This is a genomic window from Nostoc sp. ChiQUE02 (genome assembly GCF_034531305.2).
Classification (GTDB): domain Bacteria; phylum Cyanobacteriota; class Cyanobacteriia; order Cyanobacteriales; family Nostocaceae; genus Nostoc.
This window is the reverse complement of the sequence record NZ_JAVRBN020000033.1, coordinates 1-57,671: the sequence shown is the minus strand read 5'-3', so window position 1 is coordinate 57,671 and position 57,671 is coordinate 1. Positions and strand designations below refer to the sequence as shown.

Below are 57,671 nucleotides of genomic sequence, written 5' to 3'. Positions count from 1 at the left end.
AGGAAGTTATGTACTTTGAGCGGATCACTTCTATAGAAAAAGAAACGAGTCTAGAGTATGGTTCAGTACTTAAAGGTAGAAGTGAGAAACGTAAACAATTTTTAGATTTTATTGCACAAGGAACTCGTCCCAATCAACTTTTTTTAACGGAAGCAATTGAGCGTAATGTTCAAACGTTACTTCCAGTTGCTAACTGGTTTAGAAAAGTACTAACTATTATTCCAGCAGAGGCAGATTATCGAGGTTTAGAAATTGGAATACTCGGTAATGAATCTTTTACAAATTTCCTCAGTGAATTTCTTAAATTTGCGGGGACAGGAATTGATTCGATAAGTACTGAAGAAGTTGAGCTAGATTTTGATCAACACTTTCCAAGTATGCCTAAAACTGTAAGAGAGGATTTCCTTGAAAAACTTGCGGAAGCCGATGATGACTCAGTAGCAATGATAGAAAATATAAGAGGTAAACGGTATCTCCTTTTCAAGAATGAAGGCGGTCAATTAAGCTTGATTCAATTAAAAACTCAGCATCGTCATGAAGATGGACATCTTATTGATTTTACGATTGAAGAGGAGTCAGAAGGAACTCAACGTTTGATTAATCTTATTCCATGTCTCTTTCTCTTAAAGGAAGAAACTGAAAAAGTCATCTTTTTAGATGAACTTGATAGGCGTTTGCATCCTTTATTATCTCGATGTTTTGTACAAGCAGCAATAAATTGTAGAGAAAAAGGTAATCAATTAATCTTTACAACTCACGATACTAACCTACTTGATTTAGATTTACTACGACGTGATGAGATTTGGTTTGTTGAGAAGAATCAGCAGAGTGTGTCCAACCTTTATTCTTTAGCAGAATTCAAGATTAGACCCGACCTAAAAATTGAGAAAGGTTATTTAAACGGTCGCTTTGGTGCTATTCCTTTTTTTGGAGATCCACAAAGTTTAGGATGGTTTGGTTGTGAAACAGATTTATCTGTAGAGATGAGCCAGAAGTGATGGGAAGAATCAATCGAACTAAACTACTGGATCGTCAGCATGACCGAAGAGATGCAAAGCTTTTCATAGTTGCGACTGAGGGGAAAGAAACAGAAAAGCAATATTTTGGAATGTTTCATAGTACCCGAATCAAAGTAGAAGTGTTAGCTACTGGGGATGATAGTAAATCTGCTCCCCAATACGTGTTAGAACGCTTGAATACCTTTAAGGAGCAATATAATTTAAATGAAGACGATATGCTCTGGCTTGTCCTTGACGTAGACCGTTGGGGAGCAAGAAATTTGAGTATGGTGTGTCGTCAAGCCAAGCAAAAAGATTATTATTTAGCTGTCAGCAACCCGTGTTTTGAAATTTGGTTGTGTCTACACTTTGAAGATTTAAACCCTGAAGATAAAACTTGCCAGGATTTTAAATCAAGACTACGAACACTTTTAGGAAGTTACAACAGTAGTAATCTAGATTTGCCTTTATACAAACCTAATATTGCGGATGCGACAAATCGTGCAAAATTGCTGCACCCCAAATTTCAACAAAACTGGCCTCCTACATTAGGAACACACGTATATAGGCTTGTTGAAATTCTTCTCCAAAGCTTGAGTAACTAATTTCGGAATAAAACACAAAAAACTTGCCTCAGAAGCATCACACCCCCAAAGCAAGCCAACTCTCTAAATTCTTTCTTTACTCCGCGCCCTCCGCGCCTTGGCGGTTCGTTAAAGTTGTTTCACTTCCGAAACCAACTTCGCCACCATATCCTTCGCGCTACCAAAAAGCATCGTCGTTTTATCCTTGTAGAACAACTCATTATCTACACCGGCAAAACCCGTACTCATCCCGCGCTTAATTACAATTGTCTGCTTCGCCCGATCTACTTCCAAAATCGGCATACCATAAATCGGACTATTTGTATCACTACGCGCCGCAGGATTTACCACATCATTTGCCCCAATCACTAAAGCCACATCAGCTTGTTCAAACTGGGGATTAATATCATCCATGTCATACAACTGTGTATAAGGCACATTTGCCTCAGCTAGCAACACATTCATGTGCCCCGGCATTCTTCCAGCAACGGGGTGAATGGCATACTTGACATCAACGCCCATTTTTTCTAACTGATCTGACAATTCCCGGACGCTATGTTGCGCTTGGGCGACTGCCATACCATAACCAGGCACAATTACCACAGAACGGGCATAACCCAACATCATTGCCCCTTCTTCTGGATCGATGCTGCGAACAGTTTGATCGATCGCACCACCACTAGCAGCAGCACCACCAGAACTAGAACCTGTACCAAAAGCGCTGAACAGCACACTAAATAAGGAGCGGTTCATCGCCTTACACATAATCTCAGTAAGGATTAAGCCAGATGCTCCTACTAAAGCACCAGCGATGATTAACATATTGTTCATCACCACGAAACCCGCCGCCGCTGCCGCCACACCTGACAACGAGTTCAACAGCGAGATTACCACTGGCATATCGCCGCCACCAATGGGGATGACGAACATCACACCCAGCACTAAGGAAACAGCTACCACTCCCAAGAATATGGGTAAGCTATCTGGTGTGATGATTAAATAGGCACTGCCTACCAAATAAGCACCTAGAAGTAAGAGGTTAAATGGTTGCTGGAAAGGAAATGTAATCGGGGAACCGCTGATTAAACCTTGCAATTTGGCAAAGGCTAAAAAACTACCTGTGAAGGTAACGCCACCGATTAACACGTCCAATAGCATGGAAATGTTGACATCTAGGGGTATTGTCTGAGAACTATCTAATAACCGCCAGAATTCGGCAACAGCTACTAATGCCGAAGCCGCACCACCTAAACCGTTGAGTAAACCCACCATTTGGGGCATTTCCGTCATTTGGACTTTGTAAGCTACGATCGCACCAATTCCCGATCCAATCGCCAAGCCCAACAATATCATCTCGTAGTTCAACACATGCTGATCCAGCATTGTCGCCACAATTGCCAACAGCATCCCCACTGCTGCGATTACATTACCGTTCCGCGCTGTAGCTGGTGAACCTAGCTTTTTCAAACCAAAAATGAATAAGGATGCAGCGACTAAATATGTCAGCTGAATGCCAGTTGGTAAAAAGTCGCTCACGCCTTAATCTCCTTCTTCTTGAACATTTGCAGCATTCTATCTGTGACTAGAAAGCCACCTACAACGTTGACTGTAGCTAGTACCACAGCAATTAAACCGAGAATCACTGACACACTTGTTTCTCTCGCACCAGCAGCAACTATTGCTCCAAGTACCGCAATGCCCGAAATCGCGTTTGAGCCTGACATTAAGGGTGTGTGTAGAGTCGGTGGTATTTTGTTGATAACTTCAAAGCCGATAAAAGATGCCAAAACAAATACAAACAAAGCAGCAAGTAATGCCTCTGTCATGAAATCAAAACTCCTTATGGTAATTTGGCTACTAACCTGCTCCAACGCCGCTCAAAGCTTGTAGCGCATCCCGCACTCGTTGATTGCGAATTTCACCAGCGTGGGTAACGCAAGCTGCATCAACGATGTCGTCGCTAAAGTCCACCTGCAAAGCTTTGTCTTTAATCAGCAGTTGAATCAACGATGTTACGTTCTTGGCATACAATTGGCTGGCGTGAATTGGCATCGATGATGGGAGATTGATAGGGCCGATAATTGTCACGCCGTTCCATACAATATCTTTTCCAGGTTCTGTGCAGGCGCAGTTACCACCCTGATCGGCAGCCAAATCCACAATCACTGAACCGGGTTTCATTTGTGCCACCATTTCTTCTGTAACAAGCCGTGGTGCTTGTCTCCCAGGAACTTGGGCGGTGGTAATTACCACATCAGAATTTTTGACGTGTTCGGTGACAACTTCTTGGGTACGTTGTTTGCTAGCCTCAGAAATTTCCTTGGCGTAACCGCCAGCAGCGACGGTTTCTTCGTCTAATTTGACTTCAACAAATTTTGCCCCTAAGCTTTGCACTTCTTCTTTGACGGCGGGACGAATATCAAAGGCTTCTACCACTGCTCCCAAACGTCTAGCGGTGGCGATCGCTTGCAATCCGGCTACACCAGCACCCATAATAAATACTTTCGCTGGAGCGATCGTGCCTGCGGCTGTAGTTAACATCGGGAAATATTTCGGTAATGCAGCTGCCGCAATTAATACTGCTTTGTAACCTGCTAATGAAGCTTGCGAGGACAAAGCATCCATACTTTGCGCCCTGGTAGTACGGGGAATCATTTCCATACTCAAGGCTGTAACTTTCCGATTTGCTAGTTGCTCTGCTACAACAGGATTTCCTAAAGGATTGAGGAAACTGACTAATACAGCCCCTTCCTTTAACAAATCAATTTCTGAGCGTCCATCTTCTCGTTCTTGTGGTGGGCTGACTTTCAGCAGAATATCTGTTTCGCCCCATAATTTGGCAGTATCGCTGATTATTGTGGCTCCTGCGGCTTCATAAGCAGAATCGCTGAAAAACGATCGCTCTCCTGCACCTGTTTCTACCCACACTTCCAAACCTTGTTTTACCAATCGGGCAACGGTGTCAGGAATTAATGCCACACGACGTTCACAAACTTCAATTTCTTTAGCAACTGCTATTCTCATGAAATCTCCTGAAGATAAATACCTAATCTCTGCCAAGTAAGCGATTGTCTAGATGAGGCGTATCCCGCACTCATAGTACTTAGGCAGGAACATCAGCCATGAATTTTACTTGTAGATTGAACCTTGAATCTTTCGTCTCCCACTCTTAGCTGTCCAGGCAAAGCCTGACTTTGCCGCTTGCAGATGTCATATTTTCAGATAGTTGCAAACAGGGTTACGTATTGCACATCCTAAATTGATTCCCAAATTTTGCATCTTTATCTTCAGCTTATTTTCGGGATTGAGAAATTTTGGTATTCCTTTCTTATAGAGTAATATTGACCAAATTTTGATAGCTTTATGATTTCCCAATCAAATTTTAATGATTACGACTTTGATTCCAACTTATTTTAATCAATTTAGCCCAAGTTAACTGGCGATCGCTGAGGGCACGCCTCAATTTTTATAACAAAATTCTCAAATTTAGATACACTTATACATATTTGGAAACACAATCCAATCCTGACTGTGTTTCTATTTAGTTCAAAATTTGACCCACCTATTCATAAAATCACCACTCTGTAAGGGTAATAAAGTAAATCGAGTCTATGCTAAATTTATAACTAAGTAATTTCGCTGCCGCCCAAACCTCAGGGGAGATGGCACTTTTTGTTGTTACTGAACGTCAATTGTCAGGAAGTCAGTAGTAAAGTTTAGTAACGAATACTAACACACAGCTATTTTTAGATAACAGATTTATATTTTGGTAGAGGAAGCCCGATTATGCGACGTTTACTTTCCACTTTAGCCGTGACTAGCTTTTTGGTTACTGGATTACCAGCCCTGACTTGGGCAGATAGCTTACCAGGATTTACCCTGTTTAGCGGTGTCAAAGCCGAAAATCAACTGCCCTTCCGGTTAGATTTTGGTGGACAAGCTAATGGTTGGGATCGATACATATTGAGAATTCCAGCCAAAAGAATGAAATTGGCAGTTGGTCAATTTGCCATTAACTACCCTGATTATTACAAAGGAACTTTTGACCAGAAACAAATTGAAGTCCGAGTCAAAGGCAAAGCAGTTCCGCTTTCTGAGGTGAAGTGGGACAAAGAAGGTAAGCTGATTAATATTTTTCCCCAGGAGCCGGTGCCAGCAGGTAGCCCAGTTGAGGTAGTCTTATCTAACGTGAAAAACCCAGCCTTCGGCGGAGTTTACTATTTTAACTGTCAAGTTCTCTCCCCTGGTGATGTGCCACTACTGCGCTACATGGGAACATGGATTTTGAGCATCAATTAATTCAGGGGAGTAGGGAAAAAATTCTTCTCCTCTGTCTCTGCCGTCCAATGCACAATTTCATAAAAAAGTGATACAATTAGAGATTGTGAGTTTTTATAAAAATCACCTAAGAGGAGAACAGTATGAAAAGAACACTGGGCGGTACTAGCCGTAAGAGAAAAAGAACCTCTGGTTTTCGCGCCAGAATGCGGACACCAGACGGCAGAAACGTGATTAGCGCTAGGAGAAAAAAGGGACGTCACCGTCTGAGCGTTTAGGGCGTATTTAAGCTAAAAGAGCATCTGTGGCTTTGCCCAAAGCAAATCGGCTAAAATCCCGCAAGGATTTCCAGGCAGTTTTCCGGGAAGGAATTCGGCGTCATGGCTCTTATTTAACATTGAGAGCCTTAAAGCCGTTGTGTTCAACAAAACCTTCTTTAGGCACTGCCACCCAGACTACACAAGCAACTGACTCAGCACATCTTGCCAGCACGCGGATTGGCATTTCCATAAGCACAAAAGTCAGCAAAAGGGCAGTGGTTCGCAACCGAATCAAACGGCAAATTACTGCTGCTTTACACAACTTGCTGCCCAAATTATCACCAGGATGGCGGCTAGTGGTCATTGTCAAACCCACAGCAGCAGAATCTAAGTGCGTAAGCCCACAATTTCTGCAAGAATTAGAGCAGTTATTGGCACAAGCCGAGGTGTTAGATGGGAATTCGTGAAGATGTTTATTATGAAGGTGGCCCCCATGTTGGGGATTTAATTATCAACCTGCTGATTGGGCTAACCATTGTCGGGATACCATTAACAGTCGGGGCAATTGTCAGGGCATTGTGGCTGCGTTTCCGCATTACCGATCGCCGAATTACCGTGACGGGAGGTTGGCAGGGGCGCGATCGCACTGACGTAATTTACTCAGAAATTGTCAAAATCGTCAAAGTTCCCCGTGGTATTGGCTTATGGGGAGATATGGCGATAACCCTAAGAAACGGCAGTCGTCTCGAATTGCGTGCAATTCCCAAATTTCGGGAAGTCTATGACTATATCAATGAAAGAATTGCTGCGAAAAATCCCGAATTTAGCGGCACTGCCAACAAGTGATGGGAGAAATAAGTAGGGAGGAGGGAATAGTGAATGCAAAATTTGCTCAGAAAAAATCCAAAATTCAGAACTTCCCACTTACAAAAATTACATACCACTCCCCACTCCCCTTTTTTTGAGATGTGCGGCTATCCGTAGCGAAGGATAGTCGCAGATAATTCATGATTTAGATAAATTAGATTCAGTCAGTTTACAGTACCTCAGGTTGAATTCAGAATAATGGATTTTGGTATCGGCTTTCTCTCGAACAACGTGATGCTGCCAATCATAGATTTTTTCTATGGTATTGTGCCTAGCTACGGATTGGCGATCGTTGCTTTGACCCTGATAGTCCGCTTCGCGCTCTATCCCCTGAGTGCTGGCTCAATTCGTAACATGCGGAAGATGCGAATTGTACAACCTCTGATGCAGAAGCGGATGGCAGAAATTAAAGAGCGCTATAAGGATGAACCGCAAAAGCAGCAGGAGGAAATGGTCAATGTTCAAAAAGAATTTGGCAACCCCTTGGCAGGCTGTTTTCCATTACTAGTGCAAATGCCGGTCTTATTAGCACTGTTTGCCACTTTGCGGGGTTCGCCTTTTGCAAGTGCGAACTACAGCGTTAACCTGCAAATCCTTCCCGCAGAACAAATCGAGCAAATTCAACCGCAAGCCTTTGCCACTGCTCCTCAAAATATTTACGTTGCTGATGGGGAACACGTTAAAGTAGCTGCAATCATTCCCAGTGGAAACAAACTAGCGGTGGGAGAGCAAACCAAGATACAGTATCAGACTGTTGAGGGCAAACCATTTCAGGTGCTTGTAGCAGAACACCCAGAAAATAAGCTCATTCCTGATTGGAAAGTCACCAAAGGTGAAGATAGAGTAAAAATTGATGCTGATGGCAATGTAGAAGCCTTGCAACCCGGAGAAGTCACTATTCAAGGAACAATTCCTGGACTAGCAGCAGAAAAAGGCTTTCTATTCATTGATGCCTTAGGCAGGGTTGGCGCACAAGATCCAGATGGCACAATCCACTGGGATATCGTCGCCATGATTGTCTTCTTTGGGATCAGCCTTTATGTTAGCCAAATGCTTTCTGGGCAAAATTCCAGTGGCGGCAATCCGCAGCAGGATACAGTTAACAAAATCACTCCAGTTATTTTTTCTGGGATGTTTTTGTTCTTCCCCTTACCAGCTGGGGTGCTGATGTATATGGTGATTGGTAATATTTTCCAAACCGCACAAACTTATCTTCTCTCCCGCGAACCTCTACCAGAAGAACTGCAAAAAATCGTAGAAACCCAGGAGAAAGAAGCAGCAGTCACCGAACAAAAGGCATTGCCATTTGAACCAAAAAGTGCCAAGAAAAAGGCGACAGGGGGATCATGAGCAACATTTCGATGCAGCGAGGTCAGCAGTGGTTAAAAACCCTGCTGGAGCTCACTGGAATACCTGCTGAGATTCAGGGTCATTTAGAAACTGCCCAATCTCAAGACGGCGATTCCCCAGAACCAGATAACTACTGGTTGACAATTGACCAAACTAATTTGACGTCAGAACAAATCCAGGTCTTAATTGGTGCTGATGGCTCTGTGTTAGATGCGATTCAGTATCTAGCAAATTCGGTTCTTAACCTAAGCCAACCCCCTGAGGAACAAGCCTCTTACACCATTGAGTTGAATGGCTACCGAGTCAAAAGAGAAGCCGAAATTCGCGCATTAGCAGAAGCAGCAGCCGATGAAGTGCGTTTTTCTGGTAAAGAAGTGGAAATCAAATCCCTTAGTTCTGCTGAAAGGCGTCAAATCCATACATTCTTGAAGGAGTTTGGAGATTTGGAAACCTTCAGTCGCGGTAAAGAGCCGCATCGTCATCTGGTTGTGCGACCAGCTTCGTTGGAAGGAGTTAGGAGTTAAGAGTCATTCAATTTTGGATTTTAGACTTCGTCGTGAGCGCTCAGTCGAACGATTTTAGATTTTTCCTTCAATCCAAAATTGAAAATCTTAAATTGGCAGAGTTAGGAGTTAATTGAAAACTCATAACCATATAATTTCAAAATTTATCTTGTTCTTAAGAGATAAAATAAAGATGTAATATCAGTATAATTGCTGATGATGAAGATAAATTTTAGTGAGGATATCTCACAAATCCTATGGACGCAATCTTTATTCCGCAGCTAACTAAAGCCCCGGAGCGGACAGAGGAAGTTCAGGTTAAGGAATTTCTACCTGGTCTGGAAACCCTGACTCCAATTCGCGGTCATGTGCGCGTGCAGCATCATGGCAATTACTTGGAAGTGTCCGGTCAGGCAGAAACAATTATCACTTGTACCTGCAACCGCTGTTTGCAGCAATACAATCGACGTTTAGGGCTTGATACGAAAGAAATTATCTGGTTAGACGAAACTGCAAATCAGCCAAATGACTTGCCTTTAGAAAGGGAAGTAGTTATGGAAGATTTGCTTGAAACCCTACCACCCGATGGTTATTTTTATCCCAACGAATGGCTGTATGAGCAGATGTGCTTGGCAATTCCCCAGCGCCAATTATGCGATCGCAATTGTCCAGGTATTCCTGCAATTACTGTTGATACTTCTGATACTGAAACTCCAGTTGATAACCGTTGGGCTTCTCTGGAAGCACTGAAAAAGCAACTTCCGGGACAGTAAAGTATCTTGTAGTTTACTCAGTTAATCTATGAGATGTATATAGAACTGCACTGATATTTCTTGAGGATGAGTTCCTAATAGACGGTTTATTTGCTCTACTAGGTTCATCTCATCACATATACCTGCGACTATGTTTTACTTGGTCAATATCTTGTAATGGTAATGTGATATCTAAAATAGTGAAGCTGTCATGCTTCAAAAATACAATATTTTGCGATGCCTGCGGCGGGCTATGTCTACGCACCTGCAGAATGTGGATTCTAAGGCTGTAGGATTTGAACTGCACCTTTGTATTTTGGCTGAAAACCCTTATGCTTCGTTGCAAAACTCAGCACCAAATAGAGTATTGGTTAATTAGTACTTTGGGAATATTCAACAATTATTTATTTAGCTAACTTAGCACAAATGTCTATTTTGCTTTCTGGTAAATAAGATATTGTGGATTACGATAAATAATAGACAAATCTAATTTATGTTTAACGCTAGTTACAAAATAGTCTGACTGATACTTAGCCATCAAAAAATTAACCTGAGCCGTTGTTAAAGAGTAGTATCCATTGTCAAGCACTTGTTGAAGTTCAAATCCTTTTGTTTTTATCTTTAATTCCTTACTAATAACTGGCAAAATAGAAGGGTTATTGCCGCTTAAGTCTCTCATCCGTTCATACCACTCAAGTATTCCAAGCTTATTCTGAGGGAAAAGCTTAAATTTAGCTATAGTTGGACGCTCTGCTAACCAAGTAAAGCTATCAAAAGAGGCTGGAGAGGATATTAGAATTGTATCTCTAGAAGTATGATCTCGAACCCAAGCACATAAAGATTTTTCCTCAAGAGATACTCCTTGCAAGCTACTTGGAAATTGGCTGAGGCTCAGTAGTTGATTTTTAAAGGTTATGGTAGGCTTAGTCATTAAAAAGCTTAGGAGTAAAATACTTCCCAATAAAAGCAACTGCCGCTTCTTACCAACAAATGTCCGCTCTAATAAGCACGCAAAGAGTAAGCAAGTATTAAGTGGTAATATAGCGCTGCCTACTCGAAAGGGATAGTACTGTAAGAAATTGCCATTAGAGTCAAAAGGTGCGACAGCTATTCCTAAAAAGAAAGGTATTAGGCTAATAATCGTAAAATCCAATAGCCTCATGCTGGCTATATATTGTTCAGAAAAGTCATATATAGATTTGTGATTTCTGGCGCTGCTTTGCTGGATGCGCCTTAGTAATATAGTAGTGATTATTAGTACTACCAGATACATTGTCAGTTTTATCCACCAACTTGGAGACCAGGACAGGGGGTTTAAGTGGTGGGGCAAACGTAAAAAAACATAAATGTAAGAAGTAAATATAGGACTTTCGGGCTGAGGGTTGAACAATTGCTCTAGTACAGCTTTAACAGAAAAAGAACTAGCTATTAAATAGATGAGAACTATCCCTCCGAAACGCCGAAAATTCATACTACAAGTATTCCATCTCAGAATTAGTAATACTAGGAGCATTAGAAATGACCAGCCACCTACTAACACATGAAATGAAGTAGCTAGTCCCAACATTAAAGCCATCCAATAATAGCTTTTGCTTAACATTGCTCCAATAGCTAACAAGACAAAACCATAGCTAAAAACCTTTGGCTGAACTCCTGATACTATTAGTTCACCAGCGGCGAAGCTTTGAGCAGTCATGAAAACAAAAACCGCTAGCAACAACAACGGTAAACTCAGACCCAATCTTCTTTTGATTAAAACCAGTCCTAATGCAATGAGACAATAGCATAGTATCCGACCTACTACAGAAGTTGCTAAGAATCCCCAAGCTAGTATCAAATTACCTATCAAAATCTGGAATATGAGTCTATACCCTGGTGATTGATTGAGATACCAATCTCCTGGAACCCAGTTTGGATTTGCGTACTGTTTCGCTAAAGGTAAGATATCAAGTTCGTTTGATCTGGACATATTTGCATCCAGTAGTTGCAAGATACATAAGAGGGCTGTAATTGCCAGAACCTCAAATCCTATCTTGTATAGTTTTGACATCGAATAAAAATTTAGCTTTATCCAATTCATAGCCAGTTTTTAGTTTGGGATAGGCGTTATTTATTTCTTTGGATCTTCAGTATTTAATATAGGCAATCAATCCGCCAAAAATCTCAAATTACTGCTGTACAATAAAAACAGACATTATTTTTTTTACATAATTGAGTACAGCTATAAGCTCTCAATTCTATTATTGTTACAAGATTTTAAATACTCACAAATATTGATTTTTTGAGCATAATATATTGCAATAAACAGTATGAGCAATATGCTAGCTTTAGTTTAGGTTTACACGACTATTAGACAGATTTTATTATTTCACTTAATATTATTTATTAGCTAGGCTTTAGGTTTACCCAGAGGTTACAAACGGGATCTATCTATTGCGTCGCCATCAAATTGGCAATGTAGCAGGGAAATAAGGAGCAGTGAACAATAAAGAAGGGAATAGATATGTACTGAGTTTTTTAAAAAATCAAATTGTACTTTTATAGATATTAGTCTGATTAAGTAATGCTTTCGGATCAAAAAAAATATTTTTATCCAATCTTTATATAATCTTTATCCAATCTTTTATCCGCATATATTTATTAACAGTGATTATGTAACGGCAATTCTAGATGCTTTCAAACCAAAAGTAACTCCGAAATTTTGAGCAGCGTTAATTTTTCAAGAATTATTCTATGTGCTTATAGCCTAATACTTTTGAGGAATATCCACATATAGCGATCGCACTGGCAACCGCTATGAACTGGTAAATGTTGGTTTTTTAGTTGTGAGAGGCGATACAAACCTGAACAATGAGAGAAGAACTAATAACCACAGCTATATATGAACTTTCGTGAAGAGTTTAAACTGCTGCTACGTGCCCGCTACCCGTTGATTTACATTCCCACTTATGAAGAGGAGCGGGTAGAAGCAGCTATCCGGGAAGAAGCAACCAACCAGGGTAATCGCCCAGTGTATACTTGGGATTTTGTCGATGGCTACCAGGGAAACCCCAATGATGTTGGCTTTGGGCGACGTAACCCCCTACAAGCTTTGGAGTTCATCGAAAAATTACCAGCCTCTGCACCTGCGGTATTGATTCTCCGAGACTATCATCGGTTTTTAGATGATGTAGCGATCGCCCGCAAACTCCGCAACCTGTCCCGACTCCTCAAGTCGCAACCAAAAAATATTGTTTTATTGTCGCCACGCATCGCCATTCCTGACGACTTAACCGAAGTACTGACAGTCGTCGAGTTTCCCTTACCCGCTGCCCCAGAAATTAAAACTGAGGTAGAACGTTTACTACAAAGCACTGGTAACTCCCTTTCTGGCAAAGTTTTAGATGATTTGGTGCGCTCTTGCCAAGGGCTTTCGATGGAACGGATTCGGCGGGTTTTGGCAAAAGCGATCGCTACCCACGGAGAATTGCAACCAGAAGACGTGGATCTCGTTTTGGAAGAAAAGCGCCAAACTATCCGCCAAACCCAAATCCTGGACTTCTACCCCGCCACTGAGCAAATTTCTGATATTGGCGGACTCGATAACCTCAAAGACTGGCTGATTCGCCGAGGAGGTTCATTTACTGATAAGGCGCGACAGTACGGATTACCGCACCCCCGTGGTTTAATGTTGGTGGGTATTCAGGGAACTGGTAAATCTTTAACGGCAAAAGCGATCGCTCATCACTGGCATTTACCCTTGTTACGTCTGGATGTGGGCAGGTTATTTGGTGGTTTGGTGGGTGAATCAGAATCTCGGACTCGCCAAATGATCCAAGTAGCTGAAGCCCTCGCTCCTTGTATTTTGTGGATTGATGAAATAGATAAAGCCTTTGCCGGACTTGGTAGCAAAGGTGATGCAGGAACAGCCAGCCGTGTGTTTGGCACTTTTATTACCTGGCTAGCCGAAAAGACCTCACCCGTGTTTGTCGTCGCTACCGCCAACGACATCCAAGCCTTACCGCCGGAAATGCTCCGTAAGGGGCGATTTGATGAAATTTTCTTTGTGGGTTTGCCCACCCAAGAAGAGAGAAAAGCAATTTATGATGTTCATTTATCCCGATTGCGCCCCCATAACTTAAAAAGTTATGACATCGAAAGGTTAGCATACGAAACACCCGATTTTTCTGGGGCAGAGATTGAGCAAACTTTAATTGAAGCGATGCATATTGGATTTAGCCAAAATCGCGACTTTGCTACTGACGACATTTTAGAAGCAGCTAGTCAGATCATCCCCTTGGCGCGAACTGCCGTAGAGCAAATTCAGCAACTCCAAGAATGGGCTGCTGCTGGGAGAGCGCGTTTAGCATCTAAACACAGTCCTTTAAGCGAACGCCTCCGGCGCACTACATGAACGCATTCAGCAGTAGCTACAATAATGAGTTAGTCAAAAGTCCATAGTCAATAGTTAATGATGAATTATTATGGACTATTGATTCATACGGATGGGTTACATTGCTTCTCGACTCGTAACTCTTTAGAGCCAGTTCAACGTCACTCCCCTCAATGGGGGAAATACCCACGTGACTGGCTTCCCTTGAACGCCACTTGACTCTTAATAATCAGGTTTTAACTATGTTGTCTGGCTTAACAAAGTTTATACTTGGGTTCTTCTTAGCGATCGCTATCTTAATAGGTGGCGGCGCTGCAATTGCACTATATTTCATGAATCGCACCGGCATCCCCCCTGCCAAACCCGTTTATTCCAACGATAGTCCCTCGGTGAAAGCCCAAGCACCAAAAGGAACTGAGCCTGGAGGAGCTAAACCTAGCCTTACACCTGGGGCATCTAGTAAATCTTCTCCAAGCTCAACCTCTACTTCCACAGAATCGCCTAAAGCTACCCCATCACCAAAACCATTGCCATCGGGAGCTTACCGAGGGCGTGTTAGTTGGGCTGAAGGCTTGAGTTTGCGATCGCAACCAAATCAAGAAGCTGAAAAAATTGGTGGGGTTGGTTTTAATCAAAAAATTATTATTTTGCAAGAAAGCGAGGACAAAGCTTGGCAAAAGATCCGTTTGGAAGGCAGCGAACAAGAAGGTTGGGTGAAGGCAGGTAATACTGAAAAAGTTGATGAAAAACCAGAGGATACACAACAACCAGAGCGATAACAATAATTTACAACTTTTCCATAAATAAATTTAGTTGCTCTGAAACCGAGATGGCTTTTATGATTCTTTCTCCCTTGCAAGAGCAGCTCCCCTCCCCGCTGCCTCTTCTGGTTAATTACTTGTAAAGAACCATACACAAAATAAACATAACACAGAGAAAGTCGTATAATTATGTGTAGTCATAACTTGAAAAAAGCAAGTGAAAACAGGGGTAGATAGCTATTTAACCAAGCTTGCCTCAGTCTACGAGGCATCTGAAAGCGTCAAGGTTGTTCCTACCGTAGCTAATTTCAAATTTTTGAATTGGAAAAAGTTATCTAGCGGTGCTGCGATACGTCTTTTGTCTGTGGCACTGACTATGGGACTTCTGAGTATAGCTGGGCAAGCTTTAGCACTTCAGAAAATAGGAAGTAGTGGGCCTGAAGTTAGCAGTAGCCAGAGGTGTTTAAAAAAGTTAGGCTACTTTAACGGCCCGGTGAGTGGCAAGTTTGCTAGCTTGACTCAAAATGCTGTTATCAAATTCCAGCAAGCCAATAGAATACCTGCTGATGGAGTTGTGGGTATTAATACTCAACGAGCCTTACAACGAGCATGTCAAAGTAGAACTTCTAGTAGGAATACCAGTGGCGCATTGCGTAGGAGCAGCCTGCCGCAGGCATCGCCAAGTAGTCAATACCCTGTTCTTTCTCAAGGCAAAGCTGGTGCAGCAGTCACAAGGTTACAACAGCGTCTACGGCAATTAGGCTACTTTAACGCTAATCCCACTGGGAATTTTGGACAAATTACTAAAGATGCTGTAATTGCATTCCAGCGAAACTATCGCATACCTGCTAACGGGATTGTGAACCGACAAACTTGGAACACATTAATGGGTTCCTCTCCGACTTCAGCCAGATCAAGTCTCTCTACTCCACAAGCGAGAGAACTCCAAGTGCGTTTGCAGCAGCTAGGTTATTTTAATACTAATCCCACTGGGAATATTGGCCCAATGACTAGAGAAGCTGTCATCCAATTCCAGCGAAATTATCGCCTACCTGTTGATGGTATCGCCAATGCCCAAGTTTTAGAGGCAGTGCGTAGAGCCTCCATAGGTGGATATACTACTCAACAACCAAGCAGAAATTATCTGACTGTGGGCGATCAGGGAGAGAATGTCAGATTAGTTCAAGAACGTTTATCGCAGTTGGGTTTCTCTAATATCAATCCTGATGGCTTTTTCAACGATTACACCAGAGAATCTGTGATTGCATTCCAGCAATATTCTCGACTTAATTCTAGTGGAAATGTAGATTGGCAAACTTGGCAAGCATTAGGGTTGAATAGCTCGACTGGGGGCAATTATGTTGAGGCTAATGGTTATGTCTTAGCTGAGACTAATGACTATGTAGCACCTCAGACTAATCGCTATGCATTACCTCCTACCAATGGCTATGTTGTACCTGTTACTAATGGCAACACATTAGTTGCTAATAATCCCTACAGAGTAATAGTGCCAATTTCCAATAATGATACTCTGAGTAAAGTGCAGCAGTATATACCCAATGCTGTCACAGAGCAATCTAATCTAGGGGATTATGTGAATGCTGGGGCATTTAGCGATCGCGCACAAGCCGAAATCCTAACGAAAAAGCTTCGCTCATTAGGTCTTGATGCACGGGTTAAATTTAATTAAATTGACAAACTCAACTGCGAACCTTCCTGAGTTTTATTCACTTCAATCCTGGCTTGGAAAGCTTCTTTGAGGTGGGGCATGTGGGTGACAGTGAGAATGCAAGCAAAATCAGAAGCGATCGCATTAATCGCTGCAATCAAGCGATCGCATCCTTCGGCATCCTGTGTACCAAAACCTTCATCCACAATCAACAATTGCAACGCCGCCCCCGCCCGCTGCGCTAATAATTTTGCCAGGGCTAAACGGATGGCAAAGTTAATTCTAAAGGCTTCTCCACCAGAGTAAGTTTCATAAGCCCGCGTTCCTCTAGAATCGGCAATTAAAATATCTAGGGTGTCTATTAGCTTGGCATTTTTCTTTGTTGATTTAGCACTGCGCCCAGCCTTTTGAGTAATAAATTGTACATGAAACTGGTTCCCACTCAGCCGTGAAAGTAGTTGATTTGTCTCGGCTTCCAATTGCGGCAACACATTTTCAATCATTAGTGCCTGGATACCATTTTTACCGAAAGCTTGCGCTAATTCCTGATAAACACGATATTCCTGCTTGCAAGATTGTAGTTGCTGTTGCTGTTGTTCGTACTGAATTTGCAGCGTTTCTAGTTGATGCGCCAGCTGTTCTAAACGCCCTAACTTGGCAATTTGCTCATCGAGTTGCCGTCTGCGGATTGCTAGCTGCTGCTCTAGAGCTTGAATTTGGGCAGATGGGTTAGCTGTTGCTTGTAGTTGCTGAATAATACTTTCGATTTGTCCGCCAAGTTTTTGCCGCTCGGTTAATCTGGCGCTTCTAGACTCCTCTAACTCTTGCAATCTTATCTGAAGTTGCGGATACTGCTGCTGGGCTGATAGCAGTTGTTGATATCGCAAATGCCAAGATTGAGCTTTCTTTACAGCTATCCGGAGGTTGTTGTGCTGCTCAGAACTGTAGCCAATTTCGGCAATGTGACGCTCAAGAGCCGCGATTTGTTTAGCACATTCAGAATCAATCTGATCCTGCTGGATTCTGGCTTGTAATTGGGCAATAGTAGCTTGTAGTTCAGGTTTTCGGGCTAATAGTTGTGCTTGTCGCTTAGTCGCATCTTTAATCTGCCCTTGTTTAATTTCTGCCCATCGCCACCGCTCAACTTCGCTCCGCGCGAGGGCGTGGTCTTGTTCATTATAATTAACTTGTTGCAGATATTGGTCTAGTTGCCGGAGTTCGGCTTGTTTATCGGGAGCATAATCACCTGCTTGGAGCGATCGCTCTAAATGCTGTTTTTCAGCAGCAATTTGCTGTAACTGTTGTTGGACATCAGTTGTAGCTTCTAACTGCGCTGCCAACTGTCCCCGCTGTTCGCGTAAACCATCATACCCAGCCAATTGTTGAGAAATTTCCCGATATTCTTGCCTAAGTACCTGAATTTCTCTGTCAGACACAGCCATTTGTTCTCTGACTACCCAAAACTGCCCTTGAGTATCTTCTATTTCACTTTGGGTTTTTTCCACCACCCGACTCCAGTGATGTTCGTCTAAAGGACGCTCACATAATGGACAAAGTGCTTCAGGATTTTGCAGCATTTGCAATTTTTGCTCTAGTTCACCCAGCAGTTTTTCATAATCCCGTTGGTGAGCTTGCAGACGTTCGATAAAGTGCCGCCTTTCTTGACCTTTTTCCTGGACTCGTTGTAGATAAACCCGCTTTTTTTCCAGTTCCTCAATTTGGATTGCTACATCCATCACCGCTTGTTGTAGTTGCGGTTGGCGGAGGTGCTGGCGTTGCAATTGGTTTTCAGTACTTTGCAATTGTTCGAGTCGCGCTACTAAACCAGCATGAGTGCGATCGAGTTGGCTTTGTAAAGTTGCTCGTTGTTGCAACAAGGGAGTAACTTGCATTTGCAGTTGATCGAGACGAGCAACATGGTGACGGGCTGCGGTTAGTTGTGACAAAGCAGCTTCTACTTCACCTGATTTCGTGAGAGTTTGCTGAATATCTCGCTCTTGTTGCTGTAAAGCTTCTAGCTGCGCTTGGGCTTGTTGCAGTTGCCGCTCGATTTCGTGAATTTGTTTGGTAAGCTGTTGTTGTTTTTGTTGACGAGTCTGTTGGGCGCGGGTGTATTCTTCAAATTTGACAGCAAAGGCTTCTTCTTGAGATTGTAAACTTTGATATTGAGCGTATCCAGCTTTAATCTCAGCTTCTTGGTGTAATATTTTTTCTAAATCTGATAACTGAGAGCCAATAGCTGATTGTTCTTGTTGGAGGCGATCGCAATCTTGGGTAAGATTTTGATATTGCTGCTTCACAAAGCTGAGTTGTTGTTCCCAACTTTGACGCTGGTGCTGGACAACTTGCAAACTTTGTAATTGAATATTATCAAAAGCTTGCACCTGTTGCAGTTGGTTGAGTTCAGCTTCTAACTCCACTCTTTGCGCTTGGGTAATCTCGCGTTGTTGCAGCTGAATTTTTATCGACTCCAAAGAACGCTCTAACTCTACTGCCCTGGCTTTGAACTGACGAGAAGATTCCTTTGCCCGTTCTTCCAAATCATCATACTGATTGAGCTTCAACAACTCCGCTAAAATTTCTTTGCGTTCCGTCGGGCGTTTGAGCATGAACTCATCTGCACGACCTTGACGTAAGTAGGCAGAATTAATAAAAGTATCATAATCGAGCTTGATGTGTTCTAGAATCAAATCTTGGGTTGCTCTTACCCCTTTGCCAGTGAGTGAGCGAAACCCAGATGGTATTTCTATTTGAAATTCGAGGACGCTAGTACCTCCCCGAATTCGGGTACGAATCACTCGATATTTTTGCTGGTTACTTTGGAAAGTGAAATCAACCCGAACTTCTTTCGCACCAGAATAGATCACATCATCTTCAGCGGTGGCACGGCTTTCACCCCAAATTGCCCAAGTGATTGCTTCCAAAAGGGAGGATTTACCCGCACCATTGGAACCACAAATACAAGCCGTATGCAAACCGCCAAAATCTAAAGTTGCATCACGGTAACTAAGAAAGTTTTTGAGGATAAGTTGTACTGGGATCATTCACCCTATAGCGCCACATCTACTTTTAATAAATAACAGTACAGATGCACTGTTTGTTAGTTTAGCTATCTAGATATCAGGTTTCTAGTCTTGAAGACATCAATTTTACAAAAATTTACAATGTCATAAGTGAATTTTTCTTGTTGCATGAATAAGTTTTGCTATCTTCGGAGAAAAATAAAACTTCCGTGGAGGCTTTTGGTTATTTATTTCTGTTGTCCGAGAGGAAAATATGAAAACAATAGGCGCTCTCAGAGTTGTGGGAGATTATTTTTGCTTGGATTCCTCAATGTTCTCTACTTTCCAGAAGCAGGCTAGCTGGGAATTCTCTTAACTGATCGCTTTTTGTGGATAATTCTAAAAAATTAAAACCCGCGCTGGCGGGTTTCGTTTGTATAGTTGTCCGACTTTTAGTTTGGCTAGTTGCGATCGCGATCGTTTAACCTTGACCGAGGTATCAACAGTTCAATATATGTACTTATAGCGAATTTTGTTAAATCTAGAAATTGAGGGCGACTCTTCTCATCGATAACTGCAAGTGTGAGAGAACCAATGACCATAATCAGCGTTACAACAGCCAGCACTTCATCTCTTGAAGGAAACTTCTTGGATAACATTGACCTACTCCTGAATTAGTTGATTCAATACATTTACTGTCTCAACTGTGACTGAGAGATTTCGCTTAAACTTAGGCTGACATACCCTAACATTGCCTTACATATCTGTAATCTTTAGATATAGACTGGTTTTTAGGTAATTGTGAGATTAGCTAATGCAACCCTTACTACGTGACTTTTTGACTGAGATGGCTCGTAAGTATGAGCTTTCTCCAAAGCAGCAAGAGGCTTTTATAGAACTATATAGTAGGGAAAATAGAGACGAACGAGGGGTTGCAGAAGCTCTCTATATTTGTGACAATGCTTTTCGCACTCGCATGACTGGTGTTTATAACAAGTTCAGTATTTGTGGCAAGGGCCCAGGTAAATTTTATAAACTGCGCGATTTTCTGATTCAGGAGTACCAGAAATCTAATACTTCACCAATTCTATCTGCTCTCAAAATAGATGTATGTGTACTAGTCAAAAAGGTACGTGAAGAGATAAAACCCATCATTCAACAACTCTGCGGCACAATGCGGGTGCTGGATATGACTAAACCTATTGGGTTGAATGACATTTACACCAGCGTTAATATCCTGGAAAAAATCACCGGGCGACAACCGCTAGGAATTGATGAATTATTAGAACAGTATAGGAGCCAGGATTTTGACCTCTTTGGACTCAATAAAATTACTGAAAAACGAGTGCCAGGATTGGAAGCGGTTGAGAAGTATTCCAAGCTAATGATTTTGGGAAAGCCAGGTGCAGGCAAAACCACGTTTTTGAAGTATTTAGCAATTCAGTGTATTAAAGGTGAGTTTCAGGCTGAACATGTACCGATTTTTGTCACCCTCAAAAACTTTGCGGAAGCTGCAAACAAACCCCGATTGCTAGAATACATCACCGAAGAACCTATAAATCCTATCTCTTCTATTCGAGATGTAATAGCTTATGGAAAGGCATTAGTTTTACTTGATGGGTTGGATGAGGTTAGAGAAGAGGATAGTAACCGCATTTTAAAGGAAATTCGTGAGTTTTCTGACCGTTTCCCAAACAATCAGTTTGTCATGACCTGCCGAATTGCAGCACGAGAGTATACCTTTGAGAAGTTCACAGAGGTGGAAGTTGCTGATTTTGACGATGACCAAATTTCCAACTTTGCCAATAACTGGTTTAAGGAGAAAGCTGTAAAATCAGAGACTTTTATCAAACGTCTCAAAGAGAATAGCCGAATCAAACAACTTGCTGCAAGTCCTCTGCTGCTGACGTTGCTTTGTTTAGCATTTGAAGAGTCAGGAGATTTCCCTGCAAATCGTTCTGAGTTATATAAAGAAGGACTGGATGCGTTATTGAAAAAATGGGATACCAAGCGGGGAATTCAACGCGAGGAGATTTACAAAAAGCTATCAGTCCAACGCAAAGAAGATTTACTCAGCAAAATGGCGTTGACTATTTTTGAGGGAGGTGAATATTTCTTCAAGCAAAAAATAGCAGAAAAATACATTACAGAATACATCCGCAATTTACCCGAAGCTAATACTGACGAAGAAACATTGCAAATTGACAGTGAGAAAGTTTTGCATTCAATTGAGCATCATCATGGGTTAGTTGTCGAAAGAGCGAAAAGGATTTATTCATTTTCTCACCTGACATTTCATGAGTATTTCACAGCTAGAGAATTTGTGGTTGTGAGACAGTCATCAGACGAAGCGCTGCAAAATCTTGTTAGCCATATTACTGAGAAACGCTGGCGGGAAGTCTTTTTGCTGGCAGTTGGGATGTCTCCAAATGCAGATCGGTTATTGCTGTTGATCAAAGAGAAAATTGATTTTATGCTGGCTGATGATCAGAGGTTGCAAGAGTTTCTTCTGTGGGTAAGAGAAAAATCACTTTCCGTTAATTTTTCTTACAAACCAGCAGCACTTAGGGCCTTTTACCTTTCCCTCTCCCAATACCTCTCCCGATCCCTCTCCCGATACCTCTCCCTTTCTCTCTCCCAATACCTCTCCCTGGACCGATCCCTCTCCCGATCGCTCTCTCGATACCTTTCCCTCTCACTCTCCCGCTCCCTCGACCTTTCTCGCTCCCTCGACCGCTCCCTCTCCCTCTCCCTTGACCTCTCCCTGGATCTCTCCCTCGACCTCTCCCTCTCCCTGTCCCTGTCCCGATTCCTCTCCCTCGACCTCTCCCGCTCCCTTGACCTCTCCCTCTCCCTCTCCCGATGCCTCGACCGATCCCTCGACCGATCTCTCGACCCAAAACTCAAGAATTTGCTGCAAAAACTTCGAGAGCAACTACCAAGCAGACAAAACTGGCAAGAATCTGAGAAATGGTGGTTAGCTAATGGAAAGACTTGGTGTGAAGAATTAAGACTAGTAATGATTAAACATCGCAATATTGGTCATGATTGGCAGTTCAGTAACGAGCAGAAGGAATTGCTTCAGCAGTATTATGATGCCAATAAATTACTGGCAGATTGTCTAAATAGCGATTGTTATGTTAGCCGTGAAGTGCGACAGCAAATAGAAGATACTTTGCTATTACCGATCGCAGAGATTAAATAACGTCAGTAGCAATCTTAAATACCCATGTGACAGATATTTTATCTCTCATTTCCACAGGGAAATCATTCGTTATATTTATTACCGGCCTTTTACTATTCAACTTGCTTTTTACCTAATAGCGAGTTATCTGGTAACTGCCAAGAAGACCCTTGACAATAAACATAACCATTTGTGATAGAAATACCAAACATTTGTCGCATGATTCTGGTTGCTTCTTTCCTCTCTTCGTCTGTCAGGTAATCCTGACCTTTAAAACCTACCCGATAACGTTGAGGATTACCACCAGCATCTACATAACGCTGTTTACCAATTTCTACAAGTTCTTGAAACCTCGCATACTTTTGTTTTTGCTTTTCAGTCCAATTTGCCATATTTACAAGTCCCAACTAGTCGGAACAATATCACCCTTTTGTAAAATCGTAGCGGTAAGATAGGGCTGGGATATTTATGTACCAATTGCCACTATCTTCATCATAGAACGTATTACCGAGTAAATCTAGAGTAATAAGTGCGTCAATAATCAAGTATTGCACTTCACTCGCTGACATTAGGAATTACTCTATAAATTGACTTGAGTAATTCTAAAAGAAAGCGAAAATATTTCCCAAGCCCTAGCAAATTAATCTAGAATATAAGTATAGAATTTGCAGCCAGCCATTCGCCTCTATTTAATGGCTTAGATATGTAGACATAAGTAATAAAAAAGCATTTGGGAACAAAATGATACTCATTTTACGTCCTATGAGTGTCTCGCCTTTGATTTTAGTAACGCACATTAGCAGAATACAAATTCTGAGGAGCGATGTCTACGACTAAGCGATCGCAAAGACTTCCCATCATATATAAGTACTTTTATCTTCGGAATACGCCTATAGACAGGTTCAAAAACAGTCAGAAACAAACTCCGTGAATCCCCGTCATTACATACATCACATACACAAAGGATAACCCTCTCATGACACGGTTACATCAATGGAAATCTGGAACTGCCGCACTTATGGCAATGGCCGTTACTACAAGCGTCATTAGCCCCCTATTTAGCTTGGCTCCTGCTAATGCACAATACAGAATTGGGCAAGATAGAACTGGGCAATACGGAAACGTTACCATTCCTTCTGGGGTTGCTTTGCCAGTTACCTACGAAAAAGAAACAATTACTATTGCTCCTGGAGAAAGTAAATCTCTAACCTTGAGAATAGCGAACGACATTATCGACAGAAACAGAAATGTCTTAATTCCTGCTGGTACTAAAATAAATGGACGGCTAGAATCTGTTGACTTAGATAGTTATTCAAGAGATACAGATGATAACCAAGGAAAAGGCGTAAGGTTTGTAGCTCAAGAATTAGAATTTTCTAATGGTCAGCGTCAGTCAATTAATGCAACTTCTCGGACATACACCACAACTCAAAAAGTTAAACAGGGGCCTAGCACCGGTCAAGTTTTAACTGACGCAGCTATTGGTGGCGGTGCTGGTCTTTTGGGTTCACTAATTACTGGCAACAATAGAATTGACGATTTAAAACCAGTTATCGGTGCGGCTGCCGGTGCGGGAGCGAGTGTCCTGTTGCGGAAGAAAGAAGGAAATGCTTTTGTCCTTAGACCTGCACAAGATTTAAGGCTCACACTCAATTCTAACTTGAATTTAGTACCACGATCCCGCTACTAGATTTAACTTCATTCAAGTTGTGAATTTAATCATCCCCTATAGGCGATCGCCACTTTAACTATAGTGTGCGATCGCCTTCATTTTTAAGCCACAAAATTCTATTTTCCAGCAACTCTTCTATCTCTGTATCGTCTTATCCAGTATTGAGGTTTTTTGGAATACTTATTTAATAGTGCAAAGGAGTAATAGGGTAATTACACAACTTTTATTACCTAATTCATTTGACATATATTTTTTCATTGTGACTGTATGACTAAGGTAATGGTTTTTACAAAAAATCGAAATAATTGGGAACCTAATACTTCAGTAAATGTCTAATTAATTAAGAGTAAAAAAACTAATTTTACTGGAGTAAAAATAATGTTTAACTTAAATCGTTGGCAATCTGGAACAGCTGCATTCATGGCTTTGAGCCTCACAGTCGGTACTGTAGCGCCTTTGATTACAGCTTCGCCATCTTTAGCTCAAACTACTTTTTCTGATGTTTCATCTAACTATTGGGCAGCACAATTTATTCAACAATTATCACAGCGAGGTGTAATCGCCGGATTTCCTGATGGTAGCTTCCGCCCTGAAGAACCGGTAACACGCGCTCAATTTGCGGCGATGGTCAATAAAGCTTTCCAAAAAGCACAGCAAAGATCGCCAATCAGTTTTACTGATGTGCCTAGCAATTATTGGGCATCTAGCGCCATTCAGCAAGCCTATACCATTGGTTTCTTGTCAGGATATCCCGGCAATCGTTTTGAGCCTAACCAAGCTATTCCTCGCCAACAGGTGTTAGTTTCCCTCGCCAACGGTCTGGAATATAGTCCTAGCGGCAATACCGAAAGCACTCTGCAATACTTTAACGATGCCTCTAATATCGCTAGCTATGCCCGTAGCCCGGTCGCAGCAGCAACTGAAAAACAAATTGTGGTGAACTATCCTAATGTGAAGTTCCTGAATCCAACTGCAACCGCCACTCGCGCCCAGGTAGCAGCTTTTATCTACCAAGCATTGGTTAGTTCTAATCAAGCCTCAGCAATTAACTCGCCCTATGTCGTGGCACTTGGGTCTACTACCCCAACACCTGTATCAGTCACAATTCCCCAAGGGACTGCCATTCCTGTGAAATATGACAAGGCAGAAAAAATTCTGGTTACAAAGGATGAAACAGCGCCTTTGACATTGACAGTATCCCAAAACGTGGTTACGCAAGACGGATCTGTAGTGATTCCTGCTGGTAGTCAGGTTATTGGTCAACTCAAACCTACTACAGGTGGTTCTCAATTCGTTGCGGAGAAACTGGTTTTGACCAGTGGTCAGGAGTATCAGCTTAACGCTAGCTCTGAAGTGATTACCAAAACTGAAACCGTCAACAAAGGTACTAGTACTGGGTCAATTATCAAGAATACTGTATTGGGTGCAGGTGCAGCAGCAGCAGTTTCTGCCGTCACAGGCGATCGCGCCATTGCCACAGAAGAAGTCTTGGGTGGCGCTGGTATCGGTGCATTGATTGGTCTGTTCTTCGGTAAGAATAGTGTTGACTTAATCGCTATTGACCCAAATACTGATTTACAAATGACAATCAATCAAAACTTGTTGGTTTCACTAAGATAGTCATTGTCATTGGTCATTAGTATTTACAAAGGACTAATGACTAATTCTCAACTTCTGGTAACCAAATAATAAACGTAGTTCCCGGCGCATGGGGTGAAGTTAGCTTAGAGTTGATTGCAGGGCTGAAAACCTCGATTTCGCCCTGCATTTGCTCTATTAATTGTTTAGCGATCGCTAACCCCAAACCTGTGCCGGGAATTTCTGTTTGCGCTTGTACACCCCGATAATGGCGTTCTCCAAGATGCTCTAAATCCTGGGGTGGAATGCCAGGCCCATTATCACTAATGACAATTCCTTGGAAATTAGCTTTTTCTTGCCCAGCCTGAATCAAAATTTTGCCACCAGTAGGAGTGTATTTTAAAGCATTATCGATGATGTTAGTTAACACTTCTCGTAATGCTTTGATGTTGGCACGTACTAGAGATGAATTCTGTTGAATTTCAGTTATGAGTTTTAGCTTTCGCTCTTGGGCGATTGCTTTAGCTGATATTAATAATGGTTCTAATATATCTGCTAGCGAGCAGTCAACTGCTTTATCTCCCGTTCCCGGCAATAATAACGGTGGTTTAGCGTCTTTTTGGATAGTTGCTTCTACAAACACTTCATTTTCCGCCAGATGTAGTGGTGCTAAATCTGCCTCTGTCAAGTCAATTACTTGATCAAATTGTTGCAGTAATTCTTGGAGGCGATCGCTTTCCCGCACAATACTATTTGCCACATCCCGGTTGGTGTCTGCTGGTCGTAGTCGTTTCAATAGCAGTTTGCCAAAAGTCCGCAACGCCGTTAATGGGTTACGAAACTGATGCAAAAGGTTATCTAATAAATCCCGCTGTTTTTCTTGGAGAATTTGTTGTTCATGCAACTGCTGCTCAAACCATGCCCGCCGCTGATCTAAAATACAAGCGATCGCTAATGTTTGGGCTATCCGTTGAATCTGACTTTCCTCGTGTTCATTCCATGCTCGGTCTTGCCTACTTGTCACCAGTAACCCCATCATCACACCCTCATAAACCAGAGGTAAAACAATTTGGTTGCCACTAAATAGGTATTCCTCTTTTAGATGGGGTTCAGATGCATCTGGTATCTCAGATTCCCGTGACGAGGTGGGAGATTCTGAACCTGCTGTCAATAACCTTCCCTGATGATTGGGTAATACAAACACATTTCCAACTTGAAGTTGCTTGTGTACTGTCGCTTCAGCAGTCTCCTCCCCTGGCGGTAATAATGCTGTTTCCGGGTAAATCACCACAGGAATCAGTTTTGCGTCGCCTGAAGGAGTCTCTACCAATTCTTGTGTTAAGTACACAATACTTAAAGTTGCTCCCAGCCCTTGGGTTAGCAGCGCTATTTGCTCTCGACACAGAGCAAGAAAATCGGAACTGGCAGACATTAACATTTTTAGCTTTTGCTCAAGATTACAGATTTTGAGGCATGATTAAGAAAGGATACTTAGTTTTTACCTTACTCGTTTAATAAAGCTTAACTAAAATATTCTTAGTGATGGTTTGTACCAAGGGATTATATCCTTAGGTGATTTTGTTTTCTCTATCTTCAAAGATATTAACTTTCTTACATGAAAAGGTTAAAAAGTATTGATATTTTGAACTAGAACTTATATAATGACGACGGATTTTGTAGCTATCACTACAATCTATAGCTTGAAAGAGGAGGACAATAGATTGGCAAGGAGACGCAAAAGGAAGAGTCGTCGTCGGCAGGAAGGACGGCGGATTTTGGAACACGTGCCTCAATATAGCATCGAAAGTGGCGAAGAAAAGCCTGTGACAGCAGCGAGAAGATTCATTCAAGCTGAAGGGATTTTGCCACCAGCGTTGCTACTCGTAAAGCGAAATGAACACACCACAGACCGTTATTTTTGGGCAGAAAAGGGACTGTTTGGTGCTCAATACGTAGAGGAAAACCATTTCTTGTTTCCTAGCTTGAGGGTGTTAGAACCTTCGCCAGGTCAAGAACCTCTTGCTTTAGCTAGTCGGTGAACCATAGATGGTCATCTTACGCATTGAATGTGGCTCCTGACTATTATTAACTGGCAAAATTGCTAAGTTTATGCAAAATTTAATTTTTTTTTAGTTTGTAGCTGATTTGCCAGTCAGTCTAGTCCAGGTAGTTGGAAAGTAAATTTGTCTCAAACCACGCTAGATTGCATGGGTTGATACTATTTTGATGATGCAGAAGGGAGTTGGTATAAAGCCAAGCGCGTCCAAAAGCGCTAGTGAAGTTGCGCTCTTATGCCGTAGATAGTTAAGTAAGCTCTGTCACAAATTTAAGTTAATAAATTTAAATTTTTCCCCACAACTTGTGTCGTGGGGAAAACTGACAAAGCAGCAGTCTTGATTTCCTCCTTCCTACTTTCCATTGCCTAAAGAGTAGGTCAGGTCAGAAGTCTGCATATCATAGTTAAGAGATGGTCACAAAAAGCAACAATTATTCCCTAGGCTTTAACTGTAGAGTCCTCTGTAACTCACTGAGTTCATCTCGATGGGCAACTACAGTAATCTTACTTGAGGAGGTTTGTTCGCTCTGAGTTGTTTCTACTTTGAGCGACACCTTCTCAAGTCTTCCAGATCTTTTCCAATAAAACAGACCACTTAAAGGCGACAGCAGCACCATAGCCAAAACAATGGGACTGAGGTTAGGAAAAAGCAGGTATACGACTAGTGAGAGACAAACAATCCCAGTCGCTGCCAGCAGAGTTAAAAATATAGCTAAAAACCAACTGGGGCGAACATTCCCTTCAAAAGTCACTTTGTTTTGTTCTCGGTCTACCTCTGCCACTTGGTAAGACCGCGAACAAAAATACTCTTTTAATTGAGACATTAAAGCAGCTTCGTCTTGTTCAGATACCAGTTGCACTGTTTGTATGCGGTCTTTAGTCGAGGCACGAATAAAGAAAAACAGCCCAACCGATAACAACAAGGTTAGCAGGAACGTAGATGGCAGAATAGCAGTATCCATAACTAATTGTTAGTGTTTGACTGGAGGAGACTTATTCATTATCAATTATTCGTTACTTTGTCCTCCCGTTGATGTAGTCTTGCCAAAGAAAAGCTAAATCCTGTGCTTGAACTTGCCATTCGGGAGAAACTTGGTACATTCGCCTGGGGCGTCCCCGTCCTTCGAGTTTCTTCCAATATCCAGTGATTGCCCTTTGGTCTTCCAGAAATTTGATTGCACTGTAAAGTACGGTATCTGAAAGCCTATAGATGGGATATTCAGTTTCTAATTGCTCGATCAACTCGGTTCCGTAGGATTCACCTTGTAATAAAACAGACAGTATGTAACAAACTGCTAGTTCCTGACAAAGGTAAGTTGGCGGAGGATTCTCAAAGAATTGATATATATCCTCAAGTTTCATGGTTAGTGAATGGCTAAAAAAATGCCTTAGGGTAAGGTCTACAATCCTTGTAGTCAGTATACAGTGCTACTGCTAAGTGAGTAATACATATAAAGCTACTTAGACTAGATTTCCAAAGCGTAAACACCAAATAATCACCCACACCTGTGAAGTTGTGGGAAGAGTTTGCGAGTTTTAGAGGCACAAAATAGTGTACCCCTATCCAAGCTCGATACGGGTGGTGAGGAGCGAACAGACAGTGGCAAAGTCACTATCTTGGTGTTAAGTGATGCCGAGCTGGTTAGAACTGCTTAAGCAATAAAATGCCATCGAAGAAATTTTACAGGTAAAATGCTATTTTGTCTGTAAAAGTTAATAAACACTTTGTTTTACAGTGATTTTCCCAATGCAAATTTTCAAAGCTTAGGCTAAGGGATACGTCTGGGTTAAATCTGCTAGGCCTGTGGACACACCTAAGCAGTAACCATTACTAAATTTCCTTTACAAGAGAATCTCTTGTCCCATTTGGCAAGTGTGATAGTAAATTGATCAAAGAAGACCTCAAGGCGGGGGAAAGAAAACGGGGGGAGAGGAGACGCGGGGACGCGGAGAGTTCTTTCCCGGCGTCTTTGCGTCCCCGCGTCCTTAATCAAGCGCCCAGCACATTGGTGATCAAGTATGTCACAAACTCCCGATGCCCCATCATCTTCCTCAACTCTTAGGGCAATTGCCCAAACTTTTCGCCTTACAGGTTGGATTAGCTTTTGGATTCAGCTAGTACTAGGCGTTGTTTCTAGCATAATTGTGCTGCTATTCGCCATCTTTAATCAAAGAACTGGCAGTCCTAGTAATAATCCTGGGACTGGCTTTGGCGTATTTTTAGCAATTTGTGGACTGGTTGTTTTAGGTGGGGGCATTTATTTAGCTTACCGTTACACCAGAATTGGCAAGCAATTAGAATCCTCCAATCCTAGCAACCGCCCTCGGAAAAGCGAGACTGTGCAAGTATTACGCTTAGGGCTGTGGGTAAATTTAGGAGGAACGCTGGTGACTCTTTTGGGAGCGCAAGCGATCGTTGGTACACTGGTAGCAAGATCCATATCTCCTCAAGCTATAACTACCCAATTTTTTGACCCCACCCGAATTATTAGCGGTCTAGATATGCTTGTGGTACAAGCAAACACCAACACTGTATCAGCGCATTTTGCAGGGCTTATTGCATCACTTTGGTTGCTCAATCGGATTAACCGACCTTAATATTAGTGCTGAGTTTTCATGAGTCTAAAGAAGTTAATCATAATTTTTCCGAAACGCACAAAACTCGGTGTGAAGACAACTACATAATCCTTGAAAAACATCCTGCTAGTACAGCACTGCGTAATTCAAATCAATGGAACGCTTGCGGTATAAGAATTACAAATTACGTTAAGCGACGCACAGCGCGTAGCAATATCTCTGTAGGGGTACAAGCGTAATTACGAATTTTGCCAAGCTGTAGTAGTAGGTGCTGCCAAAACTAGCACAGGGATAATGTGTACCTTTTTTGGAAGTCTGACACTATGAAAAATCAATTTGACAGTATGAGAAATCAACCAGTACAGAAATTTAATCAAGACGTATGGAGATTTGGCGTACAGGTTTTCTTTAGTAGCATCGTACTGGGGCTGTGCATTTTCAAGCTTGGCTCGCCAGGGGACGATAAGAATATTGCGCTTTATTGGGGTGGTTTATCAGGTGTGCTTGCATACTGGTTACCTGCACCTGGACAAACTAGAGACCATAAGGAACCACCGAATATCACTCAAAGGACGTTTGCAGCCGCTGATAACAATAATGGTAATGGTCAGAGTCTTGCTCAGGTTTCTGAAACGACAGTGACTCAAAATACGAATTCATGATTGCTTTAATGCATTATATGGTTTCTTAGCCCTGGCAGTGATGCTAGGGTAAAATCTCGATCAGAAATTGAGACTGATTTTTCTAATAAACTTTATTTTTCCAGTTACAGCAAAGCAAAATTACTATATGCTAAATGCTTATGTGTTAACTGTATTGACAGGAAGATTTTAGGCTAAAAACTGAGAAAAATCTGTGCTGGATATTAAGCAAATACGGGAAAATCCGCAATTAGTTCAAGAACGATTGAATAGTCGTAGTGGTAAATACGATATTGAACCGATTTTACAGTTAGATCGGCAACAGCGAGAACTAGAGGGGACGCGCAGTCAACTCCAAGCTCGTAGCAACGAAATCGGTAAAATTGTCGGGCAAAAGATTAAATCTGGGATGAATCCTCAAGACCCAGAAATTCAAGCTTTGCGGGATGAAGGTAACTCTGTCAAAGCTACATTGAGCGAACTGGAACCCCAGGAAAAAAACCTCAAAGCTGAAATTGCCCAACTTGTATTGGCACTTCCCAACTTGCCAAGCGACTCTACACCCCTTGGAAAGAATGAGGAAGATAACATAGAGGTGCGGCGTTGGGGTGATGAGTATATTCCCCAAAATCCGAATATTCTCCCTCACTGGGAAATCGGCGAAAAGCTAGGTATTCTCAATGTTGAGCGAGCTGTGAAAGTCGCCCAAAGTCGCTTTGTGACATTGATGGGCGCTGGTGCGGCATTGGAGAGGGCATTAATTCAATTTATGCTGTCTCTCCATACTCAAGCTGGGTATGTGGAAGTCAGTCCGCCGCTATTAGTAAATACCGAGTCTTTGACGGCGACCGGTCAGTTACCGAAGTTTGCTGAAGAAAGCTTTAAATGTGCTGATGACGACTTGTGGCTGATTCCTACAGCTGAAGTTCCAGTCACAAATCTCTATCGAGGTGAAATTCTCGCTGCTGAAAACTTACCTATTTACCACTGTGCTTTTACTCCCTGTTTTCGCCGTGAAGCTGGTAGTTATGGGCGCGATATGCGGGGATTAATTCGCCTGCATCAATTTAACAAAGTGGAAATGGTGAAATTTGTCGAACCCAGTACGTCTTTTGATGAACTGGAGAAATTGGTGGGGAATGCAGAAGCAATTTTACAGGTGTTGCGGTTGCCTTACCGAGTAGTAAATTTAAGTACTGGGGATTTGGGATTTGCTTCTACTAAAACTTATGATTTAGAGGTTTGGTTACCCTCTTCTGGCAAATACCGCGAAATTTCTAGCTGTTCCAATACTATAGATTTCCAGGCGCGACGGGCTGATATTCGCTTCAAAGAGGCGGGGAAGAAAGGAACTCAGTTCGTACATACCCTCAACGGTTCGGGTTTGGCTGTAGGACGGACTATGGCAGCAATTTTGGAGAATTATCAACAACCTGATGGAACGGTGAGGATACCAGAAGTATTGCAACCTTACTTGGGACGTGAAGTTTTGTAATTTGTCATTAGTTATTAGTCCTTTGTCTTTTACTAATGGTCAATGCCCAATGCCCAATTAGAATGGAGATAACTATAAGTTAATATTTTCACTAATTTGCTCTATGTCAGTTTTAGCAGCGATCGCAGTCTTGGCTGTTTTGATCTTGGTACACGAGTTGGGGCATTTTGTTGCAGCACGTTCTCAAGGCATTCTCGTTAACCGTTTTTCTTTGGGTTTTGGCCCAGTTCTTTTGAAGTACCAAGGTTCACAAACCGAATATGCTGTCCGCGCCTTTCCCTTGGGCGGCTTTGTGGGCTTTCCCGATGATGACCCCGATAGCGATGTTCCACCCAATGACCCGAATCTGCTGCGTAACCGTCCAGTTTTAGACCGGGCGATTGTCATCAGTGCCGGAGTGATCGCAAATTTAATATTTGCCTACTTGGTGTTGGCTCTGCAATTGGGTATTGTCGGCATTCCCAAGGAATTAAACTATAAAGCTGGTGTCGTTGTACAGCCTGTTAATCAAGAATCTGTTGCCTATCAAGCAGGAATTCGGGAAGGAGATATTATTCTGGCTGTTAACGGTCAAGAACTCCCGGCTTCTGATAAATCAACTCCTTTGCTGACAAAAGAAATTCAAACTCATCCCAATCAGCAAATCGAACTGAAAATTCTGCGTGAAAACCAACAACAAACCCTGAAATTAACGCCAAAACTGGGAGCTGATGGCAAAGGTGTAGTTGGTGTGGCACTCAGTCCAAATGCTACCGCAGTTTATCGTCGTCCTAATAGTCCTTTTGAAATTTTTGGTCTTGCTGCTAACAGGTTTCAACAATTATTTGTTGGGACACTGAGCGGTTTTGGACAGTTGATTACCAACTTTCAACAAACTGCTGGACAAGTTTCTGGGCCAGTTAATATTGTCAAAATCGGTGCAAAATTAGCTGAAGATAATAGCGTAAATCTGTTGTCTTTTGCGGCAATTATCAGCATTAACTTGGCTATTATCAATATTTTGCCTTTGCCAGCTTTGGATGGCGGACAACTCGCTTTTCTGCTGATTGAAGGTTTACGCGGTAAGCCTGTACCCGCCCGGATTCAAGAAGGTGTAATGCAAACTGGTTTGGTGTTACTCTTAGGGTTAGGAATTTTTCTGATAGTCAAAGAAACCACCCAATTAACTAGCCAGTTGGAGTGGGTACAAAAATTGTTCCAGTGAGCATTACCTGCAAATCGTTATCTAAAAAACAACGGGCAATAGAAATTTTAGCTCGTCTGAAGCGTCTTTATCCAGATGCTACTTGCTCTTTGAACTACTCAACGCCAGTACAATTATTGGTCGCAACGATTCTCTCTGCTCAGTGTACTGATGAGCGAGTGAATAAGGTCACGCCAGCTTTATTTGGTAAGTTTCCTGATGCTGAGAGTTTAGCGATCGCTGACTTAGTAGAATTAGAAAGCTTGGTGCGTTCAACTGGGTTTTATCGCAATAAAGCCAAGAACATTCAAGCCGCCTGTCGGATGATTGTCACTGAGTTTAACTCTGTTGTCCCCAACCAGATGGAGCAATTATTAAAGCTTCCAGGTGTGGCGCGCAAGACAGCAAATGTAGTCCTAGCTCATGCCTATGGCATTAATGTTGGCGTGACAGTAGATACTCACGTTAAGCGCCTCAGCGGACGTTTGGGTTTAACTGAAGCAAAAGACCCCGTTCGGATTGAGCAAGATTTAATGGGTTTATTGCCTCAGCCTGATTGGGAAAATTGGTCAATTCGGTTGATTTATCACGGTCGTGCTATTTGTAAAGCCCGCTCTCCCGTTTGCGTTGCTTGTGAGCTTGCTGATTTATGTCCTGCTGCAAATAAGCCAGTGGTTGTAGGGTAAGCGACACAAGTAACCCCAGAATTGATGGAGAGACTGTAGAATGGAAAACGGTGTCTTTAAATAAGTTAGAGAATATATGGCGAAAAAGAGCATGATTGAGCGGGAGAAAAAGCGCACCAAGTTGATAGAAAAGTATGCTGACAAGCGGGAAGCTCTCTTAGAAGAGTTCAGAAGTGCAGCATCTCCTTTGGATAAGCTAGAAATCCACCGGAAGATTCAACAGCTACCACGGAATAGTGCGCCCACCCGCCACCGCAACCGTTGCTGGTTGACTGGTCGTTCTAGAGGTGTTTACCGCGATTTTGGGTTGTCTCGGAACGTACTGCGAGAATGGGCGCATGAAGGTCTTTTGCCTGGAGTTGTTAAGTCTAGCTGGTAGTCAAGAGTCATTAGTCATTAGTCATTGGTAAATAACAAAGGACTAATGACAAAGGACAAATGACAAAAATTATTGACCACAACACTTATCAATTCCCAGACTTTCTAAGAGTAGATCGCTGACGGCGTTGGCGATCGCAAACTCTCCATAGAAGCTATTGGAAAAATCATAGGACTGCATCTCTGTGACAATGGCAATTACCAGAGAACCAAGGTCATTTTCTCCTTCCATCCGTTGACGCACGAAAATCTGTGCGGCTCGTTGGGCAATATTTTGGTTTACTGCTTCGGGGATAAATTCTGTATCTAGCCACCGTTGTAAACGCTCTCGTAACCATTCACCTTCGAGCAGCGGATTTTCAGGGGGTGGTAGGGTGATGGGTGGAATTGGTTGAGTCATCTTTTTTTAACGCAGAGGGACGCGGAGGAAAACGCAGAGGAACGCGGAGGTTGACTGTTAGCATCAAATTGCGTTTCTCTAATGTTTTTTTATATTTATTTATGCAATATGATATCGCCGCTATTGTTGAGGGCTATGCACAAGGCTATTTTCTCATGGCTGATGAGCGCGATCGCCTGAGTTGGTACGGAAGTCGCGATCGGACTTTTATTCCATTGGATGAGCGGTTTCGTTATCCCAAGTCTTTGCAGCGCGTTCTGAATCAAGAACGGTTTACTGTGGGGATTAATCGGGACTTTCAAGCTGTGGTGGCTGGGTGTGCTGACAGAGACACAACTTGGATTTCACCGGAATTGGAAAAGATTTACTGGCTACTTTACCAGAGTGGTTATGCTTATAGTTTTGAAACTTGGCAAGGTGATGAGCTAGCTGGGGGAATTTTAGGGATTGTCATTGGTGGGGCTTTTATTGGAGAGTCGATGTTTTACCGCATTCCCGAAGGTTCAAAGGTAGCGATGGTCAAGTTGGTGGAAAGATTGCGTCAGAGGAAATTTGTGTTTTTTGATGCCCAAATGATGAATCCTCATTTGAAGAGATTTGGTGCTTATCGGGTTGAGGATGAAGAATATCAAAGTTTACTTAAACAAGCGTTGCAACGTGCTTGTAACTTAGTATAAACAATGACAAGCTTATTAACATAGCTTTTCTATGTTATGTAAAAATTAAAAATAATAGTATAGCTTTTTTATACTTTTGTTTTTATAGTTGCTGAGAACCTCAAACAAAATCCATCGCCAGAGCAGTTGCTAATTTGGTTTGATTGCACAACCACTTATGGGACAATCACATTACACCAAAATATAGGCGGTGTAATTTTTGGTTCACATAAAACGTGATTAATCTAGATACTAATACCGCAGTTGCATTCATTACCGAGGGTTCTCACCTTTGCTATGAACTACGGGCGTTTGTCAACAAGCAACAAATGGTAATAGCACAAACTGCATTTAATGAATTCCGTCAATATTGTGCAGTACTCAGAGGGTAGTTCGGAACAGACAAGAGCAAATCGTTTTTTGCAAAGAGTTACCGTGAAAAGTGGTTAGCAGATGAGTAATAAAGCGATCGCAAGATTTCTTATTCATCTGAAATAAGCGATCATGAACAATACCTCACGTACTGATTGGGCTACATTAGAGGCGATGATGGATGAGGACATTGATTACTCAGACATCCCACCGTTGAGTAATGAGTTTTTTGAAAATGCCACGCTGAGGATTCCGGCAACACAAGCCCGTGACCTGATTGAGTTAGATTCAGAAGTGATAACGTGGTTTCGTCTTCAAGGTGCAGAGTATAAAACACTGATTAACTTAGTTTTGCACCGTTACATTGAAAACAGTGGCGACGGGGTGCGGGCTAACAAGGTTGGGTAGAGGGACAGCGTTACCCAACATCTTCTTCCACTCACAATCTTAAACACTTCCACCATGAGAAGTGCGTAGGCGTAGCCAGTACATACTTTCAGGCAAAGTGGCACTTTCTTACACCCATCTCGGCTCAATCCCGCGTTAGTCTGCTTAGATTCAGAACTTTCTAAGATGAATTTTGAATTGGTATTAGTTGTGTTCTAGCAGGTTGACAATCTTCCTCACTAACTCCTCTGGTTCTAATGGCTTGGTAATATGAGCTTGAAACCCAGCAGTTAAGGCTTTTTGTTGGTCAATATCTCCGGCATAGGCAGTTAATGCGATCGCCAGAATCGTTCCTCCTTGATTGGCTGGGCGTGAACGAATCTGCCCAATCAGCATGTAGCCATCCATATCAGCCATGCCGACATCACTCACAATTACATCAGGAATGAAACTATCAAGTACTTGCAATGCTTCTAGCCCAGACGCTACGGCTGTCACCTTTGCGCCATTTTGTTTTAGCAAAAATGCTTGAAACTCACGAGTATCAGTATCATCATCCACTACCAAAATTTGCAGGTTGCTTAAGGGAGTCTGGGCGCTTGATGCTTCAGCGTCGGCTGAGTCAAGGACAATTTGTGCTGACTGGTTCAAGATCGGTATTTGAACTGTAAAGGTTGCGCCCTGATTCTCACCCAAGCTTTCTGCTTTGACTGTGCCACCGTGCAGTTCTACAATTTGGCGGACGATCGCTAGCCCTAAACCCAAGCCACCAAATCTGCGTGTCGTTGAGCTATCCTCTTGTCGGAAATAATCAAACACATGGGGTAGAAATTCCGGTTGAATGCCAATGCCTGTATCGATCACCCGGATTTGAGCTTGCCCTGCAATTTGCCTTAATTCAATGATTACTTGTCCGTCATCTGGTGTAAATTTGACGGCATTGGTAAGCAAGTTCCACACCACTTGCTGCAAGCGGGCAGCGTCACCAGAGATCGGTGCAGTCGGATCGAGATCGATCTGTAAATTAATATTCTTTGCTTCTGCTGCTAAACGCACCGTTTCCAGGGCAGCAGAAATAATAGGGATTAAATTAAGGGGAGCCACTGTTAAGGACAGCTTGCCCCGCATAATCCGCGAAATGTCGAGTAAGTCTTCAATTAATTGTGATTGCAGTTTGGCGTTGCGCTCAATCGTTAGTAGTGCTTCGCGTTGACGGGCGGCATTGACCTTGCCTTTTCGCAGCAGTTGTGACCAGCCCAAGATCGGGTTGAGGGGCGATCGCAACTCATGAGACAGCACCGCTAAAAACTCGTCTTTAATCTGGTTGGCTCGTTGCAACTGTTCTGCCTGTTGCTGAATCGAAACAATTAGGTTGGCTCGGTCGAGGGCGATCGCTATCTGCTCAGACATCAATTGCAGCAAATCGATCTCTTCTACGGTAAAGTAAGTGCGGGTGCAGCTAGCAAACGAGATGGTTCCCAATAACCTCTCCTCCACAATTAACGGTTGACTGACATAAGCAGTAACACCCTGGTTGCGGACGATTTCAGCAAGAGGATCGGTAGCAATTTGGATGTAGTTGAGAACGATCTGCTGTCGTTCTTGCGCTGCCCAGCCACAGAGGGATTCACCAAACTCAATCCACTCGATCGCCTCAGCCAACTCTTGAGTAATACCCTCATAGTTTTTCAAATGCAGGATGGGGCGGTTGTCTTTTGACTCGACGATGTAGTTGTAGTAATAGTCCAATCCTAGCTGAGGTGCGAGTTTGCTGAATAAATTGTGCATCAGCGTCATCGGTTGCTCGACCGCCAGGAGATCGCTAGTGATGTCATAGAGCAACCGAAAACGTTCATCAGCTTGCCTCTGTGAGGTTACGTCGCGCATGATTTTAATAAATCCTTGCACGTCGTCGGCTTCATCGCGTAAGGGCATCACAAAGCCACTACCCCAAAAGCGGCTACCGTCTTTTCGGATATGCCAGCACTCATTTTCTGCCTGTCCTCGAATTTGGGCGGTCTGGAATTCCCAGCCAACGCGGTCTTCTAGGTTTTCTTCGCGGGCATAAAGGCTGCGACTGTCACGGCCAATGATTTCTGCTTCTGAATACTTGAACAATTCTTCGGCACCAGCACTCCAACTGGTGATTATAGCGTTGGGATCAACGGTTAAAATAGCATATTCTTTTGCACTTGCCACCATTAACCGAAAGCGAGCTTCACTTTGTTTAAGGGCAATTTCGATTTGTTTGCGATCGCTAATGTCGTAGGACATTGCCAGCACAGCATCAACTTCACCGCGCTCGTTGCGTAAGGGTGTGCCATGAGAGATATAGTAGCGATCGTGGCTGTTGTGTTCTAAGGTAAACGATTCGCCATTAAGAGCTTGACGGTAGTAGGGTTCATAACTGTCTGCCAGGGCAGGTTCGAGGACTTCCCAGAGTGTTTTGCCGACAAAGTTTTCAGTAGTCATACCGACCCACTCCAGCGCTTCGCCTTCTGCCAGCTGGTAGCGCAAATCTCGATCCACAATGAACACAGCGCCATGAGGCAGTTTGGCCGCAACTTGACGCAAGCGGGCTTCGCTTTGGTGCAGTGCTGCTTCGGCAAGTTGGCGATCGCGCTTTTCTTGGGCTTCTCGCAGCGCTCGTTGGACACAAGGAACCAACCGCCGTAAGTTGCGCTTGAGCACATAGTCGGTGGCTCCCAGTTTCAGCGCTTCAATCACCAATTCTTCGCCCATACTGCCAGAGACGGCGGGTAGATGGGCGATTCCGGTGGGGATGGTGACGGTGAAGGTTGTGCCTTGGTCTACTGCGCTCGTAACCGCGATCGCGCCGCCGTGCCGCTTAACGAGTTCCTGCACCAGAGACAAGCCAATGCCTGAGCCTTCATAGCTGCGCCCCTTCACGCCTTTGACTTGATAGAACCTCTCAAAGAGATGAGGCAGTTCGGAAGCGGAAATACCTACGCCCGTGTCGCTGACTATCAATTCAACGAAGAGGCAGGGGGCATCGAGAAGAGGCAGAGGGGCAGAGGGGCAGAGGGGCAGAGGGGCAGAGGGGCAGAGGGGCAGAGGAGAAGAATTGTTCCCCTGCTCCCCTGCTCCCTCTTTAACGGGTTTGAGCGAAACAGAAATGATACCCTCGAAGGTAAATTTTAAGGCATTGGAGAGCAGATTCAAGACAATCTTTTCCCACATCTCGCGATCGACGTAAATGGGATCGGGCAGGGGGGGACAATCGACAACTAACTGTAAATTGGCATTCTCAATCGCCGAGCGGAAAACACTTGCCAGTTCCGCCGTGTAGGTAGATAAGTCGGTAGGTTCGTAGTTTGCCTTCAGGCGATCGGCTTCGATGCGGGAGAAGTCGAGCAGGGTATTGACCAGTTTCAGCAAACGCAAGCTGTTGCGATGTGCTAGTTCTAGCTGTTCCCGTTGTGAAGAAGTTAGGGGATTTACCGAATCGCTCAAGGCATCTTGCACCGGAGCGAGTATCAACGTTAGCGGCGTGCGGAATTCGTGGCTGACGTTGCTAAAGAAGAGGGTTTTGGCGCGATCAAGTTCTGCCAGAGCTTCGGCGCGTTGGCGTTCTTGTTCACGGGCAGATTGTTCTCGAACTCGCTGAAGTTCCGACTCGCGTAAGGCTGCTTCGGCGCGGGCGCGCTCCACGGCAGCCCAGGTTCTTTCCGCCGTCTCCTGCAAAATGGCGATTTCTTCCGTCGGCCAGCGGCGCGGTTCGCCCTGATGAACGACGAGATTGGAAACCCAGCGTCCGCCTTTTATCAGCGGGATGGTAACAAAAGCAGTCGAGCCGATGACCTTGTAGTTCATCTTTTCCGTTTCGGTCAATTCGGTTTCTGCGTCAATGTCCGTGACAATGATCGGCTCGCCGTTGCGGGCTTTGTCGATGATTGAGCCGTAAGCCGCGAGCGGAAACTCGCCCGTGAACGCCGGAAAACGTCCACTCAGATAGTTGTCATTGACAATTACTGTTTCGTCGGGCGTAATCTCGGCGTACATTGCACGGTCAAGCGCGAAATGCTCGCCAAGAGTCTGCATCGCCACCCGTTGAATTTCCAACGGGTCAGAGAGCGATCGCAGGGCATCCGACAACTTGACCCGAAACGCATCCATTTCGGCAGCACGCCGCAAACGCGCTTCAGCGCGTTTGCGTTCCGAGACATTGCTGAATAGAACAGCGATCTGTCCTGGCATCTGAGTGGGGAAGACCTCTGCTTCCATCCACAGGTCGAGTGCCGAAACATACTCCTCGAACTGTTGAGGCTGTCCGGTTCGCACCACTTCGTCGTAGATGTTCATGATGCGTTGCTCCGCATCCGGCACGAGTTCGCGGATCGTCTTGCCGACGACATCGTGCATTCCAGTATGATGCTCAAATGCTGGGTTTGCTGCGAGGTATCGGAAGTCACTCCGTTGCCCTGCGGCGGTCTCGATCTTCTCGATGATGCAGAAGCCTTGAGCCATCGTCGTGAATAGCGATCGATATTTTGCTTCCGATTGGCGCAAATCTTCTTCGGCACGGGCGCGTTCGAGACGTGGGAACGTGCGGTTCGAGACTTCAACAATTAAAGCGATTTCATCTGCCGTCCACTCGCGCACCTCGCGGTAGGTCACCGTCAGATAGCCTTGCCATTCGCCGTGACGGTGATACGGAACGTTGATAATCGCGCTGACATCGATGGCGGCCATGGCTTGCGCGTCAGTGCGCTCGTCGCGTTGCGTATCGAAGACAACCCAAGTTTCTCCGGCGCGCATCGTGCGGGCGAACTCTTCGGTCACATAATCGGCGAAGCGGAACGTTCCCACGAGTTGCGGCACGTCCGCCGCGTTCCAGTTATATTTTATCGTTACCGATTCGCGCCCTTCGTCAATGTAGCAGAAAGCGAAGCCGTCGAGCCGCAAATGCGTTGCCAGCCGCTCACCGATGCTTTGCATAATCGCTTCTTCGGAAGCAAGGCGAGAAGAATCTTCGGCGATTTGGGCGAGAAAAGCGAGATCCGCCTCGCGGCGTTTGCGATCGGTGATGTCATTAAAGACAGTGCAGATTTGACGACTGCCCGCTTTGCCGACGCGCGAAGCGTAAGCCTGATACCAACGCCCGGTAGATTGGTTGTAATTTTCAATACGCTGGGGTTTTCCCGTCTTTACCACATCGTTGTATGCTTCAAGCCAGTAGCTTTCAGTGTTCGGGGCAATCTCGCTTCCCAACTTGCCCACCACGTTTTCGAGTCCCGTCTGCTGCTCGAAGACTTGATTCACTTCCAAAAAACGGTAATCAACCGCCTTTGGGGTTCCGTCATAAATTATCTCGAAAATACAGAAGCCTTCGTCAATCGACTTAAACAGCGATCGATATTTTGCTTCCGATTCGCGCAAGGCTGCTTCGGCTTCTACCCGATCGGTGATGTCGCTCGCCGCACCAAACCATTTGACGATTTCGCCTGCCTCGTTGATCAGCGGAATGGCGCGAGAGAACGTCCAGCCCACAGTGCCGTCCAACCGAATAACGCGGTGTTCCAATTCAAAATTGCTGCGGGTGGCGATCGCGCGGTTGATCGCCGCTCTAACTCGCGGCTTGTCGGTTTCGGGAATGTACGCCTCTATCCAATCGTGGCGCGGATCTTCAGTCGTGGCGATAAACTCTTTGCCTTCAAGAGAACGCATTTCCCGCCAATCTGCGCTCATTTCATAAATGATGTCCGAAGCCGCACTGAGAAAAGCGCGGAATTTCTCTTCTGATTCGCGCAGGGCTGCTTCGGCGCGGGCGCGTTCGATGCGGAGCGAAACACGCATCGCCAATTCCTGCAAAAATTCGATTTCATCCTCACGCCACAAGCGCGGGTGGCGGTCTTGTGCGCTCAAGGCGAATTTCCAGCGTCCATCTCTGAGGTATGGCGCAGTGACGAGAGAGCGATTACCCAACGCCTCGAAACGCGCGGCGTTTTCCTCTGAGTGCCGTTCGCTCAGAGCGTCGTTGATAACTAAGGGTTGTCCGGCGGCGAGTTGCTCGGCTTCCGCTTCGGTATGAAAATCCTGAATGACGTAATCGCCGACTAAACTCGGCAAATCTGCCGCTTTGTGGTCGTGGAAAATCGTCGCCACCTTTGCCTGCTGATCAATTTCGACCAGCAGACAGTGCGAAAGATTGAAGTGTGCGGCGATGCGATCGCCCGCGACGTTCGCAATTTCTGACGACGATGCCAAACGTGTAAATTCAGTCTCAATGTCGGCTAAAAAGGCGAGATTCGCTTCGCGGCGTTTGCGATCGGTAATGTCGCGGAACAAAAGCGAGATGCGGTTGTCGCCCGCCGCGCCGACGCGCAGAGCGTAAACGTCATACCACCTGTCCATCGCTTCCGTGCGGTCGATGAGGCGCACCGATTCGCCCGTTCGCGCAATGCGGGCGAACTGCTCGAACCACAAACGTTCCATGTCTGGCTGCAACTCGCTGATGCGTTTGCCGACCGCGTTCACGAAGCCGGTCTGCCCCTCAAACGCCCGATTCGTTTCCAGATAAATCCAATCAACCGCGTTGCCCTCGTCATCAAACAGCAATTCAAAAATGCAAAAGCCTTCGTCAATCGAATTGAACAGCGATCGATATTTGGCTTCCGACTCGCGCAAGGCTGCTTCGGCTTGTCGCTGCTCAATTAAATCAGCCGCTTGGCGGGCGAGTAAATCGAGAAACCGCAGTTCGCGATCGCTCGGTCGATGGTGTTTGCGCCAATGAGTCGAAACTATGCCGATCGCTCTGCCCGAACGGGAAATTAGGGGGGTTGACTGTCCGCAGAGAAATCCTGCCTCTACGAGCTTTTGCAGCGAACCACCGGGGTCTTCACTGGCGGGTACATCATAATTAATAATTGCCCGTTTTCGAGTTGCAAGAGCAATGCCACAGGCAGTATTGGAACTAGCGTCAATACGATAGAAATACTCGACTGTCTTTTGTTCTAAGCCTTGACTAGCAAGCAATAATATGTATTGAGTTTCTTCTTCCAAAATTTGAATTGTTCCAGCATCAGCCTGCATGAGGTCAACCGCAGCAGCCATAATCTCGTTGTAAAGCACCTGAATATTGTCTTCCGATGCCAGGTAGGTGCTCAGTTCGTGTAAGCGTTGAGTGTCGCGCAAGTCGGCGGCAATGGCGACCTGGGCTTGTCGTTGCTCAATCAGGTCAGCGGCTTGGCGGCCCAGTAAATCGAGAAAGCGTAGTTCGTGTTCTGTGGGTCGATAGTGTTTGCACCAATGGGTCGAAACCATGCCGATCGCTTTACCCGAACGGGTAATTAGCGGTGTGGACTGTGCCGAGAGATACCCCGCCTCAAGGTGCATTCGCATTGAGCCATCCGGGTCTTCGCTCTCAGGTACGTCGAAATCAACAAACATACGAGCGTCGGTCTTAAGTGCGATGCCGCAGGGCGTGTTGGAACTCGCATTCACGCGGTAGAAATACTCGGTCATATTCCGCTCAAAGCCCTGCGTGGCAAGCAGCAACAATTCTTGCGTCGCTTCGTCGAGAATTTGTACTGTTCCGGCATCCGCCCGCGTCAGAGCGATCGCAGCAGCTATAATCTCCTGGTAGAGCGTCTGAATGTCGCCCTCGGTTACAAGCCTTGCACTCAGTTCGTGCAGTAGTTGCGTATCTTTCAGGTCTGACTCAATGGCTGCTTCGGCTTGTTTGCGCTTGGTAATATCTTTGTCAAGTTCTTGGGCTTCCTGCAATGCTCGTTGTACAGATGGCACTAACCGCCCTAAGCGTTGCTTGAGTACATAATCTGTCGCGCCCTGTTTGATCGCTGCGATCGCCAATTCTTCGCCCAAACTGCCAGAGATGAAAATAAACGGTATCTCAGGACGTAGGCGACGGGCGATCGTTAGTGCCGCAATCTCATCAAAATTAGACAAGGCATAGTCTGCCAAAATCAGGTCGATGGCGTTGCTCTCCAGTGCCCTAATAAAAGCAGCACGAGTATCTACCCGCAGTAGTTCACAGTCAATCCCGCCCTCTCTCAGCGTGGCTTGCACCACTTCTACATCGGGAAGATTAGCTTCGAGTAAGAGAAACTGAAGTGCTGACATGATTTTCTTCTTGCTGTTTTGGTGGTGCCTTGGTTATGTATAGCGATTCTCATTTGCATGAGGTACATGGGTAGGGGCACGGCAGTGCCCATACATGTCAACTTAAGTTCAAACCCTTACCCTATAGACATTTTACCCCACCCCCAACCCGACGGTGTACACACAAGTGCTAGTAAACTATGGAGGTCAGGGATTTAGAGGTGTAAGAAGGAGTGGAAAATCCAATAAAAATTCATGCTCAAAAGTGGCATGGTCAAACATTTGGAGATTCAAGGCTGATAAAAAGGGGGCAGCATTGTACGAAGCAATGTCCAAATATGTTGCTGTACGAATTTTACAACTGATTCTAGGACGGGATAATCTTGATTTACCTGCAACTGTTGCTTTTTCTCATGAGCAACAGCAATGTTTATCTACTCTTGCGCCCACTTTAGAGGGCAGAACTCAAAGATGGAAGAAAAAACAGAGAAATAAACAGTTAACAATAAAAAGAAAATTCTTGTGATTTCTAAATTAACCCTTGAAGACGAACTCAGGCTTTCAAAAGCAATGCCTTGAGCGCACTCTGCTTTAGAAACAACAAGACAAATACGCTTGGAAGCAATACAAATGCAAGATGTAACAAGGCAGATGACAGAGATTACAGTAATAATTGAAGCCGCAGTCTGTCAGCTAGTCTACCTGCCGCCCTACTCGCCAGACCTCAATCGGATTGAAAAGTGTTGGGCGACTTTAAAAAGCAGAATTCGCAAGCTGTTACTCAAATCTGATAATTTACGCGATGCTATGGAAATCGTTCTCAAGCAAGCTGCGTCCTAATTAAGATGGCTACGGCTATAACCCTCTTCTGTCACTCTCCGAAAACATTTACCATTTCTGAATTCTAGAGCTTTTGTATAGCAAGTGATGTCTACGACGGGCTACGCCTACGCGCGATTCTTTTCTAATAACAAATACAAGACCAATTTTTTTCTAATAGTATAGTTTGTATTGATTTCCTCATAAGGCTTCTAGCGATCGCCCTGCCAGAGAGTGACAGAAGAGGGATAACTTTAGTTTGACTTTGATCGGGGGATAGAATTTCAATTGTCCAATCTGGGGCAATTGAGAAGACGTTAGCAACCCCACCATTTTCTTTGCGGGGAATTCTGTCCCACATAAATACAGAAATGTCAGGCACAATTAAGCGATTGCCAAAACTACAGCGAAGCTCACAGAAAACCCGTGCAATCTGTTTGGGTTTTACTACCAAGTTAATTGCAGGTGCTAACTCGGTATGAATTGCGCTGTGTTCTCCTTGCGGCATCGGTTTTTGGATGATCCGCCCATCAATGTATTCACTGGCAGGTTCTGTCTCTGGCAGATCCAGGAATTCATTTAGAGTCAGGGGTTTAGCAGGGGTCTGTACCATTTAAGGTTTGCGTCAAAAATTCATCATTCATCATCAAGATGTTGGAGATTATTTGCACATTTGCAACGTGCGGCGATCGCTAGCAGTGATCGAATTTAATCGGTAAAAATCTTGCAGAGCCAGTGAGTAAGCATAGGAGTTGGACTCATCCTCACCAACTTTGGGCAATCTATTGCTTGTAGCTACCTGATTCGACCGATCAGAACTGGCTTCATTTGACGATGGATTAACCGTCATCGCCAACTCTCCTGATGGGTTGATTGTACCCTGAAAACAATTTAACTCTGATTGGGGCATATACAATGCACCCGTTACCTTGGCCTGCTGCTTTTGAAATATGATATAACCTTGACCAAGCTGGTTTGGTTTTGGGGATTGACCATAGAGGTAAATCCCATCTTTTACAGGAAAATTTGCTTTTGGTAAAACTCCTACGCTTTTTGTGGCTCCCTGATCGGCCGGAACGAGCGCTGTGGTTGTAGGTACTGTTTTTCCGCTCTTATGGAAAAAACCTTCTTTATCTCTAGAAGCCGCATGAAGTTGACTTCTCTGCTCCCGAACTTTTCTGAGTTGCGACAAAAGAGAGTTTTCGGAGGTTTTCTGAATCTGAGCCGATGATAATGGAGAATCTTTAACTGATACTACTTGAGTCTGCTTGGCTATACAGCCAAAACCGAGAAGTAAGCCTAAGCCCGCAAGGGAAATTCCCCACTGACGGGGAGATAATAACTGATGAAGGTTGTTAAGCACCCTACTTCTCCTGTTAGAAAATTAACTAAGTTCTCTAGAACTTACTTAAATCATAACTAAGTCTTAACTGTTAAAGACTTTGTTAACGACTTATATTACTATTGTCCAAAAAAGAAAACTGTCAAAAACTAAAGTTTTTATTGAATTTGGTTCAATAATCTTAGATTACCATCAGTTAGAGTCTTTATAAGAGAAGGCAGAGGTTCGGCGATCGCTCAGTCAAGCCTCCTACCTCCTTCAAGAAACTTGTATATCTTGTAGCTTTGCCACCATTTCTGCACGCGCCGAAACTTTCAACTTCCGAAACATCCTCTTCAAAGCTTGTTTGACGGAATTTTGCGTAATCCAAAGCTTTTCCCCAATTTCCGCATTCGTTAAGCCCTGCGCCACCAACTCGGCAATTTCTAACTCACGAGCCGTTAGAGGACTTACTAAAAGGGAATTGGATATTTTGGGTTTTGTCCGTAGGGTTGCCATTTTTGCAGACAAATGAATGCATAAAGCGCTCAGGTCAGCTAAATCGTTGCCATTAAAGGCAGGATTTCCTTTGTCACGAGCCAAGTTTAGTGTTCCGACAAGACGACCATCGCAAACAATTGGCCCAGTCATTACATGTTCGTGATCCGAACGTGAGCAAAAATGCTTCCAGTCTCCTGGTGATAATAATAACTGCTCATGAGCGGGAGCATGACGCTCAACCACATAGCGCCCCACTGGATTGCTCTCTAAGCATATTGCCGGAATGCCTGGAACATTAATCTCAGTGGTTGGCTGCTGATCTAGGAGATAAATACCCCAATTTTGCACGCCAAAATGCTCGCCAATTTGATCCGTGAGAGCTAGTCTTAACTCTTGCTCATTCTGGACATTGGCGATCGCATGAAATACGGCGTGGAGAGAATTAGCCATAAGTGTACCCAGTTGGGGACTATCCAAGCCTCAACAATTACTTCTATGCTAATACCAAGGAAACTAAAACGCTAATTAACAGTAGCGACTAGGAGAAGCACATGACAGTTACACAACTCTCTGCTCAGGAACTTTTCCGGGCTGCTTATGAGAACCGCTATACTTGGGACAAGAATTTCCCCGGTTATACCGCAAATATTACTTTTAAGCATGATGACAAAGTGTTTACAGGCAAAGTTATCATCAGTGCCAATCTGAAAGCTGAAGTTTTGGATGTAGATGACGAGTCAGCCCAGAAAGCAATTCATGGTCAAGCATGGGAAATAGCAATTCACCGTGTCCGCCGCAGCTTTGAAGACACCCACAGCGCCAATACATTTAGCTATGGTAAAACTGACGAGACTGGTGCAGTTGAGCTTTTAATGGGTGGTAAAGCTGAGGGCGATAAATACAAAGTCCGCAATAATGAAGTCTGCCATGTTCACCGTCTAATCCACGGTACTTTCGTGACCATTGACACCTTCAGCAGTCACGACACTGGCGAAGGCTACCTGTCCCACCGCTATGACTCTGTGTACCATGACCCCAAAACTGGGGAACAAAAGGGCGGTAGAAGCGAATTTATTGATGAGTATGAAAAAGTTGGTGACTATTTCATCCTAAATCGTCGGGAGATTCGCACCGAGACAGCAGGACAATTTTCTACTCAGGAATTTATCTTCTCTGACATTAAATTGTTGGAACCTGTTGCTGCTTAAGCTATATTCTGTAATCTAAAAATTAGCGATCGCTCTTTAGTTAAAGGGAGCGATCGCTTTTATTTTTTGGGCATTCCATGCATAAGCGTAGCCCGCACTTCTCTACGAGACGCTGCGCGAAGTGCATGGTTCGACTCCCTTCCCTACGGGACGCTACGCGTAGCTTGCTTCCCCGGAGGGGTACGACTACCCTCAGGGCAAGCCGCTCACCAGCCGCTCAGTGACCATCGTAGACATCGCTCAATCACGTTAGGATACTTAATTAGGTGTTCCTAATCAAGCGGTAATTTACTTATGAGTCAACTTGAAAACATTCAAGCTGAGTACGAAAAGTTTTCTGAAGCATTTGAGAGTGTAATCATTAGCACTGTGAGCGCAGAGGCAATACCCAATGCTAGTTATGCTCCTTTTGTAATGGATGATTCCAAAAATATCTATATTTACGTCAGTGGTCTTTCGACTCATACCAAAAATATCTATGCCAATCCTCATGTTAGTGTCTTGTTTATCGAGGATGAAGCCAAAAGTAATCTAATTTTTGCCCGTCGTCGTTTGAGTTTTGATTGTACGGCAACTTTGATTGAGCGTGAAACAGAGAATTGGAATCAAATTGTTGAGCAATTTCAAGGGCGATTTGGTGAAATTGTCGAGGTCTTGCGCGGCTTGTCTGACTTTCGGATTTTTCAGCTAACTCCGAGTGAAGGTCGTTTTGTAGTTGGTTTTGGGGCAGCTTATCACATCAGTGGTGATAACCTCCATCAGCTTGTTCAGATCGCAGGAGATGCCGACAAAAAGCAAGGATAAATTATGAATTAGTTTGACTGTATACAAATTAAATTAAACTTTTTAATTTTATGCTTCAGTTTCAACCTCCTGGCTTTGGACATAAAGTCATCCATACATCCTTGGGGGCAATGGTTTACTATACCCAAACAAATGCACCTTGGACGATTGCTGACACTGAAGATTTACCCCCACTACTGTTTCTGCATAACTTTGGTGGTGGGGCATCTGCGTATGAATGGTCTAAAGTTTACCCAGCTTTTGCCTCTAGTTACCAGATTTTGGCCCCTGATTTAATCGGCTGGGGAGAATCGGCTCATCCAGTCCGAGATTATAAAATTAGGGATTATCTCAGCACGATCGCAGAGTTTATCATCCAAACTTGTCGCCAGCCGGTGACGGTGGTAGCCTCATCTCTAACAGCAGCTTTTGCTATCCGCCTATCTATTGTTCAACCCAATTTATTCAAAGCATTGTTTTTGGTGTCCCCCTCTGGATTTGATGATTTTGGGCAGGGTGCTGGACGCAGACTTCCGCTTTCAGTAATCAATGCGCCTCTGTTGGACAATTTTATTTACATCCTTGGTGCTGAAAATGAAATTGCAGTCCGAAATTTTTTACAAAGTTTTCTATTTGCTAAGTCACAACGAGTATCCCAAGAGATGGTGGAGGCTTATTTAACTTCTGCACAACAACCTAATGCCAAATTTGCCGCCTTGGCATTTTTGCGGGGCGATCTTTACTTTGACCTGAGTTTATATATTAAGCAACTGACAATTCCCACGATGATTTTTTGGGGAGAAAAGGCACAATTTACCAACATCAAATTAGGACAACGCTTGGCAAATTTAAATCCAAGTGCAATTCGAGATTTTTATGCGATTGCAGATGCAGGAATATTACCTCATTTGGAAATACCGGAAGTTGTTATTGGTCTATTGCAGAGGCATCTTGGATAACTCAATTTTGGATTTTGGATTTTAGATTTTAGATTAAGCAGGAGAATAACCAATGCCCAATTCATAATAGACCTCTTGCAAAAGTTCCTTTTGCACCCTTGTAGGGAAAGGGGAAAAGGGCAAAGGGAAAGGAAAAATTCCATCCCTTTTCCCCACTTCTGCAAGAAGTCTAATGTCTACCTGGAGAGTAACTGTGCGTTTAATGCTTTAGTGATGCGATCGCCAGAAGCTTCTAAGTGAGCTAGAGTGTAAATATCAAGGCTTTCACCCTCCGGGTGACGCTCCTTCTCCTGCAAAGACGCCAAGGCGAACGTCGCTAACGCTACGCTAACGTCAGTCGCTTCTTCTAAGGGAGATGCTGCGTGTAGCTTGCTTCCCTGGGGGGGTACAAGCAAAGGAACCGCACCAAAGCGTTGCTCACCAAGTTGTTTGAGTCTGACATCAATAGCTTTTTGCAGTTGGCGCAATTCATACCAAGCCAATGTACGACCATCTTCAGGTGTATTAGTAGTACCCAACATCATCTGTAGCAAAATATTCAGATATTCCCGTTGCAATGAACGGCGGATGCTAGAAATTGGCTTTGGTTCTCCTGGGGCGAAAACTTCTGTCCAGATGCCTGTTTGCAGGGTGTCGAACAGTTCTGGCATCGAAAGTGCTTCTCCAGGCAGAGTTTTTAATTCTATATCTTGTAAACGATTGAGGCGATCGCTGTCTAATAGCGATCGCAGGATGGTACTTTGGAAACTCAGAATGCGATCGTGAATTGGATAATCAAGGCGGTTGTTAGGTGCAGAACTACCCCAGTGTTCCCAGCGTGACGGTGCCAGTTGATTGAGCAATTGTGGTGAAAAACTGAAAGCATCCTCAGCGAATACATACTCTTGCAACTTAGTCAATGCCTGACGTTGTTTTAAAAGTGAAACTGGTACAAATGTCCAAGAAGCATTATCACTAGCATGGAGACGCCGAAACGATTGTCCACCAATGTATTTAGAAAGCAAAATGGCGTTCCGAAAATAATATTTAAGTACTCTATTGAATGAGACGCGCAGGTTACTATAGCTTTCTCCTTTCGATAGATAACCCTTGTCAAGGCGCTGCCACATAAAACGGGCATTATCCATTTGCCACTGCGAATAAAGTAGCACATCACTACTCATGTCCCAGACATTTGCCAAAGGATTGATGTCCCAGATATCTTCATCGGTTGCGTAAGATAATTCTGGTTGAGGCGACGCCAGTGCAATCTGCTCCAAAAAACTTTTTTCTGATTCTGGAATAATTGCCTCAAGTGCTACTGATGGGCTTCTTTTATAACCATATTCAATTGCCCATTCGTCATAAGGCCCAACAACTCCTGGGAAATAGTCACCTTGCTTTATTCCCTGTGGTGCGATATTCACAGGTAAATAGTCCATCACCGAACCCACTAAACCTTTGGTGTGAGTGATTTCAGTATTATTTAATTCTTGGGGCGCTAACATGGTGCTGCCATGAAAGTTGTGGCGCAAACCGAGAGTGTGTCCAACTTCGTGAGCGATAAGAGAACGTAAATATTGATGCACATACTCCTTCATCGTTTCACTACTCGGTGTAGTATTTGGCAAAATTGACAACGCTAGCGCTCCCATAGCTGCTTGATCTGAAGACTCCATACCATAGCAGAATTCAGAGGAGAAAAAGAAAGCAGGGGAGGATGACGCGGTGACGGAGAGATTGGGAGACGTAGAGAATCTATCCAGGAATTTTCCTGCATCCTCCGAAGTTCTGAGCGCCGGAAGTCGCCGCTGAGACTTCTCTTTGTGTTCTTCTGCTTTTTCTTGACATGGGTTTGTGCTCGGTGATGAATTAACTTCCATCAGTGCGCGATATTCTTGCTGAATTGAGCGCACCATATTGGCATCCACCACAATATCTGCATCCAATATTTCCCCAGTGAATGGGTTGACGCGCATCGGTCCTCTGGCAAAACCTGCATCCAAAGAATTGAACCAGCGAATAGTGTTGTAATGTACATCTGCCGGTTGCCAATCAGCATCATCTGGCATTTGCTGCACTTCAATGGCATTTTGAAATCCAGCTTTTTCAAATGCTTTGTTCCACATCAAAACGCCTTCACGAATTGCATCGCGGTATTCTAGTGGCACAGCATTCTCAATCCAATAGACAATTGGCTTTTTAGGTGGAGATAACGGAGCGTTAGGGTCGGATGGTTCTAAATGCCAGCGATTTATGTAACGTACAAATGATTCGTGAGCATTATTGTTAGAGAAATCTTGGAAAGCAGTAATAAAATATCCCACTCTGTCATCAGCAAGTCTGGGAATATAACCATTGTTTTCTCTAAGTTGAGAAAAACTGTAGTGTACCTTCAGAGTAAGTGCCCTACTATCGGGTACGGTGACTAAATTTGCACCTTCTGGTGATGAAAAACCGTAAATAGAATCAATTTCTACGTTTTCTGGGAAGCTGTTAACATCACCAAAATATGACTTGCGTGCATCCAAGTGGTAATCAGCCTGTAAAGAGTATTTCAATAGGGGAGTTAATCCAGGAAAATCCTGCATTAGCAGTTCATTCAGGTTGATCAGAATATTTTTACTGTTTGGATCAATAGTAGCTATTTGGAGTGAATAAAGAACTGAATCGCTAAATGAACGAGCAAGCGATCGCTGTTCTGGTCTACTTTCTGTACGGAATTTAACATTCCGCACAACAAAATGCAATCTATTATTTACTCGTTGGAAGTAGAAGAGAAAATCAGAAATAGGTAATCCACTATAAATCCCACTTTCTCCAACGCCTGATTCCAATGTAACTATAGCTAGGTAGTCTTTATTTAGTTGCTCTGGCTTAAGTTCTAAGTAAATTTTGCCCGAATCCTCACTGCAATAAAGTGTGAAGAGTCCTTCTAGTTTATCTATCCTATTAACAATCCCATTAAATCGGCAAAAATCTTCCTTTCTAATCTCAGCAAGATTATTGTCACCACTTGCTAAGTTTTCAACTGCTGGGAGTGCATTTAATTGCTGCACATTAATATTGGAACTATTTGAAAGTTGGTTTGCTCCTGCATAATCAGTTGATAGGAACAAGTTATACAGTAATACTATACAGATTACTAATTTCGTTATCCAGTATTTCATCCTTGGGCTTTCCACCTGAAGCAGTTCTCGTGTTGAAGAAAAATGTGGATTAGTTTGTCGTCTGCAAGCCCTTCAAATATCTAGGGATTACGGTATAAATCCACCCAGTCAGACAAACAATGCCTCTAGCCTAAAAGTCGTGTGACTATTGATTGTTATTATTAACTCTTAAAAAATTATCTATTAAGCATTTATATCTTAAGGTAGACAATTTTTCTAACTAAAGATACATGTTTTTTTTACTTCTATCTGTATTAAAAACCAAATGTAGCATTAAAAATGTATTTAGTGCTACATTTGTGCGCCGAAGTAATCTCAAGCATGATTTATAAACTCAGAGCAAGTCTTCTAAGAAAGCTGTTATTGAGCAGTTAAATCCTTTTTTCGGATGAATTGTCGAAATTTATCGTAATCCCAACCGTTTTCTTATATGGTCAATTGCTTATTCCCAGTAGCCCAACAGAAAATCAGCTTTTTTGGCTAGTTCTCAGCCTTTCTCCAGGTTGACGAAAATCGCTTTGATTTGTTGGGGAGCCAGGATGGGATAGAGTAATCTAGCCAAGCACAAGCCGATTTGGAGTGATTTGCTGTAATTTTGTGTAGCAGCAAAAGCAAGTACACTAATTTCTCCACGGTTTGGTTAAGCCTAAAAAATAAAAATGTGTAGGCTGGGTTGAGGAATAAAACTCAGAATATGCTGGCAAATGTTGTCTTTCGCAAAGCCTCAACCCAACCTATGAATATTCTTAATCGAACAGTATTGGCAAGATGTAGCCCTTGATATAAATTTTTCCATATCTGACTCAACTGTTAATGACATACAGTTAAGTGTGTAGGCGCAATTAAATGTAAGATTTGATTTTGAAGAACGTAACCATCGCGAATACTTTGATTCGTTTGTTCTTCGCAATAACAGACCATATCATATTTATACTTATCTAGTTGTGTTCTATATTAATAATAAATATAGTTTTTTGCTTTAATATTCTCCTGATTTGATAACTACTTAACTCCATCCCAGTTTGCTGGCTCTGGCGGCAAGTAAATATGTGGCGAATCTCTGGCTAACTATGTAAATTATCGAGATTAATGGCAGTATTGCTCATGAGCCTAGGCGAATTGCAGATATTTATTCATCTAACAAGTCATCTCTTCCCCAGGATTGAAAAACCCTGTCTTTTTCATAACTGAAATCTGCCTTTTGTTAGAAGGATAATTACTTTTTTATAGCTAATCTTTATTTGTACTCCAAAAAGCAAGCTAATTGGCATGATAAATTTGATTTCTAGGACAATTGGTAAGATCAGTTCCCTACTTAAAGGACTTCAGGTAACAACTTTTTTGGCTGTTGTTCTAGCTGGTTTTCTAGTGCTGACAACGAATGTTGATTATGGGCAGAATGACAAAGCCTTAGGTGAGAGAGTTCGTGAACAGGTACAGCAAGATGATGCTCAAAGACCGAAAACAATAGGGGAGTGGAATAAAGAAGCTCGTGAAACGGAAGGTTCACCAGGAGAACGACTTCAAAAGATTGGAAAAGAGTCAGCGGAAGCCTTTAAACAATTTGGGTCAGGATATGTAGAGGGTGCTCAGAAAACTGCTAGTGATGTAGGGGACAGTGCAGCACAGACAGGCAAAAATATCTCTAACCAAGTTAGACGCTAAATGCGTTACCATACTCTATTGGCAGTGAGTAGTAAGAACTTTTTGTCAATAAATCAGTAATAATAGGGACACTGGTGTTTAACCACCGAACTCTTCTAAATGCTTGGGTAACGCGCTTACCCTTCCTGATGAAAGATTGTAGCGTTTCTCAGTTGCATAAAATATAGGTTTTTAGTAAGGGCGTACAGCTAGCTGTGCGCCCTTACTGTGTGCTGCATCCAAAAGATAATTGCTAATTTTGAGAACCATAAGCGTAGTCCGCACTTCTCTAGGAGACGATGCGCGTAGCGTGCGTGGTACGGCATGGTTCGACTCCCTTCCCTACGGGACGCTACGCGTAGCTTGCTTCCCCGGAGGGGTACGACTACGCTACCTCGGCTCCGGTTCCATCAAGCGACTTGTACTGAGCGTAGTCGAAGTAAGTCGAGATGCTCGGCACAAGTCAGGGCAAGCCGCTTAGTGACTTCGTAGCCATCGCCTACACTTTGTTGGATGCATCTGCACTACAAAATCCAAATTAATACCAGATAAGAGATAAATTTCAGTAACACTGAGTAAATTGGTACAAATAAAGTTAACTATTAAGGCTTGTCATTTTTTATTTGCAAGTAGTCAAATACACTTGATGCAGAAGCGTCAGCGACTTTCCGTAGGGCGAGGAAAAATGACAATTAATATAGTTATGTTTATTTATACCAACCCATTTAACTCTCATCAAGCAGCTAAGTATATTTTTTTATCAGTAAATTATAAGTCTAAGAACGGGTAAGTAACTGTTGAATAACCGTTTAAAAACATGAAACAATGAGGAGATAGCTAAGACAGTAAATAAAAAAAGTAGATAGATAATTAGAAATATGAAGCAATCTAAGAGTACGCGAAAGCGGGGACTTGTACTAACGAGCGCTGGGCTGAAACGTTTACAAGCGTCTATTCTGGCTATGGAAAAGGTACAAAATAATGGCGATCGCTTCACTCTAGAAGATTTAGGCGATCGCATGAATGTTTCTACCAAAACTCTAAACCGATTATGGTCGTTGAACACAGGCGTGGATCAAAAAACCCTGAAATTGTGCTTTAGCGCCTTTAACTTAGAATTACGCAGTGAAGACTATGCAATCCTGAGCGAACCGAATAATACTGAAAGCTCTCAAACTCTCTCACTAAGTTTAGACACAGAACAAAATAATTTTTCTCCGTCTTTATCACTAGATTCATTTGTTACTCAACACCATAACCAACTCGAAAATCTTTGGTCATACCCAGATGGCCCTGTAGCTCTAGATTCCCCCTTCTATGTCGAACGTCCCCCCATTGAGGAACTAGTTTATCGAGAAGTAATTCAACCAGGCTGTGTGATTAGGATTCGAGCACCAAGAGAGACGGGAAAAAGTTCTCTTGTGCTGCGGCTATTAGCCTTTGCCCAGATGCAAGGTTATCGCTCGGTGAACGTGAATTGTAACCAAATCGATTTAAGCTGTCTGACAGACTTAAACAAGCTTTTGCGTTCTCTTTGCTGGCAAATTGCAACAGAATTAGGCATTGACCCCAAGCTAGATGACAAATGGGACGAGGAAATAGGCTGTAAGTTGAGTTGCAGTGTATATTTGCAATCTTATTTGCTCAAGCAGAGTAAAAGTCCGGTGGTTTTAGTGTTAAATGAGGTTGATCGCTTTTTTGAATATCCTGAAATTGCTCAGGAGTTCTTTGGTTTGTTGCGCTCTTGGTATGAGGAAGCACGACAAGATACCAACTTGCAGAAACTGAGGCTAGTGGTGGTTTACTCCACAGAAGTATATGTTTCCCTGGATATCAACCGCTCCCCATTTAATATCGGACTACCGATCCACCTGCCAGAATTTACTGTGCATCAAGTAGAATATTTAGCCCAACGGCATGGGCTAAACTGGGACTCTAATAACGAAGTTACCCAACTAATGTCTCTAGTAGGAGGACATCCAGCACTGATTCGCATTGCTCTGTATTATTTATGCTGTCAAGGAATCTCGTTAGAAGAACTGATACAGGATGCGATCGCTAACGGTGGTATCTATCGTTATCATTTATGGCGACACTGGGCAATCTTGCAAGAAAATCCTAGTTTGGTAAAGGCATATGTTGAAGTTGTGGCCGCAAAGCAAACCATTTCTCTGAATCCCATTTACGCTCATAAGCTCGAAAGCTTGGGGTTGATCGCTTATGAAGGCGATCGCATCCTACCGCGTTGCGAACTCTACCGTGCTTACTTCAAAAAACAACTAGGCGTTGCTGAATTTGAATATAAATCATTGCAAAAACGTGCCTGAGAAAAAACTTTCAGATAGTTTTTCTCTCTCGCCCACCGTACCTCTACTATTAAAGCTTGCTAGTCAGAGCGTCTCCGTTGGCGCAGCCTCTCATAGAGAAGGGAAGGAGAAGTTCCAGCAGCGCTTCCTCTGCTCCAACTGGGAGCATCCCAATTTTGCAAGAAGAGAGTGAGAGTGAAAATATATTCGCGAGTATCCATCGCGAATAAACGGGGGG

50 protein-coding genes and 1 pseudogene (1 of these 51 running past the window's edge) are annotated in these 57,671 nt (G+C 43.5%); 34 read left to right on the top strand and 17 right to left on the bottom strand.

Annotated features, from left to right (window positions below; all coding sequences use genetic code 11):
• Both RM347_RS26425 and RM347_RS26420 read left to right on the top strand, forming a co-directional pair.
• On the top strand, positions 1-998 hold the 3' portion of the coding sequence (locus tag RM347_RS26425; protein WP_322721636.1) for an AAA family ATPase. It extends 406 nt beyond the left edge of the window; only the last 998 of its 1,404 coding nucleotides appear in the window; its start codon lies off the left edge, out of view; it ends in the stop codon at positions 996-998.
• On the top strand, positions 998-1,603 hold the full coding sequence (locus RM347_RS26420; RefSeq protein ID WP_322721637.1) for an RloB family protein: 606 nt from the start codon (positions 998-1,000) through the stop codon (positions 1,601-1,603). The genes RM347_RS26425 and RM347_RS26420 overlap by 1 nt, the downstream gene beginning before the upstream one ends.
• Positions 1,604-1,711: 108 nt before the next feature.
• Here the strand turns inward: RM347_RS26420 and RM347_RS26415 are convergent, their stop codons facing one another.
• Genes RM347_RS26415 through RM347_RS26405 form a run of 3 tightly spaced genes read right to left on the bottom strand, consistent with a single transcriptional unit; the run spans position 1,712 to position 4,606 of the window.
• Positions 1,712-3,118 (bottom strand): NAD(P)(+) transhydrogenase (Re/Si-specific) subunit beta, encoded by a 1,407-nt coding sequence (locus RM347_RS26415; RefSeq protein WP_322721638.1) that lies wholly within the window; start codon positions 3,116-3,118, stop codon positions 1,712-1,714.
• Positions 3,115-3,408: an NAD(P) transhydrogenase subunit alpha gene (locus RM347_RS26410; RefSeq protein WP_322721639.1), complete on the bottom strand. Its 294-nt coding sequence runs from the start codon at positions 3,406-3,408 to the stop codon at positions 3,115-3,117. Before RM347_RS26410 ends, RM347_RS26415 begins: the two co-directional genes overlap by 4 nt.
• 31 nt (positions 3,409-3,439) lie before the next feature.
• Complete coding sequence (locus tag RM347_RS26405; protein WP_322721640.1) at positions 3,440-4,606, bottom strand: Re/Si-specific NAD(P)(+) transhydrogenase subunit alpha; 1,167 nt, start codon at positions 4,604-4,606, stop codon at positions 3,440-3,442.
• A gap of 762 nt (positions 4,607-5,368) precedes the next feature.
• On the opposite strand from RM347_RS26405, the gene RM347_RS26400 reads away from it, so the two are divergent.
• From RM347_RS26400 to RM347_RS26370, 7 genes are all read left to right on the top strand, one after another.
• Positions 5,369-5,881 (top strand): DUF2808 domain-containing protein, encoded by a 513-nt coding sequence (locus tag RM347_RS26400; protein ID WP_322721641.1) that lies wholly within the window; start codon positions 5,369-5,371, stop codon positions 5,879-5,881.
• 122 nt (positions 5,882-6,003) lie between these two features.
• Entirely contained in the window at positions 6,004-6,138 is a 135-nt protein-coding gene (gene rpmH, locus RM347_RS26395; protein WP_099102484.1) for a 50S ribosomal protein L34, read from the top strand.
• A gap of 26 nt (positions 6,139-6,164) precedes the next feature.
• On the top strand, positions 6,165-6,587 hold the full coding sequence (gene rnpA / locus RM347_RS26390; protein ID WP_322721642.1) for a ribonuclease P protein component: 423 nt from the start codon (positions 6,165-6,167) through the stop codon (positions 6,585-6,587).
• Entirely contained in the window at positions 6,574-6,966 is a 393-nt protein-coding gene (locus tag RM347_RS26385; protein WP_322721643.1) for a PH domain-containing protein, read from the top strand. The genes rnpA and RM347_RS26385 overlap by 14 nt, the downstream gene beginning before the upstream one ends.
• Positions 6,967-7,185: 219 nt before the next feature.
• Complete coding sequence (gene yidC / locus RM347_RS26380) at positions 7,186-8,337, top strand: membrane protein insertase YidC (RefSeq protein WP_322721644.1); 1,152 nt, start codon at positions 7,186-7,188, stop codon at positions 8,335-8,337.
• Positions 8,334-8,861, top strand: a complete 528-nt coding sequence (locus RM347_RS26375) for a protein jag (RefSeq protein WP_322721645.1) — start codon at positions 8,334-8,336, stop codon at positions 8,859-8,861. Before yidC ends, RM347_RS26375 begins: the two co-directional genes overlap by 4 nt.
• A 236-nt stretch (positions 8,862-9,097) precedes the next feature.
• Positions 9,098-9,613 carry a YceD family protein gene (locus tag RM347_RS26370; RefSeq protein ID WP_322721646.1) on the top strand — a complete coding sequence of 172 codons (516 nt, stop codon included), beginning with the start codon at positions 9,098-9,100 and terminating at the stop codon, positions 9,611-9,613.
• A 409-nt stretch (positions 9,614-10,022) separates the two neighbouring features.
• Here the strand turns inward: RM347_RS26370 and RM347_RS26365 are convergent, their stop codons facing one another.
• On the bottom strand, positions 10,023-11,672 hold the full coding sequence (locus tag RM347_RS26365; protein WP_428850618.1) for a DUF6798 domain-containing protein: 1,650 nt from the start codon (positions 11,670-11,672) through the stop codon (positions 10,023-10,025).
• 801 nt (positions 11,673-12,473) lie between these two features.
• Here RM347_RS26365 and RM347_RS26360 point away from each other — a divergent pair.
• The 3 genes from RM347_RS26360 to RM347_RS26350 all read left to right on the top strand — a co-directional run bounded on the left by RM347_RS26360 (position 12,474) and on the right by RM347_RS26350 (position 16,415).
• The gene (locus RM347_RS26360; protein ID WP_322721648.1) at positions 12,474-13,985 is read left to right on the top strand and encodes an AAA family ATPase; all 1,512 of its coding nucleotides are present in this window, start codon (positions 12,474-12,476) and stop codon (positions 13,983-13,985) included.
• A 221-nt stretch (positions 13,986-14,206) separates the two neighbouring features.
• A complete protein-coding gene (locus RM347_RS26355) occupies positions 14,207-14,743 on the top strand; it encodes an SH3 domain-containing protein (RefSeq protein WP_322721649.1) in 537 nt (178 codons plus the stop codon).
• Positions 14,744-14,942: 199 nt separating this feature from the next.
• Positions 14,943-16,415: a peptidoglycan-binding domain-containing protein gene (locus RM347_RS26350; RefSeq protein ID WP_322721650.1), complete on the top strand. Its 1,473-nt coding sequence runs from the start codon at positions 14,943-14,945 to the stop codon at positions 16,413-16,415.
• Here the strand turns inward: RM347_RS26350 and RM347_RS26345 are convergent.
• On the bottom strand, positions 16,412-19,438 hold the full coding sequence (locus tag RM347_RS26345; RefSeq protein WP_322721651.1) for an SMC family ATPase: 3,027 nt from the start codon (positions 19,436-19,438) through the stop codon (positions 16,412-16,414). The two genes, RM347_RS26350 and RM347_RS26345, sit on opposite strands and share 4 nt — an antisense overlap.
• 419 nt (positions 19,439-19,857) lie before the next feature.
• Positions 19,858-20,055 carry a hypothetical protein gene (locus RM347_RS26340; RefSeq protein ID WP_322721652.1) on the bottom strand — a complete coding sequence of 66 codons (198 nt, stop codon included), beginning with the start codon at positions 20,053-20,055 and terminating at the stop codon, positions 19,858-19,860.
• A 155-nt stretch (positions 20,056-20,210) separates the two neighbouring features.
• Here RM347_RS26340 and RM347_RS26335 point away from each other — a divergent pair, with 155 nt between their 5' ends.
• Positions 20,211-22,601, top strand: coding sequence for an NACHT domain-containing protein (locus RM347_RS26335; protein ID WP_322721653.1), 2,391 nt, complete (start codon positions 20,211-20,213; stop codon positions 22,599-22,601).
• Positions 22,602-22,693: 92 nt separating this feature from the next.
• Here the strand turns inward: RM347_RS26335 and RM347_RS26330 are convergent, their stop codons facing one another.
• Positions 22,694-22,972 carry a hypothetical protein gene (locus RM347_RS26330; RefSeq protein ID WP_322721654.1) on the bottom strand — a complete coding sequence of 93 codons (279 nt, stop codon included), beginning with the start codon at positions 22,970-22,972 and terminating at the stop codon, positions 22,694-22,696.
• 30 nt (positions 22,973-23,002) lie between these two features.
• Entirely contained in the window at positions 23,003-23,149 is a 147-nt protein-coding gene (locus RM347_RS26325) for a hypothetical protein (RefSeq protein ID WP_322721655.1), read from the bottom strand.
• Between the two features lie 407 nt (positions 23,150-23,556).
• Between RM347_RS26325 and RM347_RS26320 the strand changes: the two genes are divergently transcribed.
• Entirely contained in the window at positions 23,557-24,270 is a 714-nt protein-coding gene (locus RM347_RS26320; RefSeq protein WP_322721656.1) for a conjugal transfer protein TrbI, read from the top strand.
• A 360-nt stretch (positions 24,271-24,630) separates the two neighbouring features.
• A complete protein-coding gene (locus RM347_RS26315) occupies positions 24,631-25,872 on the top strand; it encodes an S-layer homology domain-containing protein (protein WP_322721657.1) in 1,242 nt (413 codons plus the stop codon).
• Between the two features lie 40 nt (positions 25,873-25,912).
• Here the strand turns inward: RM347_RS26315 and RM347_RS26310 are convergent, their stop codons facing one another.
• Positions 25,913-27,268 carry an ATP-binding protein gene (locus RM347_RS26310; RefSeq protein WP_322721658.1) on the bottom strand — a complete coding sequence of 452 codons (1,356 nt, stop codon included), beginning with the start codon at positions 27,266-27,268 and terminating at the stop codon, positions 25,913-25,915.
• Between the two features lie 283 nt (positions 27,269-27,551).
• On the opposite strand from RM347_RS26310, the gene RM347_RS26305 reads away from it, so the two are divergent.
• A complete protein-coding gene (locus RM347_RS26305; RefSeq protein WP_041566316.1) occupies positions 27,552-27,869 on the top strand; it encodes a DUF3155 domain-containing protein in 318 nt (105 codons plus the stop codon).
• Positions 27,870-28,317: 448 nt separating this feature from the next.
• Here the strand turns inward: RM347_RS26305 and RM347_RS26300 are convergent, their stop codons facing one another.
• Both RM347_RS26300 and RM347_RS26295 read right to left on the bottom strand, forming a co-directional pair.
• A complete protein-coding gene (locus RM347_RS26300; RefSeq protein WP_322721659.1) occupies positions 28,318-28,848 on the bottom strand; it encodes a cofactor assembly of complex C subunit B in 531 nt (176 codons plus the stop codon).
• 52 nt (positions 28,849-28,900) lie between these two features.
• Positions 28,901-29,248: a PadR family transcriptional regulator gene (locus RM347_RS26295; protein ID WP_322721660.1), complete on the bottom strand. Its 348-nt coding sequence runs from the start codon at positions 29,246-29,248 to the stop codon at positions 28,901-28,903.
• 165 nt (positions 29,249-29,413) lie between these two features.
• Here RM347_RS26295 and RM347_RS26290 point away from each other — a divergent pair, with 165 nt between their 5' ends.
• From RM347_RS26290 to rpsN, 7 genes are all read left to right on the top strand, one after another.
• Positions 29,414-29,542 (top strand): hypothetical protein, encoded by a 129-nt coding sequence (locus RM347_RS26290; RefSeq protein ID WP_322721661.1) that lies wholly within the window; start codon positions 29,414-29,416, stop codon positions 29,540-29,542.
• A gap of 363 nt (positions 29,543-29,905) precedes the next feature.
• Entirely contained in the window at positions 29,906-30,484 is a 579-nt protein-coding gene (locus RM347_RS26285; RefSeq protein WP_322721662.1) for a DUF3611 family protein, read from the top strand.
• A gap of 302 nt (positions 30,485-30,786) precedes the next feature.
• Complete coding sequence (locus RM347_RS26280; protein WP_322721663.1) at positions 30,787-31,125, top strand: hypothetical protein; 339 nt, start codon at positions 30,787-30,789, stop codon at positions 31,123-31,125.
• A gap of 193 nt (positions 31,126-31,318) precedes the next feature.
• Positions 31,319-32,599 carry a serine--tRNA ligase gene (serS, locus tag RM347_RS26275; protein ID WP_322721664.1) on the top strand — a complete coding sequence of 427 codons (1,281 nt, stop codon included), beginning with the start codon at positions 31,319-31,321 and terminating at the stop codon, positions 32,597-32,599.
• Positions 32,600-32,702: 103 nt separating this feature from the next.
• Positions 32,703-33,803, top strand: coding sequence for an RIP metalloprotease RseP (rseP, locus tag RM347_RS26270; protein WP_322721665.1), 1,101 nt, complete (start codon positions 32,703-32,705; stop codon positions 33,801-33,803).
• On the top strand, positions 33,779-34,468 hold the full coding sequence (nth, locus tag RM347_RS26265; RefSeq protein WP_322721666.1) for an endonuclease III: 690 nt from the start codon (positions 33,779-33,781) through the stop codon (positions 34,466-34,468). The genes rseP and nth overlap by 25 nt, the downstream gene beginning before the upstream one ends.
• Positions 34,469-34,544: 76 nt before the next feature.
• Positions 34,545-34,847: a 30S ribosomal protein S14 gene (gene rpsN, locus RM347_RS26260; RefSeq protein WP_190939279.1), complete on the top strand. Its 303-nt coding sequence runs from the start codon at positions 34,545-34,547 to the stop codon at positions 34,845-34,847.
• A 69-nt stretch (positions 34,848-34,916) separates the two neighbouring features.
• Here rpsN and RM347_RS26255 read toward each other — a convergent pair whose 3' ends face one another.
• On the bottom strand, positions 34,917-35,246 hold the full coding sequence (locus RM347_RS26255) for a hypothetical protein (RefSeq protein ID WP_012410384.1): 330 nt from the start codon (positions 35,244-35,246) through the stop codon (positions 34,917-34,919).
• A 101-nt stretch (positions 35,247-35,347) separates the two neighbouring features.
• Between RM347_RS26255 and aat the strand changes: the two genes are divergently transcribed.
• The 3 genes from aat to RM347_RS26240 all read left to right on the top strand — a co-directional run bounded on the left by aat (position 35,348) and on the right by RM347_RS26240 (position 36,682).
• On the top strand, positions 35,348-35,923 hold the full coding sequence (aat, locus tag RM347_RS26250; RefSeq protein WP_322721667.1) for a leucyl/phenylalanyl-tRNA--protein transferase: 576 nt from the start codon (positions 35,348-35,350) through the stop codon (positions 35,921-35,923).
• A 215-nt stretch (positions 35,924-36,138) separates the two neighbouring features.
• Positions 36,139-36,294 (top strand): hypothetical protein, encoded by a 156-nt coding sequence (locus RM347_RS26245; RefSeq protein ID WP_428850617.1) that lies wholly within the window; start codon positions 36,139-36,141, stop codon positions 36,292-36,294.
• A 112-nt stretch (positions 36,295-36,406) separates the two neighbouring features.
• Positions 36,407-36,682, top strand: coding sequence for a BrnA antitoxin family protein (locus RM347_RS26240; protein ID WP_322721668.1), 276 nt, complete (start codon positions 36,407-36,409; stop codon positions 36,680-36,682).
• 183 nt (positions 36,683-36,865) lie between these two features.
• Here the strand turns inward: RM347_RS26240 and RM347_RS26235 are convergent, their stop codons facing one another.
• The gene (locus RM347_RS26235; protein ID WP_322721669.1) at positions 36,866-44,764 is read right to left on the bottom strand and encodes a GAF domain-containing protein; all 7,899 of its coding nucleotides are present in this window, start codon (positions 44,762-44,764) and stop codon (positions 36,866-36,868) included.
• A 154-nt stretch (positions 44,765-44,918) separates the two neighbouring features.
• On the opposite strand from RM347_RS26235, the gene RM347_RS26230 reads away from it, so the two are divergent.
• Positions 44,919-45,269, top strand: coding sequence for a hypothetical protein (locus tag RM347_RS26230; protein WP_428850616.1), 351 nt, complete (start codon positions 44,919-44,921; stop codon positions 45,267-45,269).
• A 134-nt stretch (positions 45,270-45,403) separates the two neighbouring features.
• A pseudogene (locus tag RM347_RS26225) lies at positions 45,404-45,583 on the top strand (transposase); the annotation flags it as partial.
• A 124-nt stretch (positions 45,584-45,707) separates the two neighbouring features.
• On the opposite strand, the gene RM347_RS26220 reads toward RM347_RS26225, so the two are convergent.
• The 3 genes from RM347_RS26220 to RM347_RS26210 all read right to left on the bottom strand — a co-directional run bounded on the left by RM347_RS26220 (position 45,708) and on the right by RM347_RS26210 (position 47,834).
• A complete protein-coding gene (locus tag RM347_RS26220; protein WP_322721672.1) occupies positions 45,708-46,175 on the bottom strand; it encodes a Uma2 family endonuclease in 468 nt (155 codons plus the stop codon).
• Between the two features lie 48 nt (positions 46,176-46,223).
• Positions 46,224-46,925 (bottom strand): hypothetical protein, encoded by a 702-nt coding sequence (locus RM347_RS26215; RefSeq protein WP_322721673.1) that lies wholly within the window; start codon positions 46,923-46,925, stop codon positions 46,224-46,226.
• Positions 46,926-47,162: 237 nt separating this feature from the next.
• Entirely contained in the window at positions 47,163-47,834 is a 672-nt protein-coding gene (locus RM347_RS26210; protein WP_322721674.1) for a LuxR C-terminal-related transcriptional regulator, read from the bottom strand.
• A 101-nt stretch (positions 47,835-47,935) separates the two neighbouring features.
• On the opposite strand from RM347_RS26210, the gene RM347_RS26205 reads away from it, so the two are divergent.
• The 3 genes from RM347_RS26205 (at position 47,936) to RM347_RS26195 (ending at position 50,334) form a co-directional block, all read left to right on the top strand.
• Complete coding sequence (locus RM347_RS26205; protein WP_322721675.1) at positions 47,936-48,592, top strand: DUF3386 domain-containing protein; 657 nt, start codon at positions 47,936-47,938, stop codon at positions 48,590-48,592.
• 294 nt (positions 48,593-48,886) lie between these two features.
• Positions 48,887-49,396, top strand: coding sequence for a HugZ family protein (locus RM347_RS26200; protein WP_322721676.1), 510 nt, complete (start codon positions 48,887-48,889; stop codon positions 49,394-49,396).
• Between the two features lie 50 nt (positions 49,397-49,446).
• A complete protein-coding gene (locus tag RM347_RS26195; RefSeq protein WP_322721677.1) occupies positions 49,447-50,334 on the top strand; it encodes an alpha/beta fold hydrolase in 888 nt (295 codons plus the stop codon).
• A gap of 176 nt (positions 50,335-50,510) precedes the next feature.
• On the opposite strand, the gene RM347_RS26190 is transcribed toward RM347_RS26195, so the two are convergent.
• A complete protein-coding gene (locus tag RM347_RS26190) occupies positions 50,511-53,483 on the bottom strand; it encodes a zinc-dependent metalloprotease (protein ID WP_322721678.1) in 2,973 nt (990 codons plus the stop codon).
• 1,269 nt (positions 53,484-54,752) lie between these two features.
• Between RM347_RS26190 and RM347_RS26185 the strand changes: the two genes are divergently transcribed.
• The 3 genes from RM347_RS26185 (at position 54,753) to RM347_RS26175 (ending at position 57,454) form a co-directional block, all read left to right on the top strand.
• Positions 54,753-55,148 carry a hypothetical protein gene (locus RM347_RS26185; protein ID WP_322721679.1) on the top strand — a complete coding sequence of 132 codons (396 nt, stop codon included), beginning with the start codon at positions 54,753-54,755 and terminating at the stop codon, positions 55,146-55,148.
• A 238-nt stretch (positions 55,149-55,386) separates the two neighbouring features.
• Positions 55,387-55,608, top strand: a complete 222-nt coding sequence (locus tag RM347_RS26180; RefSeq protein ID WP_322721680.1) for a hypothetical protein — start codon at positions 55,387-55,389, stop codon at positions 55,606-55,608.
• A 397-nt stretch (positions 55,609-56,005) separates the two neighbouring features.
• Entirely contained in the window at positions 56,006-57,454 is a 1,449-nt protein-coding gene (locus tag RM347_RS26175; protein WP_322721681.1) for an AAA-like domain-containing protein, read from the top strand.
• Positions 57,455-57,671: the final 217 nt, after the last annotated feature.

What these genes read in the sequence shown, in the direction of transcription:
- RM347_RS26285 (WP_322721662.1), top strand. Translation starts at nt 29,906, where the DNA reads ATGTCACAAACTCCCGATGCCCCATCATCTTCCTCAACTCTTAGGGCA.
- RM347_RS26310 (WP_322721658.1), bottom strand. Translation starts at nt 27,268, where the DNA reads ATGTTAATGTCTGCCAGTTCCGATTTTCTTGCTCTGTGTCGAGAGCAA.
- RM347_RS26355 (WP_322721649.1), top strand. Translation starts at nt 14,207, where the DNA reads ATGTTGTCTGGCTTAACAAAGTTTATACTTGGGTTCTTCTTAGCGATC.
- RM347_RS26365 (WP_428850618.1), bottom strand. Translation starts at nt 11,672, where the DNA reads ATGAATTGGATAAAGCTAAATTTTTATTCGATGTCAAAACTATACAAG.
- RM347_RS26195 (WP_322721677.1), top strand. Translation starts at nt 49,447, where the DNA reads ATGCTTCAGTTTCAACCTCCTGGCTTTGGACATAAAGTCATCCATACA.
- RM347_RS26300 (WP_322721659.1), bottom strand. Translation starts at nt 28,848, where the DNA reads ATGGATACTGCTATTCTGCCATCTACGTTCCTGCTAACCTTGTTGTTA.
- RM347_RS26420 (WP_322721637.1), top strand. Translation starts at nt 998, where the DNA reads ATGGGAAGAATCAATCGAACTAAACTACTGGATCGTCAGCATGACCGA.
- RM347_RS26340 (WP_322721652.1), bottom strand. Translation starts at nt 20,055, where the DNA reads ATGTTATCCAAGAAGTTTCCTTCAAGAGATGAAGTGCTGGCTGTTGTA.
- RM347_RS26400 (WP_322721641.1), top strand. Translation starts at nt 5,369, where the DNA reads ATGCGACGTTTACTTTCCACTTTAGCCGTGACTAGCTTTTTGGTTACT.
- RM347_RS26345 (WP_322721651.1), bottom strand. Translation starts at nt 19,438, where the DNA reads ATGATCCCAGTACAACTTATCCTCAAAAACTTTCTTAGTTACCGTGAT.
- RM347_RS26235 (WP_322721669.1), bottom strand. Translation starts at nt 44,764, where the DNA reads ATGTCAGCACTTCAGTTTCTCTTACTCGAAGCTAATCTTCCCGATGTA.
- RM347_RS26240 (WP_322721668.1), top strand. Translation starts at nt 36,407, where the DNA reads ATGAACAATACCTCACGTACTGATTGGGCTACATTAGAGGCGATGATG.
- RM347_RS26330 (WP_322721654.1), bottom strand. Translation starts at nt 22,972, where the DNA reads ATGGCAAATTGGACTGAAAAGCAAAAACAAAAGTATGCGAGGTTTCAA.
- RM347_RS26360 (WP_322721648.1), top strand. Translation starts at nt 12,474, where the DNA reads ATGAACTTTCGTGAAGAGTTTAAACTGCTGCTACGTGCCCGCTACCCG.
- RM347_RS26185 (WP_322721679.1), top strand. Translation starts at nt 54,753, where the DNA reads ATGATAAATTTGATTTCTAGGACAATTGGTAAGATCAGTTCCCTACTT.
- RM347_RS26175 (WP_322721681.1), top strand. Translation starts at nt 56,006, where the DNA reads ATGAAGCAATCTAAGAGTACGCGAAAGCGGGGACTTGTACTAACGAGC.
- RM347_RS26295 (WP_322721660.1), bottom strand. Translation starts at nt 29,248, where the DNA reads ATGAAACTTGAGGATATATATCAATTCTTTGAGAATCCTCCGCCAACT.
- rpsN (WP_190939279.1), top strand. Translation starts at nt 34,545, where the DNA reads ATGGCGAAAAAGAGCATGATTGAGCGGGAGAAAAAGCGCACCAAGTTG.
- rpmH (WP_099102484.1), top strand. Translation starts at nt 6,004, where the DNA reads ATGAAAAGAACACTGGGCGGTACTAGCCGTAAGAGAAAAAGAACCTCT.
- RM347_RS26405 (WP_322721640.1), bottom strand. Translation starts at nt 4,606, where the DNA reads ATGAGAATAGCAGTTGCTAAAGAAATTGAAGTTTGTGAACGTCGTGTG.
- RM347_RS26210 (WP_322721674.1), bottom strand. Translation starts at nt 47,834, where the DNA reads ATGGCTAATTCTCTCCACGCCGTATTTCATGCGATCGCCAATGTCCAG.
- RM347_RS26315 (WP_322721657.1), top strand. Translation starts at nt 24,631, where the DNA reads ATGTTTAACTTAAATCGTTGGCAATCTGGAACAGCTGCATTCATGGCT.
- rseP (WP_322721665.1), top strand. Translation starts at nt 32,703, where the DNA reads ATGTCAGTTTTAGCAGCGATCGCAGTCTTGGCTGTTTTGATCTTGGTA.
- RM347_RS26385 (WP_322721643.1), top strand. Translation starts at nt 6,574, where the DNA reads ATGGGAATTCGTGAAGATGTTTATTATGAAGGTGGCCCCCATGTTGGG.
- RM347_RS26335 (WP_322721653.1), top strand. Translation starts at nt 20,211, where the DNA reads ATGCAACCCTTACTACGTGACTTTTTGACTGAGATGGCTCGTAAGTAT.
- RM347_RS26205 (WP_322721675.1), top strand. Translation starts at nt 47,936, where the DNA reads ATGACAGTTACACAACTCTCTGCTCAGGAACTTTTCCGGGCTGCTTAT.
- RM347_RS26255 (WP_012410384.1), bottom strand. Translation starts at nt 35,246, where the DNA reads ATGACTCAACCAATTCCACCCATCACCCTACCACCCCCTGAAAATCCG.
- RM347_RS26325 (WP_322721655.1), bottom strand. Translation starts at nt 23,149, where the DNA reads ATGTCAGCGAGTGAAGTGCAATACTTGATTATTGACGCACTTATTACT.
- RM347_RS26220 (WP_322721672.1), bottom strand. Translation starts at nt 46,175, where the DNA reads ATGGTACAGACCCCTGCTAAACCCCTGACTCTAAATGAATTCCTGGAT.
- RM347_RS26200 (WP_322721676.1), top strand. Translation starts at nt 48,887, where the DNA reads ATGAGTCAACTTGAAAACATTCAAGCTGAGTACGAAAAGTTTTCTGAA.
- aat (WP_322721667.1), top strand. Translation starts at nt 35,348, where the DNA reads ATGCAATATGATATCGCCGCTATTGTTGAGGGCTATGCACAAGGCTAT.
- RM347_RS26410 (WP_322721639.1), bottom strand. Translation starts at nt 3,408, where the DNA reads ATGACAGAGGCATTACTTGCTGCTTTGTTTGTATTTGTTTTGGCATCT.
- RM347_RS26320 (WP_322721656.1), top strand. Translation starts at nt 23,557, where the DNA reads ATGACACGGTTACATCAATGGAAATCTGGAACTGCCGCACTTATGGCA.
- RM347_RS26190 (WP_322721678.1), bottom strand. Translation starts at nt 53,483, where the DNA reads ATGAAATACTGGATAACGAAATTAGTAATCTGTATAGTATTACTGTAT.
- yidC (WP_322721644.1), top strand. Translation starts at nt 7,186, where the DNA reads ATGGATTTTGGTATCGGCTTTCTCTCGAACAACGTGATGCTGCCAATC.
- RM347_RS26370 (WP_322721646.1), top strand. Translation starts at nt 9,098, where the DNA reads ATGGACGCAATCTTTATTCCGCAGCTAACTAAAGCCCCGGAGCGGACA.
- RM347_RS26375 (WP_322721645.1), top strand. Translation starts at nt 8,334, where the DNA reads ATGAGCAACATTTCGATGCAGCGAGGTCAGCAGTGGTTAAAAACCCTG.
- RM347_RS26280 (WP_322721663.1), top strand. Translation starts at nt 30,787, where the DNA reads ATGAAAAATCAATTTGACAGTATGAGAAATCAACCAGTACAGAAATTT.